At 51.0% G+C, this 57671-nt stretch carries 48 protein-coding genes and 1 pseudogene (2 of these 49 cut by a window edge); 36 read left to right on the top strand and 13 right to left on the bottom strand.

What is annotated here, in order from left to right:
• The 3 genes in view from HAV38_RS20640 to HAV38_RS20630 are tightly spaced (at most 21 nt apart) and all read left to right on the top strand, a layout consistent with a single transcriptional unit that may run on beyond the window.
• Positions 1-1176: the 3' portion of a thiolase family protein gene (locus tag HAV38_RS20640; protein ID WP_168057279.1), read on the top strand. It extends 12 nt beyond the left edge of the window; only the last 1176 of its 1188 coding nucleotides appear in the window; its start codon lies off the left edge, out of view; the stop codon is at positions 1174-1176.
• A 14-nt stretch (positions 1177-1190) separates the two neighbouring features.
• The gene (locus HAV38_RS20635; RefSeq protein WP_168057278.1) at positions 1191-1715 is read left to right on the top strand and encodes a carboxymuconolactone decarboxylase family protein; all 525 of its coding nucleotides are present in this window, start codon (positions 1191-1193) and stop codon (positions 1713-1715) included.
• Positions 1716-1736: 21 nt separating this feature from the next.
• Entirely contained in the window at positions 1737-2300 is a 564-nt protein-coding gene (locus HAV38_RS20630) for a glutathione peroxidase (protein WP_168057277.1), read from the top strand.
• Positions 2301-2361: 61 nt separating this feature from the next.
• On the opposite strand, the gene HAV38_RS20625 is transcribed toward HAV38_RS20630, so the two are convergent.
• From HAV38_RS20625 to HAV38_RS20610, 4 genes are all read right to left on the bottom strand, one after another.
• Entirely contained in the window at positions 2362-3486 is a 1125-nt protein-coding gene (locus tag HAV38_RS20625) for an acyl-CoA dehydrogenase family protein (RefSeq protein WP_168057276.1), read from the bottom strand.
• 127 nt (positions 3487-3613) lie between these two features.
• Positions 3614-4414 carry a crotonase/enoyl-CoA hydratase family protein gene (locus HAV38_RS20620; RefSeq protein WP_168057275.1) on the bottom strand — a complete coding sequence of 267 codons (801 nt, stop codon included), beginning with the start codon at positions 4412-4414 and terminating at the stop codon, positions 3614-3616.
• Complete coding sequence (locus tag HAV38_RS20615) at positions 4411-5505, bottom strand: acyl-CoA dehydrogenase family protein (protein WP_168057274.1); 1095 nt, start codon at positions 5503-5505, stop codon at positions 4411-4413. Before HAV38_RS20615 ends, HAV38_RS20620 begins: the two co-directional genes overlap by 4 nt.
• Entirely contained in the window at positions 5505-6665 is a 1161-nt protein-coding gene (locus HAV38_RS20610; RefSeq protein WP_168057273.1) for an acyl-CoA dehydrogenase family protein, read from the bottom strand. Before HAV38_RS20610 ends, HAV38_RS20615 begins: the two co-directional genes overlap by 1 nt.
• Before the next feature lie 153 nt (positions 6666-6818).
• On the opposite strand from HAV38_RS20610, the gene HAV38_RS20605 reads away from it, so the two are divergent.
• Positions 6819-7229: a hypothetical protein gene (locus HAV38_RS20605; protein ID WP_168057272.1), complete on the top strand. Its 411-nt coding sequence runs from the start codon at positions 6819-6821 to the stop codon at positions 7227-7229.
• Positions 7230-7281: 52 nt separating this feature from the next.
• Here HAV38_RS20605 and HAV38_RS20600 read toward each other — a convergent pair whose 3' ends face one another.
• The 3 genes from HAV38_RS20600 to HAV38_RS20590 form a co-directional block, all read right to left on the bottom strand.
• Positions 7282-8589 (bottom strand): amidohydrolase family protein, encoded by a 1308-nt coding sequence (locus HAV38_RS20600; RefSeq protein WP_168057271.1) that lies wholly within the window; start codon positions 8587-8589, stop codon positions 7282-7284.
• 493 nt (positions 8590-9082) lie between these two features.
• Positions 9083-10012 (bottom strand): IclR family transcriptional regulator, encoded by a 930-nt coding sequence (locus tag HAV38_RS20595; protein ID WP_245182490.1) that lies wholly within the window; start codon positions 10010-10012, stop codon positions 9083-9085.
• Positions 10013-10282: 270 nt separating this feature from the next.
• Positions 10283-11584, bottom strand: coding sequence for a cytochrome P450 (locus HAV38_RS20590; protein WP_168057270.1), 1302 nt, complete (start codon positions 11582-11584; stop codon positions 10283-10285).
• 472 nt (positions 11585-12056) lie between these two features.
• On the opposite strand from HAV38_RS20590, the gene HAV38_RS20585 reads away from it, so the two are divergent.
• From HAV38_RS20585 to HAV38_RS20570, 4 genes are all read left to right on the top strand, one after another.
• A complete protein-coding gene (locus HAV38_RS20585) occupies positions 12057-12290 on the top strand; it encodes a ferredoxin (RefSeq protein WP_168057269.1) in 234 nt (77 codons plus the stop codon).
• Positions 12291-12443: 153 nt separating this feature from the next.
• Positions 12444-13202, top strand: coding sequence for an SDR family NAD(P)-dependent oxidoreductase (locus HAV38_RS20580; RefSeq protein ID WP_168057268.1), 759 nt, complete (start codon positions 12444-12446; stop codon positions 13200-13202).
• Positions 13203-13682: 480 nt separating this feature from the next.
• Complete coding sequence (locus HAV38_RS20575; protein ID WP_168057267.1) at positions 13683-14633, top strand: VOC family protein; 951 nt, start codon at positions 13683-13685, stop codon at positions 14631-14633.
• Between the two features lie 19 nt (positions 14634-14652).
• Positions 14653-15537 carry a fumarylacetoacetate hydrolase family protein gene (locus HAV38_RS20570; RefSeq protein ID WP_168057266.1) on the top strand — a complete coding sequence of 295 codons (885 nt, stop codon included), beginning with the start codon at positions 14653-14655 and terminating at the stop codon, positions 15535-15537.
• Positions 15538-15843: 306 nt separating this feature from the next.
• On the opposite strand, the gene HAV38_RS20565 is transcribed toward HAV38_RS20570, so the two are convergent.
• Both HAV38_RS20565 and HAV38_RS20560 read right to left on the bottom strand, forming a co-directional pair.
• A complete protein-coding gene (locus HAV38_RS20565) occupies positions 15844-16155 on the bottom strand; it encodes a hypothetical protein (protein WP_168057265.1) in 312 nt (103 codons plus the stop codon).
• A 150-nt stretch (positions 16156-16305) separates the two neighbouring features.
• Positions 16306-17211, bottom strand: a complete 906-nt coding sequence (locus HAV38_RS20560; protein ID WP_168057264.1) for a LysR family transcriptional regulator — start codon at positions 17209-17211, stop codon at positions 16306-16308.
• Between the two features lie 97 nt (positions 17212-17308).
• Between HAV38_RS20560 and HAV38_RS20555 the strand changes: the two genes are divergently transcribed.
• The 9 genes and pseudogenes from HAV38_RS20555 to HAV38_RS20520 all read left to right on the top strand — a co-directional run bounded on the left by HAV38_RS20555 (position 17309) and on the right by HAV38_RS20520 (position 32844).
• On the top strand, positions 17309-20887 hold the full coding sequence (locus tag HAV38_RS20555; RefSeq protein WP_280730159.1) for an indolepyruvate ferredoxin oxidoreductase family protein: 3579 nt from the start codon (positions 17309-17311) through the stop codon (positions 20885-20887).
• A 173-nt stretch (positions 20888-21060) separates the two neighbouring features.
• Complete coding sequence (locus HAV38_RS20550) at positions 21061-22683, top strand: carboxyl transferase domain-containing protein (protein ID WP_168057262.1); 1623 nt, start codon at positions 21061-21063, stop codon at positions 22681-22683.
• Between the two features lie 55 nt (positions 22684-22738).
• On the top strand, positions 22739-24769 hold the full coding sequence (locus tag HAV38_RS20545) for an acetyl/propionyl/methylcrotonyl-CoA carboxylase subunit alpha (protein ID WP_168057261.1): 2031 nt from the start codon (positions 22739-22741) through the stop codon (positions 24767-24769).
• Positions 24770-25330: 561 nt separating this feature from the next.
• A pseudogene (locus tag HAV38_RS22015) lies at positions 25331-25543 on the top strand (glutamine--fructose-6-phosphate transaminase (isomerizing)); the annotation flags it as partial.
• Between the two features lie 463 nt (positions 25544-26006).
• Complete coding sequence (locus tag HAV38_RS20540; protein ID WP_168057260.1) at positions 26007-28034, top strand: PgaA family protein; 2028 nt, start codon at positions 26007-26009, stop codon at positions 28032-28034.
• A gap of 17 nt (positions 28035-28051) precedes the next feature.
• A complete protein-coding gene (gene pgaB / locus HAV38_RS20535) occupies positions 28052-29878 on the top strand; it encodes a poly-beta-1,6-N-acetyl-D-glucosamine N-deacetylase PgaB (protein ID WP_168057259.1) in 1827 nt (608 codons plus the stop codon).
• Between the two features lie 48 nt (positions 29879-29926).
• Positions 29927-31189 carry a poly-beta-1,6-N-acetyl-D-glucosamine synthase gene (gene pgaC / locus HAV38_RS20530; protein WP_168057258.1) on the top strand — a complete coding sequence of 421 codons (1263 nt, stop codon included), beginning with the start codon at positions 29927-29929 and terminating at the stop codon, positions 31187-31189.
• The gene (pgaD, locus tag HAV38_RS20525; protein ID WP_168057257.1) at positions 31186-31662 is read left to right on the top strand and encodes a poly-beta-1,6-N-acetyl-D-glucosamine biosynthesis protein PgaD; all 477 of its coding nucleotides are present in this window, start codon (positions 31186-31188) and stop codon (positions 31660-31662) included. The genes pgaC and pgaD overlap by 4 nt, the downstream gene beginning before the upstream one ends.
• A gap of 21 nt (positions 31663-31683) precedes the next feature.
• Positions 31684-32844: a glycoside hydrolase family 10-like protein gene (locus tag HAV38_RS20520; protein ID WP_168057256.1), complete on the top strand. Its 1161-nt coding sequence runs from the start codon at positions 31684-31686 to the stop codon at positions 32842-32844.
• 141 nt (positions 32845-32985) lie between these two features.
• Here the strand turns inward: HAV38_RS20520 and HAV38_RS20515 are convergent, their stop codons facing one another.
• Positions 32986-34032, bottom strand: a complete 1047-nt coding sequence (locus HAV38_RS20515; protein ID WP_168057255.1) for an alpha/beta hydrolase — start codon at positions 34030-34032, stop codon at positions 32986-32988.
• Between the two features lie 159 nt (positions 34033-34191).
• Positions 34192-34863, bottom strand: coding sequence for a carboxymuconolactone decarboxylase family protein (locus HAV38_RS20510; protein WP_245182489.1), 672 nt, complete (start codon positions 34861-34863; stop codon positions 34192-34194).
• 545 nt (positions 34864-35408) lie between these two features.
• Here HAV38_RS20510 and HAV38_RS20505 point away from each other — a divergent pair.
• Both HAV38_RS20505 and HAV38_RS20500 read left to right on the top strand, forming a co-directional pair.
• Positions 35409-35780, top strand: coding sequence for a ParB N-terminal domain-containing protein (locus tag HAV38_RS20505; protein WP_168057254.1), 372 nt, complete (start codon positions 35409-35411; stop codon positions 35778-35780).
• Positions 35781-36214: 434 nt separating this feature from the next.
• Complete coding sequence (locus HAV38_RS20500; protein WP_168057253.1) at positions 36215-38509, top strand: FdhF/YdeP family oxidoreductase; 2295 nt, start codon at positions 36215-36217, stop codon at positions 38507-38509.
• A gap of 185 nt (positions 38510-38694) precedes the next feature.
• Here HAV38_RS20500 and HAV38_RS20495 read toward each other — a convergent pair whose 3' ends face one another.
• Together HAV38_RS20495 and HAV38_RS20490 are read right to left on the bottom strand one after the other, a co-directional pair.
• Entirely contained in the window at positions 38695-38997 is a 303-nt protein-coding gene (locus tag HAV38_RS20495) for a hypothetical protein (RefSeq protein WP_168057252.1), read from the bottom strand.
• Positions 38998-39410: 413 nt separating this feature from the next.
• Positions 39411-39812 (bottom strand): hypothetical protein, encoded by a 402-nt coding sequence (locus HAV38_RS20490; RefSeq protein WP_168057251.1) that lies wholly within the window; start codon positions 39810-39812, stop codon positions 39411-39413.
• A 285-nt stretch (positions 39813-40097) separates the two neighbouring features.
• On the opposite strand from HAV38_RS20490, the gene HAV38_RS20485 reads away from it, so the two are divergent.
• From HAV38_RS20485 to HAV38_RS20405, 17 genes are all read left to right on the top strand, one after another.
• Positions 40098-40235 (top strand): hypothetical protein, encoded by a 138-nt coding sequence (locus tag HAV38_RS20485; RefSeq protein WP_168057250.1) that lies wholly within the window; start codon positions 40098-40100, stop codon positions 40233-40235.
• Between the two features lie 489 nt (positions 40236-40724).
• Positions 40725-42209, top strand: a complete 1485-nt coding sequence (locus HAV38_RS20480) for a SulP family inorganic anion transporter (RefSeq protein ID WP_168057249.1) — start codon at positions 40725-40727, stop codon at positions 42207-42209.
• A 488-nt stretch (positions 42210-42697) separates the two neighbouring features.
• A complete protein-coding gene (dusA, locus tag HAV38_RS20475; RefSeq protein WP_280730161.1) occupies positions 42698-43705 on the top strand; it encodes a tRNA dihydrouridine(20/20a) synthase DusA in 1008 nt (335 codons plus the stop codon).
• A gap of 324 nt (positions 43706-44029) precedes the next feature.
• The gene (gene ribBA / locus HAV38_RS20470) at positions 44030-45139 is read left to right on the top strand and encodes a bifunctional 3,4-dihydroxy-2-butanone-4-phosphate synthase/GTP cyclohydrolase II (RefSeq protein ID WP_168057247.1); all 1110 of its coding nucleotides are present in this window, start codon (positions 44030-44032) and stop codon (positions 45137-45139) included.
• A gap of 183 nt (positions 45140-45322) precedes the next feature.
• Positions 45323-45811, top strand: a complete 489-nt coding sequence (ribH, locus tag HAV38_RS20465; RefSeq protein WP_168057246.1) for a 6,7-dimethyl-8-ribityllumazine synthase — start codon at positions 45323-45325, stop codon at positions 45809-45811.
• A 281-nt stretch (positions 45812-46092) separates the two neighbouring features.
• Positions 46093-46575 carry a transcription antitermination factor NusB gene (gene nusB, locus HAV38_RS20460; protein ID WP_168057245.1) on the top strand — a complete coding sequence of 161 codons (483 nt, stop codon included), beginning with the start codon at positions 46093-46095 and terminating at the stop codon, positions 46573-46575.
• Positions 46576-46918: 343 nt separating this feature from the next.
• Positions 46919-48103, top strand: a complete 1185-nt coding sequence (locus HAV38_RS20455; protein ID WP_168057244.1) for a pyridoxal phosphate-dependent aminotransferase — start codon at positions 46919-46921, stop codon at positions 48101-48103.
• Positions 48104-48282: 179 nt separating this feature from the next.
• The gene (locus tag HAV38_RS20450) at positions 48283-48975 is read left to right on the top strand and encodes a fumarylacetoacetate hydrolase family protein (RefSeq protein WP_168057243.1); all 693 of its coding nucleotides are present in this window, start codon (positions 48283-48285) and stop codon (positions 48973-48975) included.
• Positions 48976-49364: 389 nt separating this feature from the next.
• Positions 49365-50027, top strand: coding sequence for a maleylacetoacetate isomerase (gene maiA, locus HAV38_RS20445; RefSeq protein ID WP_168057242.1), 663 nt, complete (start codon positions 49365-49367; stop codon positions 50025-50027).
• 386 nt (positions 50028-50413) lie between these two features.
• Positions 50414-52288 carry an ABC transporter ATP-binding protein gene (locus HAV38_RS20440; RefSeq protein ID WP_168057241.1) on the top strand — a complete coding sequence of 625 codons (1875 nt, stop codon included), beginning with the start codon at positions 50414-50416 and terminating at the stop codon, positions 52286-52288.
• Between the two features lie 420 nt (positions 52289-52708).
• On the top strand, positions 52709-53011 hold the full coding sequence (locus HAV38_RS20435; protein ID WP_168057240.1) for an ElaB/YgaM/YqjD family protein: 303 nt from the start codon (positions 52709-52711) through the stop codon (positions 53009-53011).
• A gap of 101 nt (positions 53012-53112) precedes the next feature.
• Positions 53113-53676 (top strand): ferritin-like domain-containing protein, encoded by a 564-nt coding sequence (locus tag HAV38_RS20430; RefSeq protein ID WP_168057239.1) that lies wholly within the window; start codon positions 53113-53115, stop codon positions 53674-53676.
• Between the two features lie 178 nt (positions 53677-53854).
• Positions 53855-54067, top strand: a complete 213-nt coding sequence (locus tag HAV38_RS20425; protein WP_168057238.1) for a CsbD family protein — start codon at positions 53855-53857, stop codon at positions 54065-54067.
• Between the two features lie 163 nt (positions 54068-54230).
• Positions 54231-54545, top strand: coding sequence for a BON domain-containing protein (locus HAV38_RS20420; protein ID WP_168057237.1), 315 nt, complete (start codon positions 54231-54233; stop codon positions 54543-54545).
• A 384-nt stretch (positions 54546-54929) separates the two neighbouring features.
• Positions 54930-55562: a response regulator gene (locus HAV38_RS20415; RefSeq protein ID WP_168057236.1), complete on the top strand. Its 633-nt coding sequence runs from the start codon at positions 54930-54932 to the stop codon at positions 55560-55562.
• 326 nt (positions 55563-55888) lie between these two features.
• Positions 55889-56311, top strand: a complete 423-nt coding sequence (locus HAV38_RS20410) for a response regulator (RefSeq protein ID WP_168057235.1) — start codon at positions 55889-55891, stop codon at positions 56309-56311.
• 472 nt (positions 56312-56783) lie between these two features.
• Positions 56784-57671: the 5' end (the start) of a sensor histidine kinase gene (locus tag HAV38_RS20405; RefSeq protein ID WP_168057234.1), read on the top strand. It continues 1200 nt past the right edge of the window; the window shows 888 of its 2088 coding nt (coding positions 1-888); its start codon is at positions 56784-56786; its stop codon lies beyond the right edge, outside the window.

Raw genomic sequence — 57671 nt, 5'->3', positions numbered from 1 at the left:
GTTATCGTTGAAGCCGTCCGCACTCCGGTCGGTCGCTTTCGCGGAAGTTTAGCGGGCGTGCGCGCCGACCATCTCGGCTCCGTGGTTATTCAGGAACTGGTCAAGCGCACCGGCATTGACGCGTCGCTCATCGATGACGTAATTTTCGGTTGCGTGACCCAAGTCGGCGAGCAATCCGGCAACATTGCCCGCACCGCGTTATTAAGCGCCGGATGGCCGGTAACCATCCCCGGCCTGACACTGGACCGTAAGTGCGGGTCCGGCGAAGTTGCAGTGCATTCAGCGTTCGGTGCGATTAGTTGCGGTGCTGCTGACATCGTTGTTGCAGGCGGCGCTGAAAACATGTCACGCGTACCGATGGGCGGCAACCGCGATGTCCACGGCGAAGTATTCGGCTGGATGGCGAGCGAACGTTACGATCTGGTCAGTCAAGGTGAAGCCGCAGAACGTATCGTGGATAAGTGGAATTTAACCCGCAATGATCTCGACACCTTTGCGATGGAAAGTCATCGCCGTGCTGCAGTTGCCGCCGAGGCAGGTTGGTTTGAGAAAGAAATCGTGCCCGTGCCGGTCAGTGATTTGCGCGAACACGCTCTCAATCTTGAGGGTGCAATTCCGGCAGCAGACTTTGTCCGCGATGAAACTATCCGTCCCGACACCCGTCTGGAAAAGCTCGCCACACTGAAGACCAGTTTTCGTCCCGAAGGCGGTCGCGTTACCGCCGGAAATGCTTCGCAAATTTCGGATGGCGCGGCGGCACTGTTGGTGATGTCAGCGGATAAGGCAAAGAGTCTTGGTCTTAAGGCCCGCGCCCGCATAGTTGCCGTCACAACGGTTGGATCCGATCCTACTCTGATGCTGACAGGTCCGATTGCAGCAACGCGGAAGGTACTGGAAAAAGCTGGACTGACGTTGGATGATATTGACCTGTTTGAGGTGAATGAAGCTTTTGCACCGGTGCCGTTGATCTGGATGCGTGAGCTAGGCGTGTCGCATGATCGTATGAATGTCAACGGTGGTGCCATTGCGTTAGGCCACCCACTGGGCGCAAGCGGCGCACGCATCATGACCAGTCTGCTGCACGAGCTGGAACGTCGTAAGACCCGGTATGGCTTGCAAACCATTTGCTGTGCCGGTGGGATGGGTACTGCGACTATTATCGAAAGACTAGCGTAACTTCAGGGGATTCTGTGTCGCATATTCCACCGATTCCGCTAGCAGACTTGCCGCAGCCATTGCGTGATGCAGTGGCGCGCGGCACCGCTACCCGAATGCTCAGTTCGACCGTCCCCGTGCGGGTGTGGGGACATCGCCCGGCTGCTGCCCTTGCGTGGCTCAATACACTCGACCAGTTTCACAACCACGGCCTGCTCGATAGTCGTTTGCGTGAACTGGTACGTCTGCGTATCGCAGCGATTACCACTTGCAAAGCGTGCCAGCTGGGCCGCAAATCGGACGATGTTAACGACGACGACATCGCCTGTCTGGCCAGCGATAATGCGCGTTTTAGCGTCCGGGAGCAAGCTGCACTGCGGTATGCGGAATTGTTCGCCGGAGACTATACTGCGATTGACGAAGCGATTTTCGCTGAACTCGGTAAATGGTTTTCGGTGCCGGAAGTGGTTGAGCTAAATATGTTTTGTGCGTTGATGCTCGCTGGTGGCCGGATGACCTACGTGCAGCAGGCTTATGAAGAAACCATCCCCATTAAATGACGTGTAGAAAGTAGTAAACAGATGAGCACACTACCCCTTGAAACAAACATTCCACAGATTCCACTCCAGCGTCCAGATGGCACTTTTGCGACACTATCCGACTATCTCGGCCAGGTAGTGCTGGTGGTGAACGTTGCCTCCAAATGCGGATTGACCCCACAATATGCCGGACTTGAATCCCTGTACAAAGAAAAACGCGAAGCGGGACTAACGGTTTTGGCTTTTCCTGCCGGGAATTTCCGCGATCAGGAATTAGACAGTGACACAGAAATTTCAGCATTTTGTACGCTTAACTATGGCGTAAGTTTTCCGATATTTTCTAAGATATCCGTCGCCGGTGCTGATCAGCATCCGTTGTACGCCGGATTGACGCATGCATTACCACAAGCATTGGCTGCCGATGAGTTTGTCACCATGATGCAGAAACATAATCTGCATCTGGCGTCAGAGCCGGAGCTATTGTGGAACTTTGAGAAGTTTTTGATTAGTCGACAAGGTGAAGTAGTCGGTCGCTTTGCGCCGCACATCGGGGTTGAAGACCCCCGCTTAGCACAAGCAATTGAAGCTGAGTTGGCAAAAGCGTAACAACCTCCCGGAGCGGCCGATTGTTACACACTGATTGTCACACGGCCGTTTTGGTTTGCTCTTATAGACTACGGCTGATAATTTCTTTCATGATCTCTGACGTGCCGCCATAGATACGCGCTACCCGCGCATCCAGCCATGCCCGGCTGATCTTGTACTCGCTCATGAAGCCGTAGCCACCGTGCAGTTGCAATAGCTCGTCCAGCAATTTGCCTTGCATTTCGGAACCATTCAGTTTCACCATAGCGGCGACTTCCGCGGTAAGTTCCCCGCACATTGCCAATCGCAAACTATCGTCAACGAACGCCCGCAACATGGTGGCCTGCGCTTTGACTTCTGCTAATTTGAAGCGGGTATTTTGATATTCGAGCAGGGATTTTCCGAATACTTTACGTTCGCGCGTGTAGACGATCGTTTCTTCCAGCAACGCATGCACCGATTCAGCGGCACGCAGGCCGATGATCAAGCGTTCCCACGCAAGCTGATGCGACAGGTATTGAAATCCCAGGTTTTCTTCGCCAATCCGGTGGGATGCAGGCACACGCACATTATCAAAAAATAGCTCCGAAGTATCTTGTCCCTTGAGGCCAATTTTTTGCAGAAGCTTACCTTTGGAAAATCCCTCACGGTCGGTTTCGACGCAAAATAATGTCAGGTCTTTTGACGCCGGATCGAGCTTGGTAACCACCACCGCAAGGTCAGCATTGCCGCCGTTGGTGATAAATGTTTTTTGTCCTGAGATTAGATAGTCGTCGCCGTCGCGTCGTGCGCTGGTGCGAATTGAGCGCAGATCGCTGCCAGCACCCGGTTCGCTCATGGCAATCACGGCGATCATTTCACCGCTGACCATTTTTGGTAGCCAGTTGTTTTTTTGTTCGTCGGTACCGTAGGCGACGATATAATTCGCGACGATTTCCGAGTGGGTGGTAAAGCCTACTGCGGTGGCATTTGCCCGCGCCAATTCTTCAATCAGTATCGCGGAGTGGCCGTAGTCGCCACCAGCGCCGCCGTATTCTTCGGCGACGGTAACGCACAGCAAGCCAGCCGCACCGGCTTTTAACCATAGCGACTTGGGAACGATACCGTCTTCCTCCCATTGGGCGTGGTGTGGGACGATCTCTTTGTCGACAAAACGCCTAACTTGATCACGGAAGGATTCATGGTCTTCACGAAAAACGCTGCGCATTGGTAATCCCTTAAAGGTAGAAAAAGCCTTTGGATAAGCGTTTGAATCGGCTTATCCAACAGGCTTAAAGATTAGATTTGGATGAAGTGCTGCATCAACTTGATTTATTTACTGACCGGATGAAGGCTTATTTACCGGTATATTCCGGGGCGCGCTTTTCAATGAAAGCTGCAACCGCTTCATGGTGATCTTCGGTGTAATGGGCCAGCGCCTGAAAAGACGCCGACAATTCCAGCAAAGAATCGAGACGCATGTGCTGGCCTTCACGCAACAGACGCTTGGTCATGCGCAGCGCGTGTGATGGATTGGCGGCGATGCGGCGTGCCAGCTTCATGGCTTCTTCTTCCAGTGCTGCGGCAGGCACAACATCGGCAACCAGTCCCCATGCCAGCGCTTTGGCAGCGTCTATCGTGTCGCCGGTAAAGGCCATCAGACTTGCGCGCGGCATGCCAACTATCCGCGGCAGTAGCCATGCACCACCATCGCCCGGCACGATTCCAAGGCGGACAAAACTCTCCGCGAACAGCGCATTGTCGCCAGCGATGCGGATATCGCACATGCAGGCCAGATCAAGACCCGCACCGATAGCCGGACCGTTGACGGCGGCAATGACCGGGACGTCCAGTTCGTACAACGCGAGCGGAATGGTCTGGATGCCGTTGCGATAATTTTCACGTAGTTCATATGGCGATCCGCCGAATATACCGCCGCGCTCGCGCATGTCTTTGATATTGCCGCCAGCACAAAATGCGTTGGCGGTGCCGGTCAGGATAACAACCTTGACCGAGCGGTCACGTTTTAGTTGGGCGCAGAGATCGACAAACTCCTGCATTTGTTCCGGATCGGACAGCGCATTGCGGGTCTCGGGCCGGTTCATGCGCACTGTAAGAATGGCGTCGCTACGTTCTGTGACTAAAAATGGGGTCATGATAGTTCTCCTGAAGGCGTGGTTTTTTGTACCGGATTATTCTCGGCCTCAAGTTTAGCGCTTGTGATTGCAGGCCAGAAGCGGTGTGCACCGTTAGCGCAAACTTCGCGCCCGATACGCTGCGCCCAAAACGTCTGCGATCCAAACTCGCTACGCCATGACCATAACCGTTGCGTCACCAGATGCAGCGCATGTTCATGGGTAATACCAATAGCGCCGTGGATGGCGTGGACGGTATCGGCAGCGATACTGGCGGCCTCGGATGCGCATACTTTAGCCGCCATTAAAGGCAATAGCGCAAGCTGGTCACCGGACTCGGCAAATGCCGCTTCTGAAGCGACCATCGCATTGGCGGTGTGCTCGGCAAGAATGGCAAGCCGGTGTTGAATCGCCTGAAAATTGGCGATAGGGCGTCCGAACTGACTGCGTTCGGTAGCGTAACGGGAGGTCATTTCCAGCGCTGCCTGTAACGCGCCTGCGATTTGAGCGGAGCGCAACATCGCGCCGCCTAATAGCAAGATATCTGCAGGAAGGTCGCTCGGTAACGCTGCAAAGGCAAGCGGTTGCGCGGCGTTAAACCTGAGATCGTCGCGCGGCTCATCAGCCATGTTCAGGCGCAGGTTCGCTAGCGTTGCATCTTTGACGTTGAGGACCACGATTTGCGAAGGCAGGTCACCCGTCCCCGCAACGACGGCGACTACTTGCGCTACATGCCGTCCCCAAGGGACTTCCTGCAACTGGCCGGTGACTTTGCCGTCGGCAAACACCAGCGTGTTGGCGGCCGCAAAGGAGAGCGGCCCGGAGATCGCGTCCAGTCCAGAACGGCCTAATAACCAGTTTGCGAGTAAAGCCTCCGGCAGAGGTGCGGGGACTGTGTAGCGTCCGGCTGCACGCACGACGACATATAAATCGTTCCAGCTTGCATCGCTGCCACCCAATGATTCAGGTGCGGGAGCGACGCTAAAACCAGACTCTTCGATTGCTGCCCATAGTTGGGTTGGCCATTCGCCAGCCTTCCGGGCAAGAAGGGATGCCGGCGTAACGATATCGCCAAAAATCCGCTGTACGGTAGATTCAAATAGTTGACGCATTATCTTAACCCCAGTCCGCGTGCAATGATGCCGCGCAAGATTTCGCGTGTACCGCCGCGTAGTGAAAAAGAAGGTGCCGACTGGATCAGGTAGGCGAGCACTTGTGCATAGTCGGAGCCGCCATCCACGCTAGGAACAGTCTCTAGCAATAGATGGGCAAGTTCGGGGATTTCCTGCTCCAGCGTCGTGCCGAGATCTTTCACGCAGGATGCGGCCCATGCTGGGTTTTCGCCCGCGGCGAGTTGTGCGGTGACGGACAACGACATATTGCGCAAACTCATCATGCGGGCCGTGATGCGGCCGATTTCTCTGGCCTGCAACGCGTCTGGTGTCGGTCCTACCGCGTCGATTAACGCATGGACCAGCGCGATGCTGCTGAGGAAGCGTTCGGGACCGCTGCGTTCGAATGCGAGTTCGGCAGTGCATTGATCCCAGCCTTTGCCCTCAGCGCCGATTAAGGCGTCAGCTTCTAGCACGACATCATCAAAAAATACTTCATTGAAGTGTTCGCTGCCGACCAGATCGCGGATTGGTCGAATGGTGATTCCCGGCAGGCGCAGATCAACGATGAATTGCGACATGCCTTCGTGACGGCTGGATTTTTTATCGCCGTCGCCCTGGCTGGTGCGTACCAGCGCGATCATGTAATGCGAGTGTTGGGCGTTGGTGGTCCAGAGTTTCTGGCCGTTCAGCACCCAGCGCTCGCCGTCGCGTACTGCACGCGTTTTGATTGAGGCTAAATCGGAGCCTGAATTTGGTTCGCTCATGCCGATGCAAAAATAGCTTTCGCCGCGGCAGATTGGGGGTAAGTAAAACTGCTTTTGTTCCTCGGTACCGAAGTGCAAAATTTGTTGTGCGCTTTGGCGGTCGGCGATCCAGTGGGCTGAGACCGGTGCGCCTGCCGCTAGTAGTTCTTCGACTACGACGTAGCGGGCAAAAGGGCCGACATCGGAGCCGCCATACTGGGTGGGGATTGCCATGCCGATCCAGCCGCGTTGTGCCATTTTGCGGCTGAAGGAGGGATCGAATCCCATCCAGGATTGGGCGCGCATCAGGGGAGGGTAGTCGGCTACGGTTTCTTTTAGAAAGCTGCGGACGTCGGCGCGGAGCTTATCGGCTTCGGGGGGGATTCTGCTGTATTGGAACTGGTTAATGGGCATGGATTTACCGTTCGTTTTTTGGGGAGAATCTGAATGTTATAGGGGCTATGCGTTTGCTGGTTGCTGCGGTTGGTTGCCGCTTGCTACAAAGCCCGCAATACGGAATGTGTTTTGCGGGTTGGTTGTAGATGGCTGACTGGCTTACTGATTCAATTGATCGTTTATTCGATAACTGACACGGTTGGCGCTCCGTGGATGCTGGTCGGGGGCGGCCCGACACCCGGTCACTTTCTTTTGCTTCGCCAAAAGAAGAGTAACCAAAGAAAAGGCGACCGCAGAGGCGTCGCCCGCCGTTGGCGGGTCCCCGATTATTTCGACTATCAGTCGGGTCGAAATACCAACTCGCTACGCTCAAACATGTATTCCGACAATTCCCGACTGACAGCCGAAATAACCGGCAACGCCTATGACGGGGTAGGTCAACTTCAAATTCAAATTCAAATTCAAATTCAAATTCAAATTCAAATTCAAATTCAAATTCAAATTCAACTTCAACTTCAACTTCAACTTCAACTTCAACTTCAACTTCAACAGCCTTTATGGTTGATGGGGGCCAGTTCTTAACTGACTCCCGTCAACCATAAAGTGCTGACTCCGGTGAGGGAGTCAGCTTTTATTACAGTGCTGAACCAGCGTCTGCTTCTGCGAACATTTTGTTGATGTCACCGGAGGTGACTGGTTTGGTTGGGTCGCGTTCTGGTGCTGCGCCGCCCATGCCTAGTGCTGGTTCGATGCTGACGTGGGTTGCTTGTGCACGTAAGGCGCCTACTGTGCAGTTCTCGCGGCCCAGGATGGCGAATGGGTCGTAGGAAAATTCACGCATGGCGTTTAGGTGGGTCAGCTTGTTGATCACTTCATCGCTTAGATGGCGTGACTGCTCAAAGAAGACTTGGGATGAATCTGGCCAGGTGCAGTCGGAGTGCGGGTAATCGCATTCCCACATTGCCATTTCAACGTTGATCGAATCCAGATTCTTCAGGCCGAACTGGTCTTCAATGAAGCAGGTGATGATGTGCTTGTTGAAGATGTCGCTAGGCATTTTGTCGCCGAAGTTGGAATTGGTCCAGGCGTTGTGGTGACGGTGCGTAAAGTCTGCACGTTCGAGCAAATACGGAATCCAACCAATACCGCCTTCTGATAGTGCCATTTTCAATGTTGGGAATTTCTTCCACATCGGGGCCCAGATCCAGTCGGCTGCCGAGTTCGAAATCGAAATCGGCATTGATGTAATCCATGCGTCAATCGGCGATTCGTCGGACGCGTGTGCGGCCTTTGTACCGGTACCGATATGGCAGCAGATGACGACGTTATTGTCGGCGCAAGCTTTCCAGAACGGATCCCAGTAGTCGTTATGAATCGATGGAAAACCGTGCACGCTAGGATTGTCCGAGAACGACACAGCATGGACGCCTTGCGCTGCCATCCGCTTGACTTCGGCGGCGGCGGCTTGCATGTCCCACCAAGGGGCAATCATCAACGGGATAAAGCGGCCTGGGGCTGCGTTACACCAGTCTTGCAGATGCCAGTCGTTGTAGGCCTGAATTGCTGCCAGCGACACACCGCGGTCTGGAAGAGTTTGAAAACGCTGACCTGCGAAACCTGGGAAAGTAGGGAAACACATCGATCCAAGGACGCCATTGGCGCTCATGTCGTCAACCCGCGCCTTGATGTCCCATGTGCCGCGACGCATGTGTTCGTACGACAGAGGTTCCATGCCGTATTCTTCTTTTGGGCGACCGACTACGGAGTTAAGACCCATGTAACCGGTAATGCGCTCTTCGAATTCCCAGACATCGCGACCGCTCTTTTTTACTACCTTCGGCTCACGGCCTTTGTATTTAGCTGGCATATGACGGCTAAACGCATTTGGCGGCTCAATGGCATGATCGTCAACGCTGACGAGTATCAGGTCTTCCTGGTTCATAACATCCTCAAAATTTGTTTGCCACGCGAGGGCGTGACACGAGATTTGATCTTAGAGGATTTGAAATTGTTTGTAAACATAAAATTAAACATAAAACGAAAATATGTTTATAAACTATTGGCCGTGAAACGCGTTGTCTTAACGGGAAAATATTAGCAGTCGCGGTCCGATTCAGGGCTTGCCAAACGGCTTAAACTGAGGAGGAACTACTAATTTTTAGCAGGGGAATGTGGGAGGGAGCACGTGCGGGCGGGGCGCCAAAGCGCTCCATCAAAAGCATAAGAAGCGACGCAAATATCCGTCTTGCAGCGCAATAAAATTTATACATTTATTTAAAAATTGTACTTATTGACCGCTGGTTGATATGGAGTGAACGGGGTGGCTTTAAGGCCGTTGAACGCAGTCTCATGCAACAACTGTTTGCCGCAGCGAAATAATCCGGCGGCATTCAGCTTAGAGAAGTGAAACAGAATCGAACTAATAAGAAAGTCTTTTAAAACAGCGTGTTTGTGAGTTTTGCGCCAAGCGCATTTAATGCATACCCCAGAGTTGTAATTTGTTCGGCGCTGTATTGGTTGCGGAACATAAATGCCGATACTGTGAACGCCAGCAAGCCTGCTGCGTCATGCACCGGTGCGGCAAGCACTGTGATGCCACGGGCAAAGGTGCCGTCATCGATAGCGTAGCCGCGTTCTCGGGCTTCTTCGACCTGGTGCCAATAGGTCTCAAACGATAACGGTTCGGCCCAGCGGATATTGTCAAAGGCCTCGCGCACTGCGATCTTGCCCAGGTCTGGCTGCCCCGCAAAAATGCGTCCGCTGGCACCCATAATGTAGGGCAGGCGCTGACCTTCGGCCATGTCAATGCGCAGGTTGGTCGGGCTAAGCGCGGCGCTGACCAGAACAATCCGGTCAATCCCAATGGGCCGCCACAGCGTTACCGTGACTTCAAAGCGGGCCGCAAATTCACGCATTAATGGCTTGGCTGCCTCAATCCGTTGCCCCTGCGTGACGAACTGGCCGACCAGTTTGGACAGGCCGAAGCCGGGGGTATAAGTCTTGGACAAGACATCAAATGCCGCAACGTCTTCTGACACAAGCGTGCGCAGGATATTGAAGCAGGTACTCTGATTGATGCCGAGATGGCGGGCGATGTCTACGGCGCGCGCCGGTTCGCCGCTCATGGTCAGATAGCGCAGAATGTGCAGCGCATTGATGACCGGCTTCACCATCGTCATGCCGCTACTCGCCTTGGATTCTTTAGCGTCGGCGATATCGTCGTCATCGGTGTGCATGCTGATCTCGGAGATAGATGCATTAACAGCGGTATTAACAGCGGCATTAACAGAGGCATTAACAGACGCACCAACTGCGCCGACGAGGGCTGGTTTGCGCGGCTTGGCAAGTGGACTGACTTGTTTCATTCGGTAGGTCTGCTTGGGATCGTGGGATCGTGGAATTAGGGCCGTGTCGATGCATTATCGCAAAGACGCAGAAGTGCCTACTATTCTATATTGAAAATAGCATTCCGATATAAGCTTTTGTGATGGTGCGTGCTGTGTGTCTTTTTTATGGCGTAAAGACAACGCAGTTCAGGCTAAAACGCGATGATTCTTAAATATGTTGCGCGCCAAAGTTTCAAACTGTTGGCGCGCGCAGATTGCTGGCTACAACTGACTCCTCATCCCTTCACGTCACTGCGGCGTCCACACAACATGAACCGCTTCGGGGCCGCGCAATTGAATGCCACGAATAACAGGGCGTGGATAATCAGGATCAAAGCGCAGGTCGGGCATCATGTCGAGCATCGCGTTCAGAGCGACTTCTATTTCTGCCTTGGCGATGAACAGGCCGACGCACATGTGCGGGCCAAATCCAAAGCCGAACGCCATACGTGTGGTGCGGTCGATATTGAAGGTGTCGCCATCCTCAAATACCTCGTCATCGCGATTGGCCGAAGCTACGCAAAGAGATAATAGCGATCCCTTGGGAATAGCGATGCCCTGAAACACGCTATCGTTCTGGACCTCGCGTACCTTAAAGGTCGCTACCGGCTCGTAACGCACGGATTCATCGATGGCCTTTGATATCAGGCTGCGATCGGCGCGGATGCGTTCCAAAAGTTCGGGACGCTCCAGTAACAGCGTCATTAACGTGGAGAAAGTACGCGTGGTGGTTTCGGCAGCGGCTGGTAGCAGCATGCGGGTAAACATCGTGATCTGATGATCGGTGAGCGAGCTTCCTTCAAAGCTGGAACGGATCAGGCGACTAATCAGGTCATCGCCATCCAGGCCAGCGGCGCGGCGTGCCTGGACAATTTTCAAAGTGCTGTCGTACAGCTCTTTTGCAGCGACCATCGCCGCCTTTTTTGCTTCTGGATCGGGAGAAATGCCGCCAAGTATGCGCAGCGCCGCCGACGCGAACTTGGACAGCGACTCTGGCTCATTGGGAAATCCCATCAGGTCGTAAATCACCCGAATTGGGAACATCAACGCCATATCTGCCACCAGTTCGGCTTTGCCGCGACTGACCAGCGGTGCCACAAACTCCTCACGAATAACCGGTTGAATGCGGTTTAAACGCCAATTCTTCAAAACGTCCGGGGCAAAGCATGGTTGGAGCAAGCCTCGGGCTTGCCGATGCGCATCGCCGTCCATTGCCGTCAGCGCAAAACCGTCCATGAAGGAAGCCATGCCAGTTTCCATCAGGAAGCCACTGCTAAAGTTTTTGGCGTCCTTCAAAACCGACATAACATCGTGATAGCGGAACAGCGTGTATACCGGACGAGGCTTTTGCATCGTGGTAAAGGTTACCGAACCGAATTCGGTCACGATATCGCCAACCATGACAGGCATGTTGGCCCGGCGTTCGCGATAGATAGGGAAAGGATTGTCAACATTGCCACTAAACGTAGCACTCACCCGCGCAAAGTCATCGCCTACGCTATCCGAACGTTTTGCATCTGCGGCCACCGTTGTGGTTGCTGTCTGTGACATGCGTGTCTCCTGAAATGATTTTAGATAGAGGTGTGGCTGTAGCCGCGGTATCGGCTATGGCGTTAGCCAAAGATAAATACAGTGGAAATAGTTGAACACTTATCGATATTATGACTCATAATAGAACTGGGAGTACATATTAAATAAATCAAATATCTTGGTTGTAAGTCAGTTTTTGGCGCGATTAAGGTGATGCGTGTCTTAGTTAGTATCTTACTTAGGTCACCGTTTAAGTCCTGCCAGCTCAGCGTTGATCAGGGCGCATCCATATAGCTGATCAAAAGCGCATTGACAGATTAAATGTGAAGAGATGATCGGGGGAGGATTGCGCCCGGTAAGCAACAGAAATCCCGCAGGATGCCCATCCGGCAAACTGTAAACTGTGTATCAATTTTATTGACACAAATTTTAAATATGTTCAAAATTGTTTGCGTAACCGGCGCATCGCCGGGGCGCTGTAAGAGGAGTTGATATGAGTTCAGAAAATCAAAGTAGTCCGGTTAAATTTCGTATTGTTACTGATCGTAGTCGTTGTTGCGGTTACGGCCTATGCGCCACGCTTTGTCCGGAAGTCTACAAACTCGACGCTGAGGGTTTGGTTTATGTCGAGGGCGAATTTATCCCGGCCGAGTTTGAAAATGAAGCCAAAGAAGGCGCGGCTGCTTGCCCAGCCGAGGCGATCATCATCGAAGAAGTGTCCGCTTAACGGTTGCTTGGTTGATCCAGTTAGCGCTCAACTAGCGCCCAACTAGCGCTCAACTAGCGATCCACGGCGGGGTCCGATTGCGGACGTAGAATTGCATTAAATTGCGGTGCGGGGTTTGCGCCTTCTTTTCAGACAATAGCTTCAGGAGGTGTAATGAAACGGCTTTCAGGAAAAGTAGCACTGATCTCCGGCACAGGTGGGGGGCAAGGTCGTGCGGCAGCGTTGCGTTTTGCACGCGAAGGCGCTACGGTTGTCGGTTGTGACGTGGTTGCAGAAGGACACGAAGAAACGCGCCGAATTTTGCGCGAAGAAGGCCTGGAGCTGTACGGTTCTGCGCCGGTCGATCTGGGCGACCCTGCACAAGCGCAGGCGTGGATAGAAAGCGCCGTAGCCGAACATGGTCAGATCGATATTTTGTACAACAACGCTTCAGCCGCAAAATTTGCGCCGATTGCAGAAATGTCAGTCGAAGACTGGCGCTACACAATGCGCAACGAGATCGACCTGATTTTCTATACGACCAAATTCGCGTGGAATTATCTGGCCCAACGCAAAGGCGTAGTAATTAATATTTCCTCCACCGCAGCATGGGGCGGATCAAAAATAGCAGGCATCGCAGCGCACTCCGCCGCTAAAGGCGCAGTGGTGTCGTTTACAAGGCAACTAGCGGTAGAAGGCGCACCCGTAGGCATCCGCGCCGTATCAATCAGCCCCGGATTCGTAGCAACCCCCGGCACCCGCGCATTCATGGAAAACCCGGCAGCGCGCAAAGCACTACTAGACGGCGTACTAATGGACCGCCCCGGCGAACCAGAAGAAATAGTAGCCATGGCCCTATTCATAGCCTCCGACGAAGCATCGTTTATAACCGGTTCAGATATCGTGATGGATGGCGGATTGCTAGCCATTTAATACAACCAGCCGGGTTGCGGCTGACGTTGCAGTTGTCATTGAATTTGACGCTGAATTTGACGCTGAATTTGACGTTGAATTTGAATTTGAATTTGAAGTGGCCCTTGTAGTACCCCGTCATTGACGCTGCCAAGTGTTTTAGCCATCAGGCGGGAATTGTTGGGAAACATGTTTGAGCCGAAGGCGAGTTGGTTTCTCAACCCGCCTGATGGCTAAAACGCTTGGGAACCCGAAGGGCAGCGTCTCTGCGGTCGCCTTTTCTTTGGTTACTATTCTTTTGGCGAAGCAAAAGAAAGTGACCGGCTGTCGGGCCGCCCCCGACAAGCATCTACGGAGCGCAACCCGTTCAAGTTATCAATCAATCGATCTAAATCGATAACACCAAAATAAGAAATTTTTTAAATTATATTTAAATAGTCACCACACGTCGGTAGTCTCATTAAGCACAAAATTAACCGTAATATCTAAGGCACAAAGGTTATGGACATCATAGGAATAGGTTATCTAGGTTTCGAAACCCCAAAAATCGAAGAGTGGCGCGACTACGGCCCCAACGTAATGGGCTATCAAATCGCTAAATCCGCTGAAACAGATCCCAACTCACTCTACTTCCGCACCGACGACCGCAGGCACCGTCTTGCGTTTCACCCCGGCCCAATCGACCGCCTCGCCTACATCGGCTGGGAAGCCAAAGGCCGCCTTGAATTCATCGACGCAGTAGAAAAATTCCGCGCCAACGGCATCGAAGTAACCACCGGCGATGCAGCTCTATGCGAACTACGCGGCGTAAGAGAACTGATACGCTTCCGCGACCCGGTAGGCTATCAGCACGAACTGTTTTACGCTCAAAAATGGACCCCACGCTCGTTCACACCGGGCCGCCCGCACGGCGGGTTTGTCGCAGGCAAGCGCGGACTAGGACACGTAGTCCTGATCACCCCAGAGTACACGCCAGAACTGGAAAACTTCCTCATCAAAATCATGGGCTTCAAATGGTATGGCGCAGGTGCAGGCAAGGGCCGTACCGGCTTCTTCCATACCAAGCTCAATACTTGGACCAGCCACGATATCGGCTATGGTCACGCACCCGGTCGCATGGGAATCCAGCACATGGGCATGACCGTTGACAGCATGCGCGATGTCGGCGAAACCTATGACCTCGTCAAGAAGCGCGAGATACCGTTACTGATGACGCTAGGTCAGCATAGTCAGGACCCGTGTGTCTCGTTCTATCACTTTTCACCCTCAGGTTTTGCCATCGAAACCATCTACGAACTAGAAGCGTGGCAACCAGATGGATTTGAACTGAACCCGGAGCGTTTGAGTCTATGGGGACATGAGATCGTCGGGCCTATCCTCGGTACCAGCGTCCGTACTCCAGAAGAAGTGCTCGATCCAGCGTACCTGGCGAGCAAACCAAAAGCGTCGTGAAGTCATTGAGGATAGTCGCATGAAAATTGCTTTTGTAGAAGATGGTGCTGGCGCACGCTTCTGGGCGCTGGTCAATTCGGAGGCGGGTACCGCGCAGCAGGTGAATGCACCCTTTGCAGAGTGGGTAAAAAGCGCAGCCAACGGCAGTCAGGAGATGTTGGATTTGACTCCCACGGTGCGCAATCTGACCGATTTACGTCTGCTTGCGCCGGTTAATCCCGGTGCGCGCGTGTTCGGCGTCGGCCTGAATTACATCACGCATCTGACCCGATTGGGGCGCAAGGAAGCACCGCCGCATACCATCGCTTACATCAAGCCGGAAAGCGCGATCATCCATCCTGACGATGAGATTCAATATCCCGCAGTTACCGCAAAACTGGACTATGAAGTAGAGCTGGTGGCGGTGGTGGCATCGGCGTTGGGAGACGCGCCGTGTGCCAGCGCATGCTTGTTGGGTTACACAGTCGGCAACGATATCAGCGCACGGGATGCGGGCAAGCAACTCGGTTCGCTGGATCTGTTTACGCAAAAGGCGCTGGATCGTACTGCGCCTATCGGGCCTTGGATTACCACGCTGGATGCGCTCGGCGGAGCAGGGCAGCCACAGCTTGATATTTCGCTGAGCATCAATGGCGAGCTGCGCCAGAGCGACAATAGTCGGGAAATGATTTTCCCTATGGACGAGTTGTTGAATTATCTGGATGCGCGGATTGAATTGCGGCCGGGTGACTTGATATTTACTGGCTCTACTTGTGGCGTGGGGTTGGAGGATGGGCGCTTTTTGCAGCCTGGGGATTTGATTGAGGCTGAGATTAGGGGGATTGGGGTGTTGCGTAATCGGGTTGGGTTGAAGCGGGTTTTGTCGAGGGTGAGGGCGGTGGGGAGATTGGGGATTGGGATTTGAGTTTGCTGGTAATTGAAACGGGTTTTTCTCCGTGGATGCTGATCGGGGGTGGCCCGATAGCCAGTCACTTTTTTTTGTCTCGCCAAAAATAAGTAACCAAAAAAAAGGCGACCGCAGAGGTGCCGCCCTCCCTTTGGTCGGGTCCCCAATTATTTCGACTATCAGTCGGGTCGAAATACCAACTCGCTTCGCTCAAACATGTATTCCGACAATTCCCGACTGACAGCCGAAATAACCGGCATCACCTATGACGGGGCAGGTCAACGGCAACCGCAACCGCCGCAGCCTTGTTAATTGGATGGTTGATTATCTTGGTTGCGGCCTTTGCTGTTGCTGTTGCTGTGGCGGTTGAAGTGGCTGTTGCTGTTGAAGCGGCCCTTGACGTACCCCGTCATTGGCGCTGCCAAGTGTTTTAGTCATCAGGCGGGAATTGTCGGAATACATGTTTGAGCGAAGCGAGTTGGTATTTCGACCCGACTGATGGCTAAAACGCTTGGGGACCCGAAGGGTAGCGTCGTTGCGGTCGCCTTCTTTTTGGTTACTTTTTCTTGGCGAAGCAAGAAACAAGTAACTGGCCGCCGGGCCACTCCCGGCCAGCATCCACGGAGCACTAACCATTTTAGCTACCGATCAACCGAACCCACCAAATGGCTCGCAATAAACCATAAATTCCCAACATGTATTCCGACAATTCCCGACTGACAGCCGAAATAATCGGCATCACTATGACGGCGAAGGTCAACTTCAACTTCAACGGAAACTGTAATTTTACACCCCGAACGACTGAATTAAAAACTGCTGAAACGCTAGCGCCGCTTCCGAAAATTCCGCCTCGCGCCGCCACAACATACCCGCATCCATATGCGGGATTGCATCCAGCACCGGGCGCGCTTCAATCCGCTTGCCCTCCAGTGACCACGGGCGATAGACCATGTCCGACAGCACGGTTACGCCAAATCCATGACCGACCAAACCGCGTAACGCCTCTATCGAACCAGTACGCATCACGATGTTTGGATGAAGGTGATTCTTCTCCCAATAATGCAATGCCGAATGCTCGCCTTCATCTGTGGTTAGCAGCAGGTAAGGGTGCTCGGCAATATCTTTTAGCGAGGGCGAACGTATTTGCGCCAACGGATGCGTCGGCGCTACCCAAAGCTGACGCCGGGATCGCACCAGTACGGCATGCTCAAAGCGACTCTGACGCTGAACGTTAGACAAAATAACGATGCCGATATCGACGGTTCCCGCCAACACAGCTTCTTCAATATCCAGACGGTTCATATCTTGCAGCTGAATCTCGACCTCGGGATAACTTGCCCGAAATCGCGCCATCTGGTCCGGTAAAAAATAGCCCAGTAACGTGTAGGACGCAGCAATGCGTACCGTTCCCGTCAGGGGTTTTTCTTTGAAGCGCGGGCTCTCAACCGCTGCCCGGACTGAATCCAATATGTGCCGGGCATGGCGCAAAAAATCTTGCCCTTCAGCGGTCAGCGATACGCCTTGCGGAAGCCGGTCAAACAAGCGCACTTCCAGTTCTTTTTCAATCGCGATGACACCATTACTGATGGTTGATTGCGAGACGTTTTCGTGGATTGCTGCCGATGAAATTTGTTCTGCCTGCGCCACGGCAACAAAATAACGAAGCTGTCTGAGAGTGAGATTCGATGCCATGCGTTTTTCCGATACCGAGTATGCTTATTTGTCGTTGTACGGAAGATTACCGCATAAATATACTGTCCTCCTAATTAAAAATTATGAGGCAAACCGCGTGAATTCTCCCTTATCCATCCCAATGCAGGAAGCTTTAACGGCGGTTTCGCTCGACGACAAATACACGCTGGAAAAAGGCCGTGTCTACATCAGCGGCACGCAGGCGTTGGTGCGATTGCCGATGTTACAAAAACAGCGCGATAGCCTGCAGGGACTGGACACCGCAGGCTACATATCAGGCTATCGCGGCTCTCCTCTCGGTGGGGTCGATCTGGCGCTGTGGAAGGCAAAAAAACATCTATCGAAAAATAACATAGTATTTCAGGCTGGCGTCAATGAAGAGCTTGCAGCGACTGCCGTTTGGGGAACGCAGCAAACCGCTTTGTGGGGCACTGCAAAGCACGACGGCGTGTTTGGCATGTGGTACGGCAAAGGCCCGGGTGTAGATCGCTCCGGTGACGTGCTCAAGCACGCCAATTCCGCCGGAACCTCCCCGCATGGTGGTGTGTTGTTACTGGCGGGCGACGATCATGCAGCAAAGTCATCCTCCGTCGCGCATCAGTCGGAACATGCGCTGATCGCTGCCGGGATTCCGGTGTTGTATCCGTCGAGCGTACAAGAATATATTGATTACGGTCTGCATGGTTGGGCCATGAGCCGTTATTCAGGACTATGGGTCGGTATGAAATGCGTGACCGATGTGGTCGAGTCTACAGCCTCGGTAGAGATGGACCCGGAGCGCGTCAAGATTGTCATACCGGACGATTTTACGATGCCTGAAGGCGGCGTCAGCATACGCTGGCCCGATCCGCCGCTGGCGCAAGAAGCGCGACTCTTTGACTATAAATGGTACGCCGCACTGGCATACGTTCGCGCCAATAAGCTCAACCGCGTCGTGATCGAATCCCCGGTCGCACGGATCGGCATCATGACCGCAGGCAAGGCCTACCTTGATGTCCGGCAGGCACTGGCAGAACTCGGACTGGATGACGATACCTGTAGCCAAATTGGTATCCGCCTGTTAAAAGTAGGTTGCATCTGGCCGCTGGATGCACAAGATGCGCGCTCGTTTGCCACCGGTCTGGAAGAGATTCTGGTAGTCGAAGAAAAGCGCCAAATTCTGGAATACGCGTTAAAAGAAGAGCTGTACAACTGGCGCGACGACGTGCGCCCGAAGGTTTATGGTAAGTTCGACGAACGGGATAACGAAGGCGGTGAATGGTCGGTGCCACGCGGCGACTGGCTGCTTCCTGCGCGTTACGAGTTGTCCCCTGCGCTGATCGCCAAAGCGATTGGCAAACGACTGGCCAAGATCAATCTTCCCGAAGATATCCGGTCACGCATTGAAGCGCGGATTGCGATCATTGAAGCGAAAGAGAACGACGCCAGCAAGCCGCATACCGTGACCGAGCGCCCGCCGTGGTTCTGCTCCGGTTGTCCGCATAACACCTCAACCAAAGTGCCTGAAGGATCGCGTGCGCTGGCAGGCATCGGTTGCCACTATATGTCGATGTGGATGGACCGCAGCACCGATACGTTTAGTCAGATGGGCGGCGAGGGCGTGTCGTGGTTGGGCCAGATGAATTTTACGCACGATAAACATATTTTTGTGAATCTTGGGGACGGTACTTATTTTCATTCCGGTCAGTTGGCCATTCGTGCGGCGATTGCCGCCAACGCTAACGTGACCTATAAAATTCTTTTTAATGACGCGGTTGCGATGACCGGCGGTCAACCGGTGGACGGCATTTTGACGGTGCCGCAGATTGCGCATCAAATGCATGCGGAAGGTGCGAAGAAAATTATCATCGTCACCGATGAGCCGGAAAAATATACCGGCGAAATCAAACTCCCGGAAGGCGTTACCGTGCATCACCGCGATGAGCTCGATGATCTGCAACGACAGTTGCGCGATACACCCGGCACCTCGGTACTGATCTACGACCAGACTTGCGCCACAGAAAAACGTCGCCGCCGCAAACGCGGTACCTATCCCGATCCTGCGCGTCGTGTATTTATTAACGATGCGGTATGCGAAGGTTGCGGCGATTGCTCTGTGAAATCAAATTGCCTGTCGGTCGAGCCGCTGGTCACGCCGCTTGGCACTAAACGCAAAATTAATCAGTCCTCGTGCAACAAGGATTTCTCTTGTGTGAATGGATTTTGTCCAAGCTTTGTTACCGCCGAAGGCGCACAAATGCGCAAGCCGGCGGTCAAGGCCAAGGACGCAAGCATCGCACCGGATTTTGCCGGATTGCCGCGACCAGCGATCGCACCTCTACAAGTTGGTTACGGGATTTTGGTCACTGGCGTTGGCGGCACCGGGGTTGTCACGATAGGCGGTTTGATAGGCATGGCTGCGCATCTTGAGAACAAGGGCGTGACAGTGCTGGACATGGCCGGACTGGCGCAAAAAGGTGGCGCGGTGGTCAGCCATATCCAGATTGCGCCCATGCCTGACGCTATTTATGCAACCCGCGTGGCCACGGGGGAGGCAGCGTTAATCATCGGATGCGACGCCATTGTTTCTGTATCGGCCGACGTGCTATCGAAGACACGGCACAATATTACGCGTGCGATCATTAACAGTGCAAAAACGCCGACTGCGGCATTTATAAACAATCCAGACTGGCGTTTTCCAAGTGATGAAACGGTCGTTGCTTTGCGTCAAAGCGTTGGTGACAGCTGCGAATTTTTAGACGCCAATCAATGCGCGCTAACCTTACTGGGTGATGCGATTTATGCCAATCCTTTATTGCTTGGTTACGCCTGGCAAAAAGGCTGGGTGCCACTTGCTTACGAAAGCATGATTCGCGCTATCGAGTTGAACGACGTAGCGGTCGCAAAAAATAAGCAGGCATTCGATACCGGTCGCTATCTGGCAGAGCATGGCCATTCTGCGCTAGATGTTGCGCAGGCTAGCGTCAGTGCGGTGGTTTTGCATATGCCGGAGTCGCTGGACAAGTCGATTGCGTTGCGTGAAAGCCTGTTGCAGGCATATCAAAATAAGGCCTATGCAGCACGTTACCGAACAGTGGTGGAGCGCATCCGTACCAAAGAAACAGAATTAGGCGACGACCAGGGTCGTGCGCTTACTAATCATGCGCTTACTAAGGTGGTCGTTCGTAACCTGGCCAAATTGATGGCTTACAAGGATGAATATGAAGTAGCGCGCCTGTACGCCGATCCTGCTTTTCTGGAAAAAATGCGCTCGCAATTTGAAGGCGAACCGGGTAAAGACTATCAACTCAAATTTCATTTGGCACCGCCGCTTTTGTCCAGGCGCAATGGTCACGGAGAATTGATTAAGCAGACGTTCGGTGCATGGATGCTGCCTGCGTTTAGATTGCTGGCGAAGTGCAAGGGTTTGCGCGGTACCCGCTGCGATATATTTGGGTACTCTGAAGAGCGCCAGAAAGAACGTGCGTTAATTGCTGACTATATCTCGCTGGTGGATGAATTGAGCACTTCACTGAATAGTGAGAATCTTGCGCTGGCTATAAAGCTGGCAAATATTCCCGATGAGATTCGTGGGTTTGGTCACGTCAAAGAGCGCAACATGGACGCTGCCGATGCAAAGCGTGCGTTGTTACTGGATCAGTATCGGAGCGTCGCAAAAAGCGCTGTTGCAGCGTGATCAACGGCAATTGACGAATCAACCCAAAAGTCCTTCACGCCGCATCAGATTTGGCCGCCGCAGACATTTTTGACACCCTCCGCCGGGTACGCAAGGCGGAGGGTGTGCAGGCAGAAATAATTCCAGATTAGCGCGAGCGGAATGCGCATATTAAAAATAATTAGACACCTACCATGACAACTCTCACCTCAAAACTTTCGCCTCGTTCCGACGACTTCAAAGCCAACGTCGCCGCCATGCAATTGATCGTTGACGACCTGCACGCCAAGGTTGCCCAGATCGCGCAAGGCGGCGGTGCGGCGTCCAGCGCCAAACACGTCGCACGCGGTAAATTGCTACCACGCGACCGGGTGCAGATGCTGCTCGACCCTGGCACGCCGTTTCTGGAGTTCTCGCAACTGGCCGCGTATGACATGTATAAGGATCAACATGGCGTAGCAGCTGCACCTTCTGCCGGAATCATCACGGGTATCGGACGGGTGAGCGGGCAGGAATGCGTGATCGTCTGCAATGACGCCACCGTCAAGGGCGGTACCTATTACCCGGTGACCGTCAAAAAGCATTTACGCGCGCAAGAAATTGCCGATCAGAACAACTTGCCATGTATCTATCTGGTCGATTCCGGTGGTGCCAACTTGCCGAATCAGGATGACGTGTTTCCGGACCGTGACCATTTCGGTCGGATCTTTTTTAATCAGGCCAACCTCTCGGCCAAGGGCATTCCGCAAATCGCGGTGGTCATGGGATCGTGTACGGCGGGCGGCGCGTATGTCCCGGCGATGAGCGACGAATCGATTATCGTCAAGAATCAGGGCACCATCTTTCTGGCCGGTCCGCCGCTGGTCAAGGCCGCGACCGGCGAAGTGGTCAGCGCCGAAGATTTGGGTGGTAGCGACGTGCACACGCGTTTATCCGGTGTGGCCGATCATCTGGCGCAAAACGATTTGCACGCACTGTCGCTGGCGCGCAGGATCGTCTCGCATCTGAACCGGACCAAACTATCGCAAGGCGCGATGCGCGAATCAGTCGAACCACAGTTTGCCGCACAGGAACTGTACGGCATTATCCCGACCGATGCCCGCAAACCGTTCGACGTGCGCGAAATCATTGCCCGCATCGTTGATGGCAGCGACTTCGATGAATTCAAGGTGCGCTATGGCACCACGCTGGTGTGCGGTTTTGCCCATGTCCACGGCATGCCGGTCGGCATTATCGCCAACAATGGCGTGTTGTTCTCGGAGTCGGCGCTAAAGGGAACGCACTTCATCGAGCTATGCTGCCAGCGCAAGATTCCGCTGGTGTTCTTGCAGAATATCAACGGCTTCATGGTCGGACGCAAATACGAAAACGAAGGCATTGCACGTAACGGGGCCAAGATGGTGACTGCTGTATCGACCGCTGCGGTGCCGAAATTTACCGTCATCATCGGCGGCAGCTTTGGTGCCGGCAACTACGGCATGTGCGGTCGCGCTTTCGCGCCGCGCTTCTTATGGATGTGGCCGAATGCCCGGATTTCGGTCATGGGTGGCGAGCAGGCCGCGGGTGTCTTGGCGACCGTCAAGCGCGACGGGATTGAGGCCAAAGGCGGCAGCTGGAGTGCCGAAGAGGAAGCGGCATTCAAGCAACCGATCAAAGATCAGTACGAGGTGCAAGGCCATCCGTATTATGCCAGCGCGCGCTTGTGGGACGATGGCGTAATTGATCCGGCGGATACCCGTACGGTATTGGGGCTGGGATTGAGCGCGGCGTTGAATGCGCCGATTGCGGATACCAGATTTGGCGTATTTCGGATGTAAGCGCGGTTTCGTCAACCTGCGGCACCCTCATTCCATTCTTCTTGAAAGTACGCCCATGTTCACCAAAATTCTGATCGCCAATCGTGGCGAAATCGCCTGTCGCGTTGCCGCCACTGCCCGTCGTCTGGGCATTAAAACGGTCGCCGTCTATTCCGAAGCCGACGCCAATGCCAAGCACGTCGCGATGTGCGATGAAGCGGTATTAATCGGCCCGTCCGCTGCCCGTGACAGTTATCTCAAAGCCGATGTGATTCTTGCCGTAGCCCAAGCTACCGGCGCGCAGGCGATCCATCCCGGTTACGGTTTCCTGTCTGAAAATGCCGCCTTCGCCCGCGCCTGCGAAACTGCCGGGGTCGTGTTTATTGGTCCGCCAGCATCGGCGATAGACGCGATGGGTTCCAAGTCGGCAGCTAAAACCTTGATGGAGCAGGCCGATGTGCCATTGGTCCCCGGTTACCATGGCGACAATCAGGACGCCGACTTTTTACACGCCCAGGCCGATGCGATGGACTACCCGGTCTTGCTGAAAGCCAGCGCCGGTGGCGGCGGTAAAGGCATGCGCATCGTCGAAAAAAGCATCGACTTCAAGGACGCGTTAGTGTCTTGCAAGCGCGAAGCAATCAGTAGCTTTGGTGACGATAAAGTACTGGTTGAAAAATACCTGAGTCGTCCCCGCCATATCGAAATTCAGGTATTTGCCGACCAGCAAGGGGAGTGCGTGTATCTGTTCGAACGCGATTGCTCGGTTCAGCGCCGCCACCAAAAAGTACTCGAAGAAGCGCCTGCGCCGGGCATGAGTCCGGCACGCCGCAAGGCCATGGGCGATGCTGCGGTCAAGGCGGCCAAAGCGGTTGGTTATGTCGGCGCCGGTACGGTGGAATTCATTGTCAATCAGGACGGCTCGTTCTATTTCATGGAAATGAATACGCGGTTGCAAGTCGAGCATCCAGTGACGGAAATGATTTCTGGTACCGATCTGGTCGAGTGGCAATTACGGGTGGCCTCGGGTGAGTCGCTACCGTTGACCCAGGCACAGTTACAAATTAACGGTCATGCGATTGAAGCGCGGATTTATGCAGAAAATCCTGACAAAGGTTTCTTGCCATCGATCGGCACCTTGCGCCATGTGCGCACGCCTTCAGCGGTCACCTTTACCCGCAACGACGATCCGGCAAGTAATCATCCTGCCGCCGTAAGGATTGATTCCGGTGTGCGTGAAGGCGATGCCATTTCACCGTTCTATGACCCGATGATCGCCAAGCTGATCGTCTGGGGCGCGACCCGGGTTGAAGCACTGGCACGCATGGCGCAAGCGCTGGCAGAATATCAAATCGTTGGCGTGGCCACCAATATTGCATTTCTGCAACGGTTGATTGGCAGCACCGCATTTGCAAAGGCCGATTTGGACACCGGATTGATTGAGCGGAATCAGGAAACATTATTCCCTGCCAAACCGGTCGCGTCATTATCCGTGCTGGCGCTGGCAAGTGCTGCGTTGCTGGACGCCGAACAGCGCACTACCAAAGGGGAGAATCCGTGGTCCGCCACCTCCGGCTGGCGTCTCAACAGCGTCTTGCAGCGCACGGTCACCTATGCCGACGAAGCGCAAGAGTATGCACTCCAAATTGGTTACCATTCAACCCACTGGACCCTCGGTACAGGGGAGGGCAGTGTGGCAATGCGCATCGTGGCGCAGAAAAATAATGACCAGTACGCAAGCAAGGATTTTAGCCTGACGCTGGACGGTCAGGCCGTACGCGGCACGGTGGTGCGCGAAGCCGACACGTTCCATATATTTACCGGAGCCTCGCACACCACACTGACCTATTCCGATCCAGTGGCACACGCCGGGGAAGCCGAAACCGAAGGCGGTCGCCTGACCGCCCCGATGCCGGGCAAGATCGTCGCGATTCACGTCAAGAAAGGCGATACCGTTGAAAAAGGGGCACCGCTACTTGTGATGGAAGCGATGAAAATGGAACACACCATATCAGCGCCAAGTGAAGGCGTTATTGAGGAACTGCTGTTCGAAGTCGGCGATCAGGTTGCGGATGGTACGCAATTATTGAACTTGGTCGTGCAATGATGGTTACCCAAGAGTAGTTAGCAAGCTGGCTTACATTAGGTTGAAGTGCCGCACTCGTTCATAGGCTTCCCGTATCTGAATGCGTGCAATTCTGATTGCTCGAATGAGGCCGTCAGTTAGCACGAGGTTATCTACTGTGTTGTGTCTGGCGCACAATTCGTGCATCAAACAGCCATCTCCGCGCTGCGGGATGGACAGTCATTTCTCAATTACTGGACCTGCATTGTACCGAGTCGATGGGCTATCGATAGGCAGCCTGAAGTCACTAGTAATTCTTTCCCCTTCTTTTACCTGGCAGGGCAACTATTCAGGCCAGTTCTAAGCCGGTAGTAAAGCGATCTTTACAGACCGGCAATTGCCCAATCGCCGCTTTTGCCCTTCTCCTGAAAACATAATTGCCGGTTTAATACCGGGGGACAACCTCGGTCCCGTGCTGCAACAAACTTTTGGGCAATTGATATGGATCACCCTTTATATAAATGGGCTTATCGTTAGTTAATTTTTTGATATCGTTATAGCCGGTAATCAAATTATTGTTTTTCTGGTCGCTGGAGGCTGTGTATCTGCGGAATCGTCGGTGCTGTATCAACAAGGACAAATATCATTCCGATTTTGCTTCAGGGTTCAAAACCCCTTGAATACCGTGGTTATGATTCTTGTGGTCTGGCACTGCACGCGGGAGGTAAATTACGACGGTCGCGCAGTATATGCAGAGTTGCCGATCTGGAAAGCCAGGTTGCCGGGTCCGGTCTCGAGGGAACAGCCGGGATGGCGATCGCCGGCAGAGGCCCGCACGCGTGGCGGCCAGCTTTAAATTTTTATCGAAGCAGGAACCGACATCACCCTGTGACCGGGTACACGTCATTCACCTGCCGCCCGGATGCAATATGTTGTCGCCAATTTTGCATGTGATGCCGTTGCAATTCTTTGTATACCACACAGCGGTGACGTGGAGCAGACGTAGATAAGCCGCGCAACCTTGAAAAATCGGTCACCGTAGAATGAACAATAACGGTAATAACGACGGTGCCAGTGAGGATTAGCAGCCATCAAAACGCGATACCGACCAACGTCGCTCACGATGTTGATGCTGGACGAAACGCGGATAAATCAAACCGTTCCACGCGGGCAAAAAAATGCGATGAATATTTTAGAACGTTGACAATGATCGACACCGAAAGCATGAAAAAAAAGCCGGTACCAAAAATTGCATAAAAAAATAAATGACTATAAAGCCATGATAAATAAATCGAAATCCTTTCTCCTCACGACCCTGCTGGCTTTCAACGCACCGTTGCATGCGGTAGCCGTACCTGCAAAACCGGAAACCTCCCTTGCCGCTGACCGGGTTGAGGGAATTGCCAGTAAGCAACCGGGCGCTCTCCCGCTATCTATAACGCCGCAAGTGATTATTGATCCTGAGGATTTAGTGGAGCGATTGAAAACTTATGATCAACAGCTGGCTATTGCGCCAGAGGACGCTGCTGCACGTGAAGGTAGATTGTTGGTGATATCGCGCCTTGGAGCACCGGCCAGCGCAATTGAAGAAGCAAAGCAATACCCAAATATAAGTAGCGAAGTGGTACAGCGTTTATACGAAGATCAAACTGCTCTGGCTATCAGATGGAGCGAAAAAGTTTACCATTCAACACCCGGTGGGGAATATCCGGCTTACGATCACGTGATCTATTTGGGTGAGGAAACTTGGAAGCGTTACCCGCTTTCAGAGCGATCGCGTTTTGATCTGGTACGTGCATTAAACAATAGAAAGCGCAGAGCCGAGGCGGTGGCGCTTTACGAAACATTGCAGCGCGATAAATTGGAAATACCCGGTTACGTGCATGAAGCGGCAGGCTCTGCCTACCTGGCGGAAAAAAAGCCGGAATTATCGGTTCGTTCTTATAACGCCGCCTTAATCGCTAATCCAAATAGTTTCGATGCCAATATGGGGCTCTTTTATGCGTTGGCGGATATGTCGGACTACAAAGGTGCAAAACAACACATAGAAACCTTTTCTGCTAAACCGATGGATCCACAGGAAAAATTTGAGTCAGCGACCGCGGCAATAATGGAAATGGCTTACGAAAATCGATTGGGCGTTGCGCAAAGCCGTTTAATCGCATTACAAAATGAAGCGCCAAATAGCCAGCTTTTACACTTAGCTTTGGCAAAAACATATTTATGGCGTGGCTGGCCGCGTCGGGCCATGCAGGAACTCGATTTTATTACCCAGCGCGAATCTTACAATCTGCAGGCGAACACCGCGATGGTGGTGGCCGATGCCGCTATGGGCGACTATCGTTCATCGGCAGCGCGTCTGAGCCAACTGCAAGCTTCTACCCCTGACGACACTGACGTCAAGAACCTGACGCGGGCGCAAGCCGTACGTGACATGAACGAGTTAACACTCATTGTCAGCGGTACCCGCAGCAAAGAAAATTTGGGTAATGGTCGCGGCTTTATAGTGGACACGAAAGTGAAGGGCCACCCGATTAATTTCCAGATGCGTCCTTTTGTTCATGAATATTTTGAGCGGGGAATAAACAGAAATGATTCCGCGGATTACCGACGGTTAGGTGCTGGCATCGATTATGTCATCCCCAGTCTGGGTGAAGTCGAAGGAGAAATTCAGCAAGAATTTTTCATGCATCCTAAAACGAGTATTGCCGTGCAAGGAAAGTTTGATCTGAACGATTATTGGAAATATAGTATCCGCCTTGATTCTGATCCTGTTGACGTGCCTCTGGAGGCGCGACGTGCGCGCGTGTCCGGCCGGTTGGCGGCGATTGGAGCAGCCTATCGCGCCAGCGAGTTATTTGCAGTGCATGCCGACTTCTCCCAACTTAACATGTCGGACCATAACATCCGGCGGGATGGATTAATTGGCGGCACCGCAAAATTAGTTGAAGGACCACGTTATAAGGGAACGCTCGGTCTCGATGTTTCCCTTTCTACCAATAGTCTGGCTAATGCTTCTTACTACAATCCAAAAAAAGTTCGCGCTGCCCAAATATCGTTTGCCAACGAGTGGATTAATTACCAGCGTTATGACAGGTCTTTTGGGCAACAGCTAATATTTTCGCTCGGACGCTCTGCCGAAGAGGGATTTCGCACCGGGACGATTGGCGGGATCGGCTATGAACAGCGCGTTAGTTTAAGCGATGTCGTGGCACTCAGTTATAGCTTCGGTTACGTCAGAAAAATATACAGTGGCGTCCTTTCGAAAGGGCCGGAAGCAAATTTGAGCCTTAACTGGAAATTTTAATTGAGGACACTTTATCTATGTCAATGAAAAAAAATCTAAAATGGACCGCGATCCGCGCTGTGGTTATGGTCGGTCTTCTATCCTCTTTTGCTCCCGGCTCCGCAGCGAACGCTGCAGCGACCAACGCAGCAGCGGCCAACGCCACTGCCATGGGTAATGCAGACGTCAGTGCCAGGGTAGCGGACCAGCAGACGTATTTAGTACTCTGTTACCACTCAATACCTGCGCGATTTAATCGAGATGAAGGCGCGATCAGCGCTCCCAATTTTGCAGATCAGCTCGCGTGGCTGAGGGATCGCGGTTACACCGCGCTTAGTATGAACGACGTACTGGAGGCCAAAGCTGGGGGAAAGCCGCTACCGAAGCTGAGTTATCTTGTTACGGTGGATGACGGCTACGAAGATTTTTATCTCAACGCGTATCCTATTTTGAAGTTATATAACGTGCCAGCGGTATTCGGTCTGGTGGGTAGTTGGATTGAAAATGGTCCTGATCGAGAACAGAGTATGGGGGATCCATTTTATGCGCAACAACATTTTGTCACGTGGCCACAGGTGAAAGAGATGGCGGACTCGGGGCTAGTGGAAATGGCATCGCATAGTTATGACTTGCATCACGGGATCATCGCCAATCCACAAAAAAATACAGAACCCGCAGCAGTGACGTTGCAATACGATTTAGAAAAAAAACAGTATGAAACGCTGGCGAATAGACGTCTGCGGGTGCTAACAGATTTACAAAAAAATTCCGCGCTGATAGAAAAAAATACCGGTAAACGGCCACGGATCATGATCTGGCCTTACGGCGCTACTGATCGCATTGCTGCAGAGGCCGCTGCGGCGGCAGGGATGCCCATTAATTTTACGTTGTCAGAGGGCCTTGCATCGGCTAAATCCACAAACTCGGTTCCCCGCACCTTAATTGGTGGCGAAGTAACGCTCGATAATTTTTCATACATGGTGCAATATAAAAATTCGCTTAAAGGGGGCGATCCGATTCGTGCGATTAAAATTAACCTTGACGGCATCTATGACCCTGATCCAGAGCGGCAGAACGACAAGCTCGGGCGGGTACTCAATCAGATCGCACGATTAGGCGTTAATACCGTGCTATTGCAACCGTATGTAACGCCGGCGAAAGATGGCAGTATTGAAGAGGTGTACTTCCCTAACGTCTATTTGCCGATGCGCGCTGACCTGCTTAATCGTGTTTCATGGCAGCTGCGTAGTCGACTGGGAGTCGACGTGCTCATGATCGTCAATACCTCCAACATTGCCCAGCGTGAGAACGGCAACACACGTCACCTTGACTTTTCTATCCCTCAGGACCGCGAAAAATTATTCAATATTTATAGTGACCTGAGTCTGACGGTACCCTCTCAAGGCGTTATTTTTGAGGGAGCGCGGACCGACGATCAACAGAAAATATTTAATAAAGAATTGTTAAATCATATGCATTACTACGAGTTGCCGACCCTTTATTATGCGCTTGATGACAATATAAAAGCGGAGGATGATGCTGAAGAACTTTATGCTGGCGCCCCCAATAATAATTTTGCGGGGGCGCTAATTGACGCGCCTGTTGCCAACAGCGACGCGAAGCAGTTACAGGCGTTCGCAAAAAATCTGCCACCAAACAAAATAAATATTTTGTCTTTTTCGGTAAAAGACGCAAGCATAAAAGAGCTTGAAAAAATAGCGGATAACATCCAATACCTGAAGCATCAGGGCCTAGCTGATTTTGTTATTGATGGCGCTGAATTTCTTGATGACCCGTCGAAACTTAATATACTAAGACAAGCCATCTCGCTCAAATCTAACCCCCTCGTAACGCCTGGACAATAGTTGCCCGGTTAGCTTCTAAATCAATTAATAACTACGCTAAGAGCCGCAATGGAAAATTATTTATTGCATTCCACGATATTTGAGTTCGTATCTAATTTTGTATTTTTTTATCCGCTTGCCATGACGCATATCTGGTTGGTCGGAGCACTTCTCTACTATTATAAATGGGAGCGAAATACGCCGGAAATGATCAAACTATCCACTTATCCCGCGATTTCGATTTTGTTACCGTGTCATAACGAAGGCGACAACATTCGTGAAACGGTAGGGTGGTTATTGAAGCAGGAATATCCTTCGTTTGACATTCTGGCGATCAATGATGGTAGCAAAGACAATACGGGACCATTGCTTGATGAGCTGGCTCGCCATCATCCTAAACTCCGTGTCGTGCACCTCGCCGAAAATCAGGGCAAAGCAATGGGGTTATCCATGGGGGCCTTGTTGTCTGCTAATGAGTACCTTATCTGCATCGACGGGGATGCGATACTGGACGTACATGCTTGCACGTGGATGATGTCTCACTTCCAGTACGCGCATGTGGGTGCTGTCACCGGTAATCCCCGCATCAGAAATCGTTCCACTTTGTTGGGAAGAATTCAGGTGGGCGAATTTTCCAGCATTGTAGGAATTATTAAACGCGCCCAACGGGTATATGGAAAAATATTTTCGGTCTCTGGGGTCGTCGTGGCATTTCGGAAGACTGCGCTTGCAGAGGTTGATTACTGGACCACGGACATGGTCACGGAAGATGTTGATATTACGTGGAAGCTTCAGCGAGCGGGGTGGGAAGTACGGTTCGAACCTAATGCAAAGTGTTGGATTTTGATGCCAGAGACGATAAAGGGACTCTGGAAGCAACGTCTGCGCTGGGCCCAGGGAGGAGCGGAAGTCTTCCTTCGTAACCTTAATATTTTTGGACATTGGAAGCAACGCCACATGTGGTTGGTTTTTATAGAGCTGGGCATGAGTTTGATATGGGTGTACACAACGGTGGCTCTTATTTTAGCCAGCCTCTTGTTCATGCTAATAAATCCAGGGATATCTCTGCGTCCCTGGCCGCTTATTTTATCGTCTCAAAATACATTCTTTATTCTAATAGTCACTTCCCTCGCGCAGTTCGCTTTTGGCTTTTATCTTGACAGCCGTTATGAAAAGCAACTGTGGAAAATTTACCCCTGGATTATCTGGTATCCGTTTTTATACTGGATCATGATTTCTTGTGCAACGTTTGTGGGATTCCCTAAAGCGCTGCTGAAAAGAAAAGGGGAAAGAGCGACCTGGGTAAGTCCTGATCGGGGGTTTAAACCATGAAAACACACTTCATTATCAAGCATAAAACGAATAATAAACCTATCACCATATGTCGTGACTGGTTGATATCTGGGCTTTGCTGGACCATGTGGTTCGTGGTGCTCGGGGCCTTGGTGAACGGCTCTGAATGGCATCTTTTGGAGGTTGCCTTTCTTACCTGGATGTACGCTCAAGAGATATTTGCCGGTGCCTTGTTAGATTGTTTGCATATTTCAAAAGTCTATATAGGTATGGTGGGGGTGCTAATGATCGGGTTCGTCCTATGGTCATTTTTGAACAAAGCGTTAGCCCCGGAAAGCCGTCGTTTAAGTACCGGTCCATTAGCGCTTGAGGACATGGCTAGCCATTTTGGTGTTAGCTGCAACCAGGTCCGAAAGATGCAAAGAGAAAAAATGGTTATGGTGTTTCACTCTCGTTCCGGCGCAGTGACCGAATTGCGGTCGATGGAGGCAGCGCCGCAGGCTATCCTTTAGAGATAATTGAGGAGTTCGCAAGTGAAAAGATCAAGTTTGGTATTGCGCAGGATTTTTCTTTTGATGTTTATCGCCACATTCATTTTCCCGCTAGCGCGGGGTAAAAATATGGCGCCTGCCGTTTCAAAAATGTCAAAGCAATTTAATATTGAACTCGTGGTAAGGACGATCAATAATTTTAAAAATCAGGAGGACGTCGCCGCATTTTTTGACGTCGCAAAAAAAGCAGGGGTAGCTGCTGTTCATATCAATGTTAAGCAAGACGAGGACGATGAGCGACCATCGGGGGAGGTATATTACAACAGTAAAATCGCACCTGTAGCGGCAGGCTACGAGAAATTTGATGCGTTGGCCGCATCCATTAAGGAGGGGCATGAGCGAGGCATCGCGGTGTACGCCTGGATGCCACAATTTCACGATCAGGCCGCGTTGCGTGCGCATCCGGGCTGGCAAATGATGGCCAGCGAAAAGGGTGCGAGCAAACCTTACAAAGGAAAAACTAGCATCGAATATTTTGTCAATCCGATAGACCCGGAAGTGCAGGAATATGAGTTAAGCCTGATTATGGAAGTAGTAAAAAATTATAACGTCGATGGTATTTCGCTAGACTGGTTGCGGTACGACGATATAAATATGGATACGGGTCCTTACACGCGCAATCTGGCAAGAAAGGAAATCGATGTAGATCCGTTAGATATTAACTTCTCGAAGCAATCTGCCGTCGTTGACCGATGGAGTGCATGGCGCGCCCAAAAAATTGGTACGTACGTTAAAAAGGTACGTTTATCGATTAAGCAAGTCCGCCCGGATATCAGGCTGACTGCCTTTTTGCTGCCGCCAGAGTTTGTCGAGGTTGGCCAAAATTTAGCGTTATTTAGTAGTGATCTGGATGAAGTGCATCCGATGGCCTATTTCAAAGACTGGGATTTCCCCCCCGACTGGGTCTCTGGAAAGTTAATGAATGACATCGTGCGCAAGAGGTCAGCGAGCAAGGCAATCATACCGACACTCGACGGTACGGGAACGATGGACCAAAATGTACATATCCTCTCTGGCATACAGAAAAAATTTCCGGGCGTTAAGTCGATCGCCTGGTTTTCAGCGGTCTATTGGGAACCTGCGCAAATTGCATTTATCAAGCGAATACACGATACAGCAGAAAAAAAAGCGATAGCGCGATAGCACGATGAGGGCGTCCTGAATAACGCAGGGCGCCCTACAACGGCAGCATTCCACATGAGCGATTTGATGTCTTTGCTCAATGCGACAAAACTTGATATGGACTAAGCCCTCACAATGTGAGGGCTTTTTTCGTCCACATTCTTACATGTTTGCTTTGATATCTTCATCCAGAAAACCCTGCACCGCCTGAAACAATTGCATGCGGTTTTTTTCCATGATGATGGTATGCGTACCTTCACCGATTTCAACTAAGCGCTTATAAGGAACGTTCGTCAATTTCGCATAATAGGCATGCAGCATATAGCTTGGAAGATCAGCATCCCACTCTGCATGGACCAAAAATGTAGGTACCCGAATCAAACCTGGGTCGTAGAGAGGCTTGCCAGCCGACCAAAATTCGCGCGAATCTTGTACCGTGCCGTTTGGTGCACGCAGGACCGGTTTACTTTGGCTTGCACCCACTGGGTCTGTCGCCCATGTCGCTTTGGCCCACTGCTCGTACCAACCTGCTGGAATTAACGTCTCTTTTTTATCTTCCGGAACGCCGGTGAGCCAGCGCTGTTTGGCAGAATCCATCGACACCGAACGATACGCGCCCAATTTGCCACCCGCATCGGTCAGGGAAGCGTCCTTGCGCAACCATTGTGGCGCATACAGAACCAGTTTATTTACCTTGTCGTTATTTTGCGAGGTGTACCAGCCCATGGTGCTGGTACCCCAAGACCATCCAAGCAAATCGAGCTTAGGCGATCCGGTACGCTTGAGAATAAAGTCGACTGCTGCACTGACATCCTTCACCGCCGTCTCGGTACGCACCAAAGGATCATTTAACTCCGATGCTTGCGACATTTCTGGTGGCCGCGTCGAGCCTCCGTATCCACGCAAATCAACCAAATACACGTCGTATCCATGCTGCGCGATATAGTCCATCCAAGACATACCGTTAAGCTTTAAGTCAAAGGCTGTTTCTGCAGGATAGGTTGAACCGTGGACATACAAAAGAATTTTATTTGGTCCAAATTTTTTGATACCTTGCATATGTTTATTGCGTACGTACAGCTGGATGCCAGGGTCGGCGGAAGGCACCATAAACTCCTGCATGACGATCTTTTCAGAACCCGCTGCGGCAGCCATGCCAGCACAAGCTATCAACAATAAACCCATTACGGCCTTTACAAACACCTTCATTTTTATCCCCTATTAATTATTATGGTTAAACCAGGTGAGTATTACACGCTTCCAAAAATATTCTTTTCCAAGTTGTAAATCGGTGTGGTTATACAGGTGCTACCTGTGCAACACACGTGCTACACGCTCTTCACGAAACGGGCTAACACGAGAAGCGTTTCATCGACCTTTTTCTGGGAAAGGTAGAGCTTTATTCGCCGCAACCGACTCCTCTCCCAAGCTGAGCAACATGGCAACGGTAACGTAAGTGCCGGTGACCGCCACCAAATCGACCAATTGTTGCTCACCAAGGATCGCCTTGGCGCGATCAAATAACGCATTGCTGATTTCATGCTGTTGACTGAGCGTCATACAGACGTCATATACGACCTCTTCATCTGGTTGCATTCCCCGAGGGCGAATATTCGCTTTGAGATCATCCGCTACCGATGCGGGCAAACCTGCTTTCAGTGCTAAGGGATAATGCGCGAACCACTCCACTTGCGAAGTCCATAAACGTCCCTGAATCAGAATCGCGAATTCATTAAGGCGCTTTGGTAACGATGTTTCAAATCGTAAATAATCCAGAAGTCGCTTCATGCGTTCAGCGAACACCGGGCTACGCAACATCACATTGTAGGGACCGGACAACCCAACGCTCGATATGGCAACGATCTCCTGGGCCAAAATTTTTGATTGTGGTGCAATATTTTCCATCGTCAACTGTGGAAAGCGTTTTGGCTGATCGACGTTTTGCGCCTGAGCAAAAGCCGACGTTGTTATGCCGCCCGCTAGAACCATCAAAGCAGAACATGCAAAGCTGAAACCTTTAAACGCAATTTTTTTTGCCATACCTGTCTCCTGTATTATTTTATTTTAATGTCGTCGGTGCAACGGCACGTAACATGCGTTGAAAAAACGATATGAACTGTATCAGAAAGCAGGCAATCGGGTGCAGCGCGGATTTAATAACATGCAATAGCGTTGACATTTATGGTGCCCGAGTGGCACGTCCGGACTTAAATAAAATTATGCTATTTGACTTTATGAGACATATAATTTTATATAAAATATAATTTATTGAAGGTTAAAATGCTTAATTCCAGGCAATTTAACGTCGCTTTTTACACAGTCCCAAGTTGATGAGGCAAATATTATGATGGCCGTGATACCTAAGTCTCGCACCCCGAGGGACATCAATAGAGTATTTTTATCGGCCGCCGATTGAACCCGAATTAGACAACAATCAGCCCTCATCGGTAGGCGCATCGCTGCAGGAACGGTGCAATTTACATGGCTCGCCGTCTGTTATTTTTGTGGTTAAAAGCAGAAAATTTGTTCGGGTATATTTTAAGATTGTTAGAAAGTTTTTTGCAATATAACTAACCAACAAATAAATGAAAAATATACCTAAAATCAAATGGCTTTCTGCGCCGGCGAAAAGCGATTTCACCTCTGCTGAAACGTTTCTGCAATTACTGTATAAACCTAAGAATTGTCGACATTTGGCCAAAAAGCTCAAGCGGGCAAAGATGTCCAAATTTGCCGCTAAAGATATCCTTCGTGCGTCAGCAACCCCAATATCAGAAGTACAGGCTTTTGACTGGGTAAAACAAAAAAAAGAAATCGCACAGCACAAACCGCTCTCGCCAATTTTGATCGTTCGGCAAAAAAATGGTCAGCCCCTCCTTATAGTGGATGGTTTTCACCGATTATGTGCTCTTTTCGCTGCCGATCAGGAGGTCAACGTGCGCTGCAAAATTGTTTAGGAAGTAATGTCATGCTATCGGTAGGACGCAAATCTGTGAGCCTCCCATTTGCACTAACCCTGAATTTTGATTGCGCAGCTAAAATTTGCGTTCTTCCGAAATCACGCCGTTGGTCGGCTTGAGTTCGCATGTGCCAGATTTCCATAAATAGCGCCCCAGATGTGGCTTCTGCTTCGCTCCTTAGCCAATCGAAAAATTTGTTGATATCGCTCATCCCGCACCGCCTCCACCACTTTGCTTGCGCGGGCTAACCCGGAGGCACCTGAGTGTGACAACAACAGGCGCGGTGCGACACCCGCTTTCGCTTCAGATAAAACCTGTAATTGAAGTTTGTAATTGAAGCCTATAACATCTGTTGCGTCATTGACAAATTTTTTATGCCGCCTAGACTAAACTGATTAATTATATTTTCGGCGTGATCTAAGGAGATCAATATGGCAAAGAGACGCTCAGTGCCGGGTATCAAAGAATATGAAGCACCCGCTGGAGGCTGGGGAGCTTTACGGGCGACAGCCCAGGCGGTTCAGGATCAGATGAATCTTACCAAAGCGCCCATGCTCCTGATGCGGACCAACCAACCAGTCGGATTCGATTGTCCGGGATGCGCGTGGCCTGACAAGGAGTCCCGCTCGACCTTTCAGTTCTGCGAGAACGGTGCCAAAGCTGTTACGTGGGAGGCGACCAGCAAACGGGTCACACCGGAGTTCTTTGACAACAACACTGTATCGCAATTGTTGCTTAAGTCTGATTATGAGCTTGAGGACAACGGGCGGCTTACCCATCCGATGGTGTATGACCGAACTACCGACAAGTTTCGGGCTGTCGATTGGGACCAAGCCTTCACCAGGATAGGAGAGATCTTGAGGGGTTTGCCCCCTGAACACGCGGACTTTTATACTTCCGGGCGCACTTCGAACGAAGCAGCTTACCTGTTTCAGTTATTCGGACGCGAATACGGCACCAACAATTTCCCCGACTGCTCCAATATGTGCCACGAGGCGACCAGCGTTGGCTTGCCGCAATCCATTGGCATCGGCAAAGGGACGGTCTCGCTAGACGATTTTGACCACTGCGAACTCATTATCGCGATTGGCCACAATCCAGGCACGAACCATCCGCGCATGATGGGCACATTGCATGAGGCTGCGCGTCGTGGCGTGCAAATCATTGTCTTCAATCCGTTACGTGAGCGGGCATTGGAGCGGTTTGCGGATCCGCAGAACTGGTTAGAAATGGCGACCTACGGTTCGACCAAGATCGCCTCAACCTATTTTCAGGTGGCTAGCGGAGGGGATGCAGCCGCGCTCCTGGGTATTATCAAGATATTGCTTGAGATGGAAGATAGCCAAAGCAACGTTCTCGATCATGAATTTATCAAAAATCATACAGAAGGCTTCGATGCCTTTGCAGCGGGCGCGAAGGCGGCGTCTTGGGAGGACATTGAGAAAGCCAGCGGACTTACCCAGACGGATCTTGCAGAGGTTGCTGTTGCCTACGCTAAATCTAACGCGACCATCATTACCTACGGCATGGGGGTCGTGCAGCACACCAAGGGCACGGCCAATGTCCGGTTGATCGCCGATCTGCTCTTGTTGCGGGGAAATATAGGCAAGCGTGGTGCTGGGATCTGTCCATTGCGCGGCCACTCCAACGTGCAGGGTGACCGGACGGTTGGCATCACCGAGAAGCCCTCCGAGGAATTTCTTCAGGCCATGGAGAAGGTATTTAGCTTTCAGCTCCCGCGCAAGCATGGTCGTGATGCAGTCCGAACGATGCAAGCGATTATCGATGGCTCGTCGAAGGCGTTAATCTGCATGGGCGGAAATTTCGCGGTGGCTTTGCCTGATTCTGGTCAAAGCTATTCGGCCATGGCAAAGCTCGACCTAAGCGTCCACATCGCCACCAAGCTCAACCGCTCGCACCTTCTGGTGGCAAAAGAAACTTATATCCTCCCTTGCCTGGGACGCACCGAACTCGACATGCAGGCGGGTGAGCCGCAGTCTATTACCGTGGAAGACTCGATGGCCATGGTCCACGCATCCGCAGGGAAGCTGACCCCAGCGTCGGACCAACTCCGGTCGGAGCCTGCTATCGTTGCCGGAATGGCGCATGCTACTCTTCCCAGCAGCAAGGTTCGGTGGCTGACGCTGGTTGAAGACTACGACAAGATACGCGACCTGATCGAGCTCACTGTCCCAGGATTTGTAAATTACAATGCGCGCATCCGGGTTCCCGGCGGGTTCCGCCTTCCCTTGCCCCCGACCGAACGTATCTGGCCCACCGCTACCGGAAAGGCAGTGTTTTCAGTGTATGGTGGCGTAAGGGACGATGTGAACACGCTTGGGGCTACTGATTACCTGCGACTGATTACCCTTCGTAGCCACGACCAATACAACACGACGATCTATGCGATGGATGACCGCTACCGTGGCGTATTCGGACGGCGCGATGTTCTGTTCATGAATGAAAACGATCTCGCCGCAAATGGGCTTGAACATGGTGACCTGGTCGACATCGAAACAATGCTTCCGGGCCGTCAGCTTCGCCTGGAGAAGATCACAGCGATCGCCTACCCGATTGCTCGTGGTTCCGTTGGTACCTATTACCCTGAGGCGAATGTGCTTGTCCCCTTGGATTATTTTGATAAGGAGAGTGGAACGCCGTCGTACAAGTCAATCCCCATTCGCGTCATCCCCCACGGCGGCGCTAATGCAACCGCTTGCGCGTGATGGAACTATTTGTTCGCTGGAACGCGCTGCGTTTATGGTGCAGCCAGATCCTTGCTAGTTTTCATGTTTACTTGTTTTAATGAGGAGAAATTATTTAGAGCAGATGGCGCCCATACCCTCAGAAATGCGTAAGGAATGAGCGCCTCGTCTGATTTTAGACGCATTAATGCCTGTTGCTAATCATTTCAATGGCCGGCGTATAAGTTACGCCTTTGCGTCATGAGGTCCGCGCTGGTATTCGTCACATTTGATTGGACATTTTCTTTCATGCAATCCTTCATCATCTGCGGCATTTTTTTGTGCATTTCCGGAGCCATTGATTCACCCAATTTTTCATTCATTCCTGATTGAGTAGCATCAGCCTGCGCAAGCTGAATGGTGTTGAATTGTTGGGCCTCTTGATTTAATTGCGCGTCGGTGCCAGCGAAAGCAGGTAATGCGGCAGCAATGCCACTGATACAGAGCATAGTGATAAGTAGTTTTTTCATAATAAGTTCCTGGATAAATGATTGGTGTTCCTGCACGTAATATATTTTTCTTACACGTTTTTATCCCACTAATTGAGCCACCGGCAGTACAAAATTCGGAACGCAAGTTGGGGGATATTTGATTCATCTGGAACAGCGAGGTCGCGCGCAGAGGTAACGGAAAAATCCTGTGCGACAAGCTGGCGCGAATGCGCGATTGCACGGCGCTGTGCCTCGACCGCCGTGAGCGGCACTTCCGCTGCGTAGACGCTGGCAGTAAAAAGCAGGGATCCAGCCAGCGCAGAAATAATCCGCGCCGGAGGGCGCGCATTACGCACTAATAATAGTGGGGATGACAGACAACCTCCAGACAGCAATAGGCAACATCCGGCGTGCCCATAGCACGACGATGACGAACTAAGCGATCTGAAAAGTTAAATACGGAAACAGCAATGCTGGATGGATAACGGCGGCGCAGTCGTCCGTCGTAAATAAAAAGCCTCTGTTGATAGGGTCATCGCGTTATAGGTGGTGGTAGCGCCAGGCAATATCAGCCTCAGTGCGGCTACTACGAACGGTGAAACATCCGGCGACGCCGGTTTGTCCAGTGACTGGTTATTCACCAGGTCGCTGGCCTGGCACAAATTGGGCTGCATCGCATCTGTGCCTTGGCAGTCAACCATGGATTGCTCAGACACCACTCTGGCCGATGACTCGCTGACCTGCCCGATCTTCAGGCCGGGACACGCATATGCCGCCGAAGCAAGCTGGGTGAACAGCATGCTGATCAACACAAGGATCGCGGCAATCAGGCGGACCAGGCGGGGAAATTTCATAGATATTCGTGGTTACTTGATTTGTATTTCCATAAGACAAATTTATTGTCAAGTAATGATGGTCACCGGTGCTTGGCTCTCGATTCTCTCAAAAAACTGCATGTTCATGGACAACCAGGTTCACCAGATATCTATGACATCATCATGCTTCCCCCAGGGGGAAGGTCAAGGATTATTTTAGTACAAGCTGGGGACTCAGCACTATTTTTATGACAAAGGATAGTCTGATCACCTCATACCTAGGTGAGCGCTATGCTTATATAGCCGATATAAAAAAGGAGAAATATGATGAATTGTTTTGCGATCCTGAGTGGGCATAGCCCTATGGTGTGGGTAATGGGTTCGTTCATATTACTGACGTTGGTCGTATTGCCACTGGGCGGAGTGGCACTCACAAAATATTTGTCTGCACTTGGTAAGTAGTGATCGTTCATCCTCCGTTAAGTTGAATTAAGGCCGCTACAGAATAGTGTGTAAACCGGCTTGTGCGGGAAAGTAGCGACCCGTTAAATCGCACAGCTCGCAGCAACAATGTAATTAGTCTTGGTTGTAGAGATGTTTTTTGCAAAAAATAGGCCCGTCGCTTATAATTAATTGCCTATCCACATGATCTTGCAGTACTGCCTCGCAACCTACCTATTAGACCCATGTAATAGCATTGAACCCCTCCCTATCGCTAGGCCGCTAGATACCGCTTTCTCGCTGTGGTTCGCATGCGTAGGTTCATACCTTATCGCTCATTTTTTGGGCGGCGCATTCTTTCTCATTAGTTTCAATAGCAGTGACGATCCAGGGATGGTTCTCGCGCTTGAATAACGCTTGCGGGCCTACAGCGCTTGGCTTGGCGTATCGCATCTACAAACCAGATGCGAGACGCCCCTTATCACCAACGCTTAATGAATAGAAAATTTTATGAAGACTCATACATTCCGAGAAGAGTGGTTCTCGAACATCCGGGGGGATGTCTTGGCCGGTCTCGTCGTCGCTTTGGCGCTAATTCCTGAAGCAATCGCCTTTTCCATTATTGCCGGGGTCGACCCGAAGGTTGGACTCTACGCAGCATTCATTATCGCCGTCGTCTCTGCGTTTGCCGGTGGTCGGCCTGCGATGATCTCCGCAGCAACTGGTGCAATTGCGTTGCTTATTGTGTCACTGGTCAAAGATCATGGCGTCCAGTACCTGTTTGCTGCCGGTATTCTGGCTGGCGTATTCCAGATCGGGGCTGGTTATTTGAAACTGGGCGCATTGATGCGCTTTGTTTCACGCTCTGTTATTACTGGCTTCGTGAATGCGTTAGCGATTCTTATTTTTTGGGCGCAACTGCCACAACTTAAGGATGGCAATTGGATCGTGTTTGTATTGGTTGCAGGCGGCTTGGCAATTATTTACCTGTTGCCTCGCATCGTCAAGGCAGTGCCCTCGCCGCTGGTTTGTATCGTGCTGTTGACGATCATTTCCATCACGTTCCATTTACCTGTTCCCACAGTGGGCGACATGGGAGCATTTCCTGATAGCCTGCCAAATTTCATGATCCCAAGCGTGCCGTTCAATATCGAAACGCTTAAAATTATTTTCCCGTACTCCGCAGCCATTGCTGTTGTCGGGTTATTGGAGTCCCTGATGACCGCAGCGATCATCGATGACTTTACAGACACACCAAGCGACAAGAACCGTGAGTGCCGTGGGCAAGGCATCGCCAATATCGTGGCTGGATTCATCGGCGGTATGCCAGGCTGCGCGATGATCGGTCAATCGATGATTAACGTACAATCCGGTGCGCGTGGACGCCTGTCGACTTTTATTGCCGGTATCGCTCTGTTAATCCTCGTGGTCTTTCTGGGCCCTTGGGTGAAGCAGATACCGATGGCCGCATTAGTTGCCGTTATGATTATGGTCTCGATCAGTACCTTTAGCTGGCGCTCACTGAAAAATCTTTCAATACATCCGACGACTTCTTCAATCGTTATGATCGCAACTGTCATTGTTGTGGTCACTACAGGCAATCTGGGGGTTGGCGTTGGTGTGGGCGTTCTTCTGAGCGCAATCTTCTTTGCCTCCAAGGTTCGGCAGGTTTTGCGGGTCGAATCAATATTGAGTGATGATGGCAAGTACAGAAAATACCTAGTGCGAGGCCAAGTATTCTTTGCGTCTTCTGAAGCATTGATCGGCGAATTTGACTTCAAAGAAGAAATATCGTCTGTCGAACTCGACTTGTCGCATGCTCACTTCTGGGATATCACCGCGGTAGAAGCCCTGGACCGTGTAGTTCATAAATTTCGTCGCAATGGAATTCAGGTCGATGTGTTTGGCTTAAATTGCGCGAGTGCAACAATGATAGAAAAATTCGCCACGCACGACAAAGCCCTGCATGCCAGTGGACAGGAAATGGCACATTAAACGAGGTTAAATGAAGTGGCAGTATTGAGAAAGAGCTGTCTTTCATCGTACCTCGATTAGCGTGTTTGTCGCTAAATCGGGCAAGAGGACATTACCAAGCGCTGTTTTGAGCGTGCACAATTCCGCAGGCTTATTTTTACCAAAGGGTTTTCTGTACCGATCTCTCTAATACAGTGGGCGGTAAGAGCACCGATTGTCATCTCTGCTATGATACGTCCGTCCTGAAACTTCAGCGATCGCATGTCGGATTCAACCTTAGATGCCCATTCTTGGGCACGCGCTTTTGTATCGAACATCTCGCTTACCGCAGGGAAACCTTGCTTGTGTACCCGGGCGCGGCAGCGCTTACCGATCTTTGAATAGTTGCCATTGATATAAATGGTTGCCCAATTTGTGTCCAATGACAGATGATAAACCCTTAAATAACGTGAATTTCCGTGAGTTCTAATATAGTTAGCAATCCCTTGGAAACCCTTGCCGCGCTTGATATAGTGCCGAAATGCCGGGGGCGTAAAATATCTGTTGCGCCCATGATGGACTGGACTGACCGGCACTGCCGCAGATTCCATCGTCAGATTACGCGCCACACATGGCTATATACCGAAATGGTGACAACGGGCGCGTTGCTGCATGGTGACGTGCCGCGTCACCTTGACTTCAATGGCGAGGAGCATCCGGTCGCTTTGCAGCTAGGAGGAAGCGACCCTGCCGACCTGGCAAAAAGCGCCAAGCTTGGGGAGCAGTGGGGCTATGATGAGATCAATCTGAATTGCGGTTGCCCATCCGAGCGGGTGCAAAAAGGGGCCTTTGGTGCCTGTTTAATGGCCGAATCGTCGCTTGTTGCCGACTGCGTCAAAGCCATGCGCGATGTGGTTGATATTGACGTAACGGTAAAACACCGCATTGGTATAAACGATATCGAGTCATACGATTTTGTGCGCGATTTTGTGGGTACGGTTGCGGATGCCGGTTGCCAGACATTTATTGTGCATGCGCGTAATGCGATTTTGAAAGGGTTGAGCCCTAAGGAGAATCGCGAGATTCCGCCCCTAAAATATGCGTTTGCTTACCAATTAAAGCGCGATTTTCCGGGTCTTGAAGTAATTATCAATGGGGCAATCAAAACGACCGCCGAAATTGACCTCCACCTGCAGCATGTTGATGGCGTTATGCTCGGACGCGAGGCATACCACAATCCTTTTTTAATGGCCGATTTCGACGCCCGCTATTACGCGGACACGGAGGCGACGCCGAGATCCCGCGCCGAGGTGGTGGAACTGATGCTGCCTTATATTCGGGAACAACTCGCGTTATATGGGCAAGATGGCAATGGTTTGCGTTTAAACAGCATTACGCGGCACATGCTGGGTTTGATGGCTGGTCTACCAGGTGCGCGCAGCTTTCGCCAAGTGCTGTCAGATTCAAAAAAGTTGAGGACGGGCGGCCCTGAGTTGCTACTGGAAGCCTTGCATGGCATGCCGGCATTGGCTACTTAAATTTAAGTTGCCATGGAGTAAGATGATGTCGCCTAGGGAAGGGAATCGTAGATGCGTATGTGGATTAGCGGTTAATAGTTAGCCAATAAATAGGATGGTATTGCCTCACTGTTCCGCCGAATCCGTGCCCGGATCTCTCTTGGCAAAAGGCTAATTTCGATAAATAGCTGCTCTTGACAATGTTGCCGTGATATATATAGCAATTATTGCTGGCATCTTCAATATTGTCGGCAGCTACAAAGCGGTCCTGACGGGTTAAATCTATTAAAATAGCGGCCTGTTACCAAATTTGTCGTTCAATTCAGGCCTATTCAGGGCAACAACATGTCAATCGCTACAACAGAAGAAATTATTGCCGAACTCCGCGCCGGCCGAATGGTCATTTTAGTTGACGAAGAAGATAGAGAAAACGAGGGCGATCTTGTCCTTGCCGCGGATTTTGTGACGCCTGAAGGGATTAACTTCATGGCGCGCCACGCGCGTGGTTTGATTTGCCTGACGCTGACTGAAGAACGGTGTGCGCAGTTGGAACTGGGCATGATGACCAGTAAGAACGGTACCGCTTACGGGACCAATTTCACGGTCTCGATTGAGGCGGCAGAGGGGGTAACTACCGGTATTTCGGCAGCTGACCGTGCACGCACGATTCAGGTTGCGGTAGCAAAAAATTCCAAGGCGAGTGATATTGTACAGCCCGGTCATATATTTCCTGTAAAGGCGAAAAAGGGCGGCGTGTTGATGCGCGCAGGTCACACCGAAGCGGGTTGCGATTTGACGCAGATGGCAGGATTGACGCCAGCGTCGGTGATTTGCGAGATATTAAAAGACGATGGCACCATGGCGCGTTTGCCGGACCTGCTAGAGTTTGCGAAGGAACATAGTCTCAAGATCGGAACGATTGCCGATCTGATACATTATCGCAGCCATCACGAGAGCATGATTGAGCGCCTTGCCGAACGTATCACGCATACGGCGCAGGGAATGTTTAAGACAATCGCCTACCGCGACACGCCAAGCGGCGGGGCGCATTTGGCGCTGTTGCATGGCACCCCTGCTTCAGACGTTGAGACGCTGGTACGGGTGCATCAACCGGTATCGATACTCGATTTGCTGGAGACCAATGCCACCAACCATTCCTGGAATATGACGTCGGCGCTGGAGGCAATTGCAGCCTCGCCCTGTGGCGTGTTGGTGCTATTGAATTGCGAGCAATCGTCGGAAGAAATATTTGCTAAATTTGCAGCACTTACCAACTGCGGAGAGGCTGCTGCGGCGCCACCGAAGCTAGATTTGCGGACCTACGGTATTGGCGCTCAGATTTTGAAAGACCTTGGCGTCGGCAAGATGAAGTTGTTGGCCAGCCCAAGAAAAATGCCATCGATGGTTGGTTTTGAGCTGGAAGTGACGGGGTATCAGAACAAACCGAACAACTAACTGTCATTAACCAATGTACGTCAGAAATGGCGGGGGTTTGTCGAAATAAGCGATTTATGGAAGCGCAAGCATCTTGTTAGCCATAAGATCGTTTATGGCGAATTTTGGTCATCGGCCGTTTTCACCCGGAAAGCAGTCGCTACTTGTTAGTGCAATAACGCGCATTGCGCATAAAGGAAAACCATGACAGTCGGATCTTACGAACCCAATCTCGATGGCGTTGGCTTGCGAATCGGTATTGTTCAGGCGCGCTTTAATGAAGATGTCTGCCACGGCTTGCTGTCGGCATGCTTGGGTGAATTGAAGCATTTGGGCGTTGTGGATGAAGATGTTTTACATGTCAGCGTGCCCGGGGCATTAGAAATTCCGCTAGCGTTGCAGAAGTTAGCCGAAACTGCACAGTTCGATGCGCTGGTCGCTATCGGTGCCGTGATTCGTGGTGAGACCTATCATTTTGAGCTGGTATCGAATGAATCCGGCGCAGGCATCAGCCGCGTCGCACTAGAGTTCGGAATTCCGATAGCAAATGCAGTGTTGACGACTGAAAATGACGAACAAGCCGAAGTACGGATGGCGGAGAAGGGTATTGACGCCGCCCGCGTAGCGGTCGAGATGGCTAATCTGGCAATTGCACTGGATGAATTGGCCGAGGCGATCAGCGACGAAGATTGAGTGTGTTGTTTGCGCGTAATTGATGGTGATTTAACCTTAATTTATGTGGCGATCACCCGTCATGCAGCTGTGCACTTGATTAAATGATGTTTTGTATCATTATTCGAATAATAATTTAAATAATAAGCGCAGCGCAATTGAAGGACCAAATATAGAAGTTACCAGCAGCAGAAAAGTAAAAAAACCAAGTAATAAAATACAGTAATAAGTTGCGCCACAGCCGTGCGTATTTAAATGATTCACCGCCAGTCGTGAGGCTGGAAAGATAAGTCGGAAAATTTATGACCAATAAATCCCAAGAGCACCCAAAGCACGCCAATCCAAGCAAGAGCCGCACACCGCGTCATCGAGCGCGCGAGTTTGCGTTGCAGGGGCTGTACCAATGGTTGCTCAATAATGAGGATGTATACGCTATCCAGGCCAATATTCGCGAAGCGCACGGGTTTGATAAAGCGGATGCAGAGCATTTCAACTCGGTGCTTTATGGTGCGATCAAAGATGCGGAAGCGTTACGCGCAGAGTTGGCACCGCTAATCGATCGCAAAATTAACGAACTATCACCGGTCGAGCATGCGGCGCTGTTGATCGGCGCATTCGAGATGCAAAATCACCTCGAGATTCCCTACAAGGTGGTCATCAACGAGGCGGTCGAGCTGACCAAATCCTTCGGCGGTACCGATGGTCATAAATACGTCAACGGCGTGTTGGATAAGTTCGCGGCAAAAGTGCGGGCGACGGAAGTGAATGCAGGACGTCGTTCTTAACGTTTTGCCGTCAACAGGATACCGGCACCGAATGCGGTCTTTGATCGTTAAATAATAGAGAGTCGGTATCGGTCTCCTGGCTAGTCAGTTAGTCCCTCTCCGCTAACTTCGGGTATATATTTTCGGGGGTCTATAGTGACATCTGAGTAGCTAAAGAGACTTAGATAGCGCGCTGTAAAGCCGATATTTGGGGCGAGTTATGCCCGCGCTACCCGTTTAAACGATTACCCATTCAACGCGGCGCAGTGAGTGATAGATCTGGCCGATTGCCTGCCTATTATGCACAATCGGCTGGCGCAGAAAACGATTTCCCCCTTTATTTTTTTATTACAAAGATGTTTCAATGAACTTTTCCAGTCTGGCTTCGCGTCTTGATAATATCGCCCCCTTTCACGTCATGGAACTGGCGAAAATGGCGACAGCACTCGAACATCAAGGTCGCGATATCATCCACATGGGAATCGGCGAGCCGGACTTTACAGCGCCGCCGTTAGTGGTGGAGGCAGCCACCGCCGCGATGCAGGCTGGCAAAATGCAATACACGTCGGCTACTGGCTTGCTGGCGTTGCGGATCGCGATTTCTGAACACTATCAGCAGGTTTACGGACTTAACATTGCGCCGTCGCGTATCGTCATCACCGCAGGTGCCTCAGCGGCACTACTTTTGGCCTGCGCCGCATTGGTTGAGAAGGGCAGTGAAGTATTGATGCCCGATCCCTCTTATCCTTGTAATCGACACTTTGTGGCGGCATTTGATGGTACGGCAAAAATGATTCCGAGCGGTCCCGCTGAACGCTTTCAGCTATCCGATGCGGCGGTGCGTGCGAATTGGGGCGAAGCGACCCGCGGCGTACTACTGGCATCACCATCCAACCCAACTGGCACTTCCATTCTGACCAGTGAGTTGGAGAAGATCGTCGCGACGGTACGTGCTTATCAAGGTTTTACGATAGTCGATGAGATCTATCAGGGGCTGACTTACGATGCCGCGCCGTTTTCTGCATTGTCGCTCGGCGACGATATTATCGTGATTAATAGCTTTTCCAAATATTTTAATATGACCGGCTGGCGCCTGGGCTGGCTGGTTTTGCCAGAGGCACTGGTAGCGCCGATTGAGAAGCTGGCGCAGAATCTGTTTATATGCGCGTCTTCGATTGCCCAACATGCCGCGATCGCCTGTTTTGCCCCGGCATCGATTGCGATTTACGAAGCACGTAAAGCCGAGTTCAAAGAGCGACGCGACTTTCTGGTGCCAGCGTTGATCGCGCTTGGATTTAAGGTTCCGGTTGTACCGGACGGCGCGTTTTATGTGTACGCGGATTGTAGCGATTTGAGCGATGACGCGGACCGCCTGACCAAAGAAATTCTGAACGAGGTCGGGGTAAGCGTCGTGTCGGGCCTCGACTTCGGTCCATTCACCGCCTCCAGCTATATTAGATTGTCATACGCGACATCGATGGATAATTTGTGTGAAGCGGTGCGCCGACTCGCAATATTTTTCGGTAAAGAAACCGTCATAGCGCCTTAAGTTTAAGGTGCGTAAAGGTACAGGACAGTAGGTTCAAAGGCCGCTACCTCTGGCTGCAAATTATGTATTTCACTATGTATTACAGTGTGTGCTCAACCTGTGTCTCCCTATGATGCATTGCGTTTCACTATGCAATCGATTTGCAGGCGCGTAGTTCGCGCCATTTAAAGGAACCTCCCATGGAATTCATTTTCTCCCCACAGCAAGCAGCTGTGCCGATTGATGGCAGTAGCGAGTTATTTCCTGTGCATCGAATTTATTGCGTCGGCCGCAACTATGCAGAACATGCCAAAGAAATGGGTGATAACGGACGTGAAGCGCCATTTTTTTTTATGAAGCCAGCGGACGCTGTTTTGCCAGTGGCGCAAGGTAGCGTCGGCGTGATGCCCTACCCAACGATGACTAGTGATTTGCATCACGAAATCGAACTAGTCGTTGCTCTAGGAAGCGGGGGTAAAAATATTCCGGCTGCAGAAGCGGCGAGGCATATTTATGGCTATGCTGTCGGCCTCGATATGACCCGGCGCGATTTACAGGCAGCAGCCAAAAAATTGGGACGCCCTTGGTGTACTAGCAAAGGTTTCGATCAATCGGCACCGATTTCTTCCATCCAACCGATCAACGCCACGGGCCTGATTAAGCAAGGCGCTATCCAGCTCAGCGTTAACGGTCAATTGCGCCAGCAAGGTGACATCAATCAAATGATCTGGAGCATCGCTGAGACGATTGAACAATTGTCCAATTTCTACGAATTGCGGCCAGGCGATTTGATCTTTACCGGCACGCCGGCGGGCGTGGGCCCGGTTGTTCAAGGTGATTTGCTAGAGGGCAGCATTGAAGGCGTGGGTGAATTAAGTATTCGCCTGGTTTGAGCTCTTATCTCTCGCGATCAAGGTTAATAAGGCGGTTGAGGTCGTTGTGCATTATTTTTTCGCGTGCAAAATGGAGCGCTAATTAAGGGATCGCTCATACTAACGCGCCTCAAAAATGTTTATGCGTTTCTTCGTGACAAAGTCGCCATGCGTGGTGTCGCCCAGACGACGCAACGTAGCACCCGGTGTCGATGTCTGTAGCGTGCCTTTCCGGGCGCCCTTCAGTTGATTGCCGAGAAGTTGCGGACGTCAAACGCGCGTGTTGTAATATAGTGCGGCCTTGCCCGCCGCTCATATGCAACACACAGATTAGTCAGGGGTGGGCCACATATGTCTTAGGCTTGCTGCGTGACGTACGTGATTGATATTTCAAGTTCACAGGAAATTGCATGAAACTTTATAGTTACTTTCGCAGTTCTGCTGCCTATCGGGTGCGTATTGCATTAAACCTGAAGGAGTTGCCGTGCGATATCGTTCCTGTGCATTTGATTAAACACGGCGGCGAGCAGTTGAGTCCTATGTATCGGCAACTAAATCCGAGTGGTCAGGTACCGACGATGGTTGACGAGGACTCTTCTCAAGATCGCGCAGTACTTACGCAATCTCTGGCAATAATTGAATATTTGGAGGAGATGTATCCGCACGTGGCGCTATTGCCAAAAGCGCCATTAGATCGCGCATTCGTGCGCAGTATCGCTTTGATGATTGCCTGTGATATTCACCCGATCAATAATCTGCGGGTGTTGCGTTATTTAAAGCGCGATTTGAAGTTGGAAGAGGACGCCAAAAATGCCTGGTATCGGCATTGGTGCGTACTCGGACTGACAGCGCTGGAAGCGACGCTCGCCGCCGATCCGCGGGTGGGCAAGTTTTGTTTTGGCGATACGCCGACGGTTGCGGATTGCTGTCTGGTACCGCAAATTTTTAACGCCAAAAGGCAGGAGTGTGACCTGTCCGCTTTTCCGACATTAACCCGCATTAATGACCACTGTCTTCAACTGGACGCCTTTATCATGGCGGCGCCTGAGAACCAAATAGACGCCGAGATTTGATGCGGAAATTTAACGCGGAAATTTAAAGTTAACGTTTCTTCCTGCGCGCGGCCGTCCCCGCAGGCCCTTGCTCATTTCTGCTTGAACGCTCCACGCTTAAATTTCAGTTACACTTCTACACAGGCGATGTAACCTTTTCCAGCCACGTGAGAGGACGTTGATAATGGCCACCCCGGTCTTTGGCCTGCTTGTAAATGTCTGCTCTACGTTTGCGTGAGTGGCTTGCCTCCTTGCCCGTATCCTCCGCTCGATTCATCTATCCGCATTATCTGCCTTCCGCGGCGACTTCGTTTATCGACGAAATGTGTTGACGGTATATCTACCGGCCTAAGCTTTATCGACCTCAAAAAGGTCGTTTTTTAAAAAATTTACTTTGGAGTATCAGTATGTTTCGCCTGTTCGAAAAGTTATTACACCCTTACCCAGAAACAGTTATTGCGCCACCTCCCAACGGATTTGTGGCGTTCATCTGGGCTTGCACCAAAGGCTTGCGCCGCTACATTATTGCTATGACCTTGTTGACCGCCACTATCGGCGCGTTTGAGGCTGTGTTATTTGCGATGATGGGGAAGATCGTGGACTGGCTTAGTCGGGTTCAACCATCGCTGCTATGGACGCAGGAGCGAGGAAGCTTGCTATTACTAGCCCTCGTATTGGTCGCCAGTCCGATTGTCGTCGCGCTCCAGACGCTGTTTAAACAGCAGGCGCTGGCCGGTAACTTTCCGATGATGCTGCGCTGGAATTTTCATCGCCTGATGCTTAATCAGAGTATGCACTTTTATCAAGATGAATTTGCCGGTCGCGTCGCTGCCAAAGTGATGCAAACCGCGCTGGCGGTACGCGATATCTGTATGATTTTGGGCGACATTCTGGTGTTCGTCATGATTTACTTTGTCACGCTGGTAGCGGTCGTGGGTAGTTTTGATCTATGGATGTTGTTGCCATTTCTCGGCTGGGTAATCTTGTACGGATTTGCATTGCGCTATTTTGTGCCGCGTCTCAGCCGCGTAGCGCAATCCCAGGCAGATGCGCGATCCTTGATGACTGGCCGGATCACCGATGCCTATACCAACATTGCGACGGTTAAATTATTTTCCCACGCTGGTCGCGAGGCGGGTTATGCGCGTTCAGCCATGCAGGAATTTTTACACACTGTACATCGGCAGATGCGGCTGGTCAGCGGTTTTGAAATCGTTAATCATATTCTGAGCATGTTGTTGATTATCAGCACCGCCGGCGTAGTGTTATGGTTATGGACCCAAGGCCAGGTCGGCATCGGGGCGGTTGCTGCCGCAACGGCGATGGCATTGCGCCTGAGCGGCATCTCGCATTGGGTGATGTGGGAGATGGCCTCTTTGTTCGAGCAGGTTGGTACCGTGCAGGATGGTATCAATACGCTGGCGCGCGCACATGCGGTCAATGATCTTCCTAATGCTAAGGCATTGCGCGTGGATCGCGGCGAGGTGCGGTTCGAACATGTGAACTTTTCGTATGGCGGCCCGCGTCCGGTGATTCAGGATTTATCGCTGCATATTGCTCCTGGAGAAAAAATAGGGCTGGTTGGGCGCTCGGGCTCAGGTAAGTCGACTATCGTTAATTTGCTTTTACGGTTTTATGATGTAGAGCAAGGACGTGTGTTGATCGATGGGTTTGATGTACATCATGTGACGCAGGATAGTTTGCGTGCCCAGGTCGGCATGGTCACACAGGACACCTCGTTATTGCACCGATCAGTGCGCGATAATATTCTCTATGGCCGTCCTGATGCCAACGATGCCGATATGATCGCTGCGGCCAGGCGGGCCGAAGCGCATGATTTCATACTCAACCTGATGGATGCCAAAGGGCGGACGGGTTACGACGCGCACGTTGGCGAGCGCGGCGTGAAGTTGTCCGGCGGTCAGCGTCAGCGGATTGCGATTGCCCGGGTGATGTTGAAGGACGCCCCGATTTTATTGCTCGACGAAGCGACCAGCGCGCTGGATTCAGAAGTGGAAGCAGCAATCCAGGCCAGTCTGTATCGCCTGATGGAAGGTAAAACAGTCGTCGCGATTGCTCATCGACTGTCAACTATCGCTGCCATGGATCGTTTGATCGTATTAGACAAAGGATGCATAGTAGAAGAGGGGAGTCATCGTGAACTGCTGGCAAGCGGTGGGTTGTATGCACGACTATGGTCGCATCAAAGCGGTGGATTTTTGGGTGAAGAGACAGGTGACGAGTCAGCTGATCAAACGCTAGCTGAGGCTGTGCAAGTTTAACGGCCCTGCGCGCGTCTGCCGAGATGCGCGCCCATAATATCGGGGCACGTTGACCTCCAAAAAGCTCACTGCTTGTTATTGTTGATAGTCCCTTTTACCTTTATTTTTTTAACGTAAATTGACCTCGTTGCCTTCTGCTCCGGTCCCACCGGTCACGTCCCGCTAAAGCCTCACGCTTAACCTTCCCGTTTGTCCTACAAAAAAATCAGCAGCTGTCCTATGTCGGGCAATATCCCTCGTTGCTAGAATTGTTACGTCACGTCAACGTTGGCCTATGCATTGGGCCGGTTTCCGGTCAAAGTCGGCCCGCGAAATGATGGGTACTAACTCTGATATTAAAATAAAAATTAGCACGCTAGCCGAAAGCTACTGCTAATAGTCAAAGCAATAACCAAAGAGAGACTATCAAAGAGAGAATATATGCAAAAAACTGCGTTAAAAAATGTTGAGAATGATTTGCAGAAGCTCGTTCGCGAAGCGCAAAAAGCTCTGCGTGAGGCCTCCTCTGAGTCGGGCGATAAAGCCAGTGCTCTTATCAATAAGGGGATCGGATTACTAGACGATACCCTAAGTAAAGCGCAGCAATTGCAAAGTTCAGCGATGGAGAGCGGTCGCGAAGTAGTGGCGACCACGGACGAGTACGTTCACGAAAATCCATGGCGCGTTATCGCCATTTCGCTCGCTCTTGGACTCCTTACGGGCGTATGCATCGCAAAAAAATAGGATGCTCGGACCGTCTGGCAGCAATCAGATTTCGCCAAAAAGCAGACCAATAGTTGCTCTTGATATTGGTCATTCAATTAAGTCAAAAGGATGGAAAATATATGAGCGACCAAAATGACAGCAGTCCAATTGCCAAACCTAAATTAACCACCGCAACACCTATTGATACCGCAGCCATTCGTGCCGCGGCAAACAAACTTGATGACGGTGCAGTGACGTCCGGCTATCAGGGGAACCGGGAAGAAGTCATCGCATTGCTGAATAGTGCTCTGGCTACCGAGTTGGTGTGTGTTATGCGCTATAAACGCCATTATTTCACCGCTAGCGGTATGGAAAATACAGCCATAAAAGCAGAATTTTTGGTACACGCGGGTGAAGAGTCCGGTCATGCGGACATGATTGCAGAACGTATCGTGCAATTGAACGGTAAGCCCGATTTCAATCCCGCAGGATTGAGGGAGCGAAGTCATGCTGAATATGATGATTCGGAAGATATTGTCAGTATGATTAAGGCCAATCTGATCGCGGAGCGTATCGCGATCGAAACCTATCGCCAAATGATTGAGCGCATCGGTGACACCGATCCTACAACGCGACATATGTTAGTTAATATTATGGCGGTCGAAGAGGAACACGCAGACGACATGCGGGATTTGCTCGGCTGACACGCCGCTGGCCCGCTTTGCCAGCCTAAAGCGGGCAGAGGGTTTGAGCGGATTCATTCGCTAAGTATTTGCGTAGCGGTAGTAACCCATCCGTTGTATGTTAATGCCCAACGTGCGATAAATCATTGTCACATTCAGGAATGCTACCAGAAATGAACCACCCTTTTAGGAGAACGTATTGAATTGGGACATTATTGAGGGTAATTGGAAACAAATAAAGGGTCAGGTGAAACAGCAGTGGGGTAGGCTGACTGACGATCATATCGATATGATTGCAGGCAAACGCGATGACCTGTCTGGAAAAATTCAGGAAGCTTACGGAGTCAATAAGGACGAAGCAGAGAAGCAAATCAGGGCGTTCGAAGAAAGCAGGAAGGACTATCGTCCCTGAGTCCCACCGTTTATTTTTTATAGGGAATATTGTAGTTAATCCTCTACGTGGTACATGGCCAGGTCAAGAAAACGGAACTAGAAAGTCCATGAAAACTAAAAAATGGTCTGGCAAGTTTTAAAATAATCACACACATCTTATTTTTTACGTTTGGGAGAAACATATGACATCAATCACAAAACGTTTTGCGGGTTTCTTTTTTGCGCTTTTTATGTTGTCGTTAGCAGGCTGTGCCTCGACAGCAACGCACGAAGGTACTGGAGCATACGTCGATGATGCCGTGATTACTACTAAGGTTAAAGCCGCCATTTTCAATGAGCCAACGTTGAAGAGCGCTGAAATTAATGTTGAAACCTTCAAAGGTGTTGTACAGTTAAGTGGTTTTGTGGCGGCTCGCCAGGATGCTGCGATAGCAGGTAACGTGGCCGCAGGCGTTAAGGGCGTTCAATCAGTCAAAAACGACATACGGCTTAAATAATGTATGCAGTAACGTAAGCCTGTGAGCTGGAGGAGGCATTATTTGAATGAGGTAAACCGGCGGACGAGTTCGATCAGGATGGACGCGCCGGGAGCTTCGTAAGAAGACTCCCGGTTCTTGTAAAAAGCAGGTGCAAATATAGTGGAATCGAGTGAGAGACGGATATTTGGTTGCTTATTGATTTTGCAGGGGAACGCTTTAATTTTTTCCTTTGTTCGAGCGTAATGACTTCCTGTTAAGTCCACCAGATTGCGCTAGAAAGGCAGCGTTGAAGGTCGACGAAATGTTCGATTAAAATTCCTGGCGAATGTTAAGGTCACACGGTAACCCGTAACCCGTAACCCGAACGTACACCAAAGTCCGTATACAGCGATTATTGAATCTATGATAAAAATATTGGTGGTTGACGACCATGCTGTGGTCCGCGCAGGCGTCCATTACTTTATTGCCGATGTGCCGAATATGGAAATAGGCGGCGAAGCGGCGAGCGCGGAAGAAGCGATTCGCCTGGTGCGCGCACAAGATTGGGATATCGTATTATTGGATATCGCAATGCCTGATAAAAGTGGGGTGGAGGTATTAAAACAGATTAAACGTGAGAAACCTAAACTACCTGTGCTCATTTTGAGCATGCATCCGGAGAGTCGCTACGCGGTGCAGGTTTTACGGAGCGGGGCAAATGGCTACGTTCAAAAAGAAGCGTTAGCAACGGAACTGGTGAAGGCGATTAATACTATATTAGAAGGGCATAAATATATTAGTTACGGGGTAGCGGAATTGTTAACTGCAGAACCTGACAGTGATGACCAAAAACCGTTGCATGAGTTATTGTCTGAACGGGAGTACGAGATTTTTTATAAATTAAGTCAGGGTGAAGGCGTCACCAAGATTGCCGATGAATTATGTCTTAGTGTTAAAACCGTGAGTACCTATCGTACCAGGGTGCTGCAAAAGATGAGTATGACAAGTAACGCAGACATGATTTATTACGCCATCAAGAACAATTTGATCGATTAATAGTTGATACTTAAAAAGTTGGTTGCTAAACTGAGGCTGAGTATTTCGGCGTTTCTGTAGCGAAATATGAGGAAGGAATTTTTGCGAAAAGTGTTAAGTTTTTTCCCGCGTTAAACAAAATATCCCAGCAACGGTTTTAGTCGCACTGCAAATCAAAATAGGTTAGCGCGGTTTATTTGCCAGCGCGGCCTGCTTGGTAATGCCGCTACGTTTGACGTACGTGCGGCATAAAAGAATGATTTGTATAACTTATCTCCCCTCGCCAAGAGGTTCATCTTAATTCTGTAAGTACCCTTATGGATGCTATTTGAAATCTGTGAAATGATATGAAAACTACTGTCGCTTTGCCGTCAAAAGAAGCCCGCACAGTGCCATTGCGTATTTTTTTGGTGGAAGATTCAACTGATGTCAGAGAGTGGATTATTGAAACCGTTGAAGGTATTCAAGGGGTGACGTTAGCTGGTTTTTCTGAGGAAGAAAACGACGCATTGAAGAAGATAGATGCAGAACCTTATGATATTTTGATTCTGGATATTGAATTGAAACAAGGTAACGGCATGAGTCTTTTGAAGACTCTTTCTAAATCGAACAAGTTTCTCGATAACCTCAAAATTATATTCAGTAACAACGTTAGTCAGGTGTACCGTCGCGCCGGCGAGCAATATGGTGTGCGTTTCTTTTTCGACAAAACATCTGAGTTCTCCAAATTACGGACGTTGCTCGAAGAACTTGGTTCGAACAGTCGATAAATCCTTCGTTCCACGTGCTTCTCTTGAGTTAGTGCCATAACGCGCCATCCTTTCATCCGGATCCCAACCCGCCGATAATAATCCAAGTATTTTGGCAGGTATTACCTGTGATGCTTTGGAGTTCATTTACAACGATTTCAGTGCCAAATATACTTGAATTTTATTGCATCTCTGAAATGTCAGGGTTATTTTGTGCTATACATGCCATCGTTAACTGACGAAATCTCGTGATGCCCTTTTGTTAACGTGTGAATTACTCTTGTGAATCGCTCATGCGACTTAGGCTAGTGACGTAGCGGGTGGATAAGCAATATTTACGGGACGGCAGCAAAAAAATATAAAACTATAGGTAGAAAAGTTATAGCTCATAACCCCACCATCCATACATCAGAACCGACACATAAGAACCGACAAATTAGAAGGGCTACTCAAAGGTCGCTTGATAACGTGCGGCGACATGGGCAGGAGATATATGAATAAAAAAAAGCTGGCCCATACAACCGCCCCAAGCGATGAGCGTGACGATCATCCTCATTACCATTACTTGCTAAAAAGTCGCGCACTGGAGCGATTTGCGCTCTCCGGGGTTTATGTGTCCCGCACAGTTGCAGCTGCAATAACGTTGACATTGGTGGTGATGGCGTTTGCCTTCATAGCACTGCTGGTGGCGCATTATGGTGTCATGGGAAAACACGTTTTGGGGGCACTCAGCGGTTTGCATCCCAATATCGTCATGGGGGTTTTATGCGGAGGCGCTAGTCTTTTATTGCAATGTGCACCGGGGGCCAATAGCAAGCCGGTCAAATTTCTGGCAAGAGCATTAGCGATGTTTATGTTATTGCCCGCGATGTTGGTGCTAGCGCAGCTGGCAACGGGTTCTTCCGGCGACTTTGATCAATTTATTTTATTTTTCCCCTGGAGTTCCAGCCCCAATTTTACCGGGATGCACCCTTTCACTGCAGTTGCCTTCGTCTTCTCCGGTTTGGCATTATTAGTCCTCGATTACCACACTACGCATCATCATTACCCCGCCGAATATTTGGCAAGTACGTTGATTTTCTTCAGCGCTATTCCCCTATTTGGGTATTTGTACAATGTCGACGTCATGAAGCAAATGTTATACGTCAGGCCAGTCCCGTTGGCGGTAACGCTGTGTTTTCTACTTTTTGGTGTCGCATTACTCATGTCGCGCCCCCGCCATTTATTGATGGGCATTATTACGCGTCAGGCACCTGGTGGACAAATGCTCCGCCGCTCGTTACCACAGATGCTGCTCCTGCTAGCGGTGTTGAACTGGTTAGCCGATTGGGGCGCGCGGCAAAGACTGTACGATTATAATTTGGTCGCCCCTTTACTGACG

The sequence above is a fragment of the Glaciimonas immobilis genome (assembly GCF_011947285.1).
GTDB lineage: Bacteria > Pseudomonadota > Gammaproteobacteria > Burkholderiales > Burkholderiaceae_D > Glaciimonas > Glaciimonas immobilis.
The sequence above is the reverse complement of the archived record's forward strand: the minus strand, read 5'-3'. Positions and strand labels throughout refer to the sequence as shown.

Coding starts and splice junctions, on each gene's coding strand:
- HAV38_RS20585 (WP_168057269.1), top strand. CDS start 12,057: ATGAGTTCAGAAAATCAAAGTAGTCCGGTTAAATTTCGTATTGTTACT.
- HAV38_RS20490 (WP_168057251.1), bottom strand. CDS start 39,812: ATGAAATTTCCCCGCCTGGTCCGCCTGATTGCCGCGATCCTTGTGTTG.
- HAV38_RS20505 (WP_168057254.1), top strand. CDS start 35,409: ATGAAAAATATACCTAAAATCAAATGGCTTTCTGCGCCGGCGAAAAGC.
- HAV38_RS20510 (WP_245182489.1), bottom strand. CDS start 34,863: ATGGCAAAAAAAATTGCGTTTAAAGGTTTCAGCTTTGCATGTTCTGCT.
- HAV38_RS20495 (WP_168057252.1), bottom strand. CDS start 38,997: ATGAAAAAACTACTTATCACTATGCTCTGTATCAGTGGCATTGCTGCC.
- HAV38_RS20435 (WP_168057240.1), top strand. CDS start 52,709: ATGCAAAAAACTGCGTTAAAAAATGTTGAGAATGATTTGCAGAAGCTC.
- pgaD (WP_168057257.1), top strand. CDS start 31,186: ATGAAAACACACTTCATTATCAAGCATAAAACGAATAATAAACCTATC.
- HAV38_RS20630 (WP_168057277.1), top strand. CDS start 1,737: ATGAGCACACTACCCCTTGAAACAAACATTCCACAGATTCCACTCCAG.
- HAV38_RS20440 (WP_168057241.1), top strand. CDS start 50,414: ATGTTTCGCCTGTTCGAAAAGTTATTACACCCTTACCCAGAAACAGTT.
- HAV38_RS20620 (WP_168057275.1), bottom strand. CDS start 4,414: ATGACCCCATTTTTAGTCACAGAACGTAGCGACGCCATTCTTACAGTG.
- HAV38_RS20450 (WP_168057243.1), top strand. CDS start 48,283: ATGGAATTCATTTTCTCCCCACAGCAAGCAGCTGTGCCGATTGATGGC.
- HAV38_RS20550 (WP_168057262.1), top strand. CDS start 21,061: ATGACAACTCTCACCTCAAAACTTTCGCCTCGTTCCGACGACTTCAAA.
- HAV38_RS20610 (WP_168057273.1), bottom strand. CDS start 6,665: ATGCCCATTAACCAGTTCCAATACAGCAGAATCCCCCCCGAAGCCGAT.
- HAV38_RS20430 (WP_168057239.1), top strand. CDS start 53,113: ATGAGCGACCAAAATGACAGCAGTCCAATTGCCAAACCTAAATTAACC.
- HAV38_RS20545 (WP_168057261.1), top strand. CDS start 22,739: ATGTTCACCAAAATTCTGATCGCCAATCGTGGCGAAATCGCCTGTCGC.
- HAV38_RS20420 (WP_168057237.1), top strand. CDS start 54,231: ATGACATCAATCACAAAACGTTTTGCGGGTTTCTTTTTTGCGCTTTTT.
- HAV38_RS20615 (WP_168057274.1), bottom strand. CDS start 5,505: ATGCGTCAACTATTTGAATCTACCGTACAGCGGATTTTTGGCGATATC.
- HAV38_RS20600 (WP_168057271.1), bottom strand. CDS start 8,589: ATGAACCAGGAAGACCTGATACTCGTCAGCGTTGACGATCATGCCATT.
- HAV38_RS20590 (WP_168057270.1), bottom strand. CDS start 11,584: ATGTCACAGACAGCAACCACAACGGTGGCCGCAGATGCAAAACGTTCG.
- HAV38_RS20595 (WP_245182490.1), bottom strand. CDS start 10,012: ATGAAACAAGTCAGTCCACTTGCCAAGCCGCGCAAACCAGCCCTCGTC.
- HAV38_RS20480 (WP_168057249.1), top strand. CDS start 40,725: ATGAAGACTCATACATTCCGAGAAGAGTGGTTCTCGAACATCCGGGGG.
- HAV38_RS20540 (WP_168057260.1), top strand. CDS start 26,007: ATGATAAATAAATCGAAATCCTTTCTCCTCACGACCCTGCTGGCTTTC.
- HAV38_RS20580 (WP_168057268.1), top strand. CDS start 12,444: ATGAAACGGCTTTCAGGAAAAGTAGCACTGATCTCCGGCACAGGTGGG.
- HAV38_RS20570 (WP_168057266.1), top strand. CDS start 14,653: ATGAAAATTGCTTTTGTAGAAGATGGTGCTGGCGCACGCTTCTGGGCG.
- ribBA (WP_168057247.1), top strand. CDS start 44,030: ATGTCAATCGCTACAACAGAAGAAATTATTGCCGAACTCCGCGCCGGC.
- HAV38_RS20565 (WP_168057265.1), bottom strand. CDS start 16,155: ATGGTTAGTGCTCCGTGGATGCTGGCCGGGAGTGGCCCGGCGGCCAGT.
- pgaB (WP_168057259.1), top strand. CDS start 28,052: ATGTCAATGAAAAAAAATCTAAAATGGACCGCGATCCGCGCTGTGGTT.
- HAV38_RS20410 (WP_168057235.1), top strand. CDS start 55,889: ATGAAAACTACTGTCGCTTTGCCGTCAAAAGAAGCCCGCACAGTGCCA.
- HAV38_RS20560 (WP_168057264.1), bottom strand. CDS start 17,211: ATGGCATCGAATCTCACTCTCAGACAGCTTCGTTATTTTGTTGCCGTG.
- maiA (WP_168057242.1), top strand. CDS start 49,365: ATGAAACTTTATAGTTACTTTCGCAGTTCTGCTGCCTATCGGGTGCGT.
- HAV38_RS20625 (WP_168057276.1), bottom strand. CDS start 3,486: ATGCGCAGCGTTTTTCGTGAAGACCATGAATCCTTCCGTGATCAAGTT.
- pgaC (WP_168057258.1), top strand. CDS start 29,927: ATGGAAAATTATTTATTGCATTCCACGATATTTGAGTTCGTATCTAAT.
- nusB (WP_168057245.1), top strand. CDS start 46,093: ATGACCAATAAATCCCAAGAGCACCCAAAGCACGCCAATCCAAGCAAG.
- HAV38_RS20455 (WP_168057244.1), top strand. CDS start 46,919: ATGAACTTTTCCAGTCTGGCTTCGCGTCTTGATAATATCGCCCCCTTT.
- ribH (WP_168057246.1), top strand. CDS start 45,323: ATGACAGTCGGATCTTACGAACCCAATCTCGATGGCGTTGGCTTGCGA.
- HAV38_RS20500 (WP_168057253.1), top strand. CDS start 36,215: ATGGCAAAGAGACGCTCAGTGCCGGGTATCAAAGAATATGAAGCACCC.
- HAV38_RS20485 (WP_168057250.1), top strand. CDS start 40,098: ATGATGAATTGTTTTGCGATCCTGAGTGGGCATAGCCCTATGGTGTGG.
- HAV38_RS20415 (WP_168057236.1), top strand. CDS start 54,930: ATGATAAAAATATTGGTGGTTGACGACCATGCTGTGGTCCGCGCAGGC.
- HAV38_RS20515 (WP_168057255.1), bottom strand. CDS start 34,032: ATGAAGGTGTTTGTAAAGGCCGTAATGGGTTTATTGTTGATAGCTTGT.
- HAV38_RS20575 (WP_168057267.1), top strand. CDS start 13,683: ATGGACATCATAGGAATAGGTTATCTAGGTTTCGAAACCCCAAAAATC.